The organism is Peptoniphilus sp., from assembly GCF_022767005.1.
Taxonomy (GTDB): domain Bacteria; phylum Bacillota; class Clostridia; order Tissierellales; family Peptoniphilaceae; genus Peptoniphilus_A.
Genome location: NZ_JALEOV010000076.1, coordinates 1 through 53440, shown reverse-complemented (window position 1 = coordinate 53440; position 53440 = coordinate 1). Strand labels below are relative to the sequence as shown.

The following is a 53440-nucleotide window of genomic DNA, read 5'->3' as shown; positions in this document are numbered from 1 at the left end:
CCTATTTTCCTCTTGTGATAATATATAACTTAGGATGTGATTTTGTGATTTTAAATGAAATTAGAAATATAATGAAAGAAAAAAATATAGATTTTTATATTATTCCAACTAAGGACCCTCATGGTTCAGAATACCTTCCAGATTATTTTAAGGAATTGGAATTTGTAACGGGATTTACTGGTTCGCAGGGGACGGCAGTTATAACTATGGATGAGGCATATCTTTGGACTGATGGAAGATATTTTATCCAGGCCGCAAGGGAAATCAAAAATTTTGGTTTTGAACTTAAAAAACAAGGTTTAGATGGGGTTTTAAATTACGACGATTGGGTTTCAGAAAATATTAAAGACGGAGAAACTCTTGGAATTAATGCAGAATATTTTTCTCATGAAAGTTTTATCTTTTTGTCGCAAAAAATAAGGGAAAAAGATGTAAAAATCATTGACATTGACTTAATTGGAGGACTTTGGAAAGATAGATGTCCTCTTCCAAGTGATGATGCTTCTTTACTTGATGTAAAATACGCTGGGAAATCTGCTAATGAAAAAATTTCTGAAATTAGAAAGATTTTAGATAGTAAAAAAGTTGATTTAACCATAGTTTCTTCACTTGTTGATATTGCATGGACACTAAACATTCGTGGAATGGACATAAAGGATACTCCAGTATTGATTTCTTTTATGATTATTGAAAAGGACAAAGTTACTTTATTTACAGACAAAACTAAGACAAGAAAAATTGAAAAAGATATTTGTAAAGTAGCTGAATTAAGAGATTATTCTGAATTTTATTATTATTTAAAGAATTATGAATATAAAAAAATTTATTTAGATCCAAATTCTATTAACGAAAGAATTTATAAATCTATTTGCAATAAAAATGAAATAATTTTCGGCAATAACATTTCTGAAAATTTAAAATCAATTAAAAATGATGTTGAAATAAAAAATCTTGAAGAAACATATATTAGAGATGGAGTTGCATTATTTAAATACATTTATTGGTTGAAAGAAAATGCAGAAAATAAAATTGGTGAATATGAAGCTGCAATGAAACTTGACAGTCTTCGTGCTGAAGATCCACTATATATTTCAAATTCTTTTGAGACAATTTCTGCCTATGGAGCAAATGCTGCAATGATGCACTATCATGCAACTAAGGAAAATGAATCTATAATTGAGCCTAAAGGTTTTTATCTTGTAGATTCAGGTGGGCAATATTATTCTGGAACAACGGACATAACAAGAACTATTGCCATGGGTGAACTCACAGATGAAGAAATTCATGATTACACTTTAACTTTGAAGAGTCACATAAACTTAATGGATGCAGTTTTCTTAAAGGGGACATATGATTTAGCTTTAGATGGAATTGCAAGGTATGCATTGTGGCAAGAAAGATTAGATTACAAATGTGGCACAGGTCATGGAATTGGGTTTGTGCTTTCAGTTCACGAGGGACCACAGAGGATTTCGCCAAGAGCCCCTGCAGTCAGAATGAAAGAGAATATGATTGTATCAAATGAGCCGGGAGTTTATAAAGAAAATAAATATGGTATAAGAATCGAAAATATTATGAGAGTTGTCTTTGACTGTAAAACAGTAGATTCGGTATTTAATAAATTTAAGACAATTTCTTTTTGCCCTTTTGAACTAAAGGCAATTGATGTAAACTTACTTACAGATAGGCAATTAGAAGCTTTGAATTCTTATCATAAAGAAGTTTTTGCAAAATTAAGTCCATTTTTTGAGGGAGAAATTTTAGATTATTTAAGAGAGTCAACGAGAGAGGTAATTAGATAATTGATAGATTTAAGAGAAAGGCTTGACAAACTTCCTGATAAACCAGGAGTTTATATAATGAAAAATGAATTAGATGAGATAATTTATGTTGGAAAAGCTAAATCTCTTAGAAAAAGAGTTAGACAGTACTTTGGTTCTTATGGAAAGAGTTCAAAAAAAGTTGCCAGCATGGTCTCAAAAATTCACGATTTTGAGTATATTATAGTTGAAAATGAAGTGGAATCCCTTGTACTTGAGTCAAATTTAATTAAGGATAATCTTCCAAAATACAATATCCTTTTGCGTGATGATAAACAATATCCGTATATCAAGGTAATGCTAAATGAAAGATTTCCTAGAGTTATAAAAACTCGAAGAATATTAAAGGATGGGGCAAAATATTTTGGACCTTATCCAGATGTTTTTGCTGTAAATGGATCAATAGAAACTTTTGAAAGGATTTATCCTCTTAGAACTTGCAACTTAAATCTTGAAAATGTTGAAGAAAAGAGTTACAGACCATGTCTTAATTATTATATTGGAAAATGCCTTGGGCCTTGTATAGGCAATGTAAAGGACGAGGATTACAATATAATGGTTGATGAAGTTTTGAGCTTTTTATCTAGTTCTAATAACAAATTACTAGATAAGCTTCACGAAAAGATGATGGATTATTCAAGAAATTTGGATTACGAAAATGCTGCAGACATTCGTGATAGAATTAAAAATTTAGAATATTTAAAGGAAAGACAACTTATAAGTGATCCAGAAGCTCGTGATGATAAAGACATTATTGCTCTTGCAAAGGGGATAGAAGAAGTATTAATTCAAATTTTCTTTTTTAGAAAGGGAAAAATTATTGGCAGAGAGCACTATATGATAAGAGATTATTACAATGACAGTTATGATGAAATTTTCTCTTCATTTTTAAAACAATTTTATATTGGAGCAAGTTATATTCCAAAGGAAATTATTATTGAAGATAAACCAATGGATGCTAAAGTTTTAGAAGATTGGCTTTCAGAAAAAAGAGGGAACAAAGTTACAATAACTGTTCCTATAAAGGGCGATAAAAAAGAATTAATTAAAATGGTGAAGAGAAATGCTCTTGATATGATTGAAAAATATGGGGACAAATATAAAAAGCGTGCAGAATCAAATAAGTTGGCACTTGAAGAAATAAAAAACTTAATTGGACTAAGTGATACTCCAAGACGTATTGAAGCCTACGATATTTCTAATATTTCTGGCGTTGAATCTGTAGGATCCATGGTTGTATTTGAAGATGGAGATTCTAAAAAAAGTGATTATAGAAAGTTTAGAATTAAAAATGTAATTGGTCCTGATGATTATTCAAGCTTAAAAGAGGTAATAGAGAGAAGATTTACAAGAGGTGTTGAAGAAAAGAAAAGGGATAAGAATACATCTTTTTCAAATTTTCCGGATTTAATAATGATGGACGGCGGAAAAGGTCAAGTAAACGCTGCAAAGGAAATTTTGGATAAACTAAATTTAAAATTAGAAATTTGTGGGCTTGTAAAGGATGATTTTCACAGAACTCGTGGAATTATTTACAATAATGAAGAATATAATGTTGACTTGAATTCTAGAGCTTATAAAATGATTTACAAAATTCAAGAAGAAGCCCATAGATTTGCTATAAATTATCACAGAAATTTAAGGTCAAAAACAATGTTTAAGTCCGAACTTGATGACATAAAAATGATTGGACCTAAGCGAAAAGAGAACTTGTTAAAACATTTTAAATCCATTGACAAAATAAAAAATGCAAGCGTGGAAGAGCTTTTAGAAGTTGAATCAATGAATGAAAAAAGTGCTAATTCACTTTATGAACATTTTAGGAGAACAAAAAATGGGAGTTAAATTAAAATATATAGTAGATGAATTAAATTTAGAAATTATTCATGAGTCTACTGATTATAAAGAGATTGAAATTATAAATAGCGACATAAATAGACCGGGATTACAATTGTGCGGATATTATGCGAAATTTGTCAAAGATAGAATTCAGCTTATTGGAACTCAAGAATGGCATTATATAAATTCGCTAGACGATGAAGAAAAATATTCTACACTTGAGAAATTATTTAAGTACAATATTCCAGTAGTCGTATTTTCAAGAAATAATTTTATTTTTCCACAAGCAAAAATTTTGGCTAAAAAACATAATGTAACCATAGTTAGAAGTCCAGACACTACATCAAAAATTTTCAGTAAAATTATATCTTTAGTTGACGAAGCATTGGCACCTACTATGAGAATGCACGGAGTTTTGCTTGACATCTCTGGAATCGGCGTACTTATTACTGGAAGAAGTGGAATTGGAAAAAGTGAAACTGCTCTTGATTTAATTTCAAATGGCGCAAGGCTAATTTCTGATGACTCTGTAATTATAAAAAATATGGACAAAAAGTTAATTGGAAAATCTCCAGACATTACAAAATATTTTATGGAAATAAGAGGAGTTGGCATTATTGATATTCAAAAAATGTTTGGAATTGGTTTTGTAATGGAAGAAAAGGCAATAGAAGTTGTAGTAAATTTAGAAGATTGGGACGAGTCAAAGGAATATGAAAGACTTGGACTTGACAATAATTACCAAAATATTTTGGGCATTGATGTAGTTAAGTTTGATATACCAGTAAAACCAGGAAGACACACTGCACTTATTATAGAGGTTGCTACAAAAAACTACAAACAAAAGGAATTGGGATATAATCCAGCATTAGCTCTTAATGAGAGAATGTTAAAAAAAGTAGATTAGATTTAAGAGAGCATATTAGCTCTCTTATTTATTTTTATTAATAATAAATAAAAAAATTTTAAAAAATATATAATTCCACAATATGAAACGTCTTTCACAGTTCGCTGTTTTCAATTATTTAAGCTGATTTATTAATAATATTATTGAAATTTATTAAATTAAGTTCTATAATATAAAGAGTATGGTTAGTTTATATTTATATTATTAATAATGGGAGGATAATATGGCTAAAACATTTAAAACAATGGATGGTAATGAAGCAGCCGCTCATGTAGCCTATGCGTTTTCTGACGTTGCTTGTATTTACCCTATAACTCCATCATCTCCAATGGCTGAGCACATTGATGCTTGGGCTTCTCAAGGAAGAAAAAATATTTTTGGACAAGAAGTATTGGTTAAGGAGTTACAATCAGAAGGAGGAGCTGCAGGAGCTGTTCACGGCGCATTACAAGCCGGATCACTTACTTCTACTTACACAGCATCTCAAGGTTTATTACTTATGCTACCTAATATGTATAAGATTGCAGGGGAATTACTTCCAGGAGTATTCCACGTAGCAGCAAGAGCATTAGCATCTCATGCACTATCAATTTTTGGCGATCATCAAGACGTTATGGCAGCAAGAGCATCAGGATTTGCACTTCTTGCATCAGGATCAGTTCAAGAAGCAATGGATTTAGCTGGTGTTGCTCACTTGTCTGCAATTAAAGGTAGAGTTCCTTTTGTTCATTTCTTTGATGGATTTAGAACATCTCACGAAGTGCAAAAGATTGAAGTACTTAATTATGAAGATTTAGAAAAACTTGTTGACAAGGAAGCAATTAAAGAATTTAAGGAAAGAGCTTTAAATCCAAATGGACCTCAAGTAAGAGGTACTGCTCAAAATCCTGATATTTATTTCCAAGAAATTGAAGCTTCAAATAAGTACTATACAAACATAGTTGGTATTACTGAAAATTATATGAAAGAAATTTCTAAGTTAACAGGAAGAGAATATAATTTATTTAACTATTACGGAGCTAAAGACGCTACTAATATTATCGTAGCAATGGGTTCTGTTACAGAAACAATTGAAGAAGTTGTAGATTATCTAAATGCAAGAGGAGAAAAGACAGGACTTGTTAAAGTTCACCTATACAGACCTTTCTCAATTGAACACTTAATGAAAGCAATTCCAGAAACTGTTGAAAGAATTGCAGTTCTTGACAGAACTAAAGAAAAGGGAGCAGCTGGACAACCTCTATACTTAGACATTAGAGATGCCTTCTATGAATCAGATAAAAAACCACTTATCGTTGGTGGTATTTATGGTCTTGGATCTAAAGACACTAATCCAACAGATATTCTTTCAGTATTTGATAACCTTAAAGAAGATAAACCTAAAAATGACTTCACAGTTGGTATCATTGATGATGTAACTAATAAATCACTTCCAATTAAACAAGTAATTACAACTGAACCTGAAGGAACTATTAGATGTAAATTCTGGGGATTTGGATCTGATGGTACTGTTGGTGCAAATAAATCAGCAATTAAAATTATTGGTGATAACACTGATATGTATGCTCAAGGTTATTTTGACTATGACTCCAAAAAATCTGGTGGAGTTACAATGTCTCACTTGAGATTTGGTAAAAATAAAATCACTTCAACTTATTTATTAACTGAAACTGATTTTATTTCTTGTTCAAAACAATCTTATGTATACTCTTATGATCTATTGAGAGGACTTAAAAAAGGCGGCAAATTCTTACTAAATACTATTTGGAATGAAGAAGAACTTGACGAACATCTTCCAGGTTATATGAAAAAATACATTGCAGACAATGAAATTGAGTTCTATACAATTAATGCTACAAAAATTGCTGCAGAAGTTGGACTTGGCGGAAGAACTAATATGGTAATGCAAGCTGCATTCTTTAATCTATCCCAAGTACTTCCACTTGACGAAGCTGTTAAACTTCTTAAAGAAGCAATCGTAAAAGATTACGGCGCTAAGGGTGACGATATAGTTAAGATGAACTATGCTGCAGTAGACCGTGGAATAGATGCATTAAAGAAAATCGAAGTAAAAGATTCTTGGAAAAATGCTGATACTACTAAAGACTTCAAAATTGATGGAGCACCTGACTTTATCAACAATATTCTTATTCCAATGAATAGACAAGAAGGTAACGACCTTCCAGTTTCCGCTTTCGTTGATATGCCTGATGGAACATTCCCAGCTGGAACAAGTCGTTACGAAAAGAGAGGAATTGCTGTAAATGTTCCTCACTGGAAGATTGAAAACTGTATTCAATGTAACCAATGTTCATTAGTATGTCCTCACGCAGTTATAAGACCATTCTTAGCCGATAAAGAAGAAATGGCTAATGCACCTGAAGGATTTGAAACTAAAAAAGCAATAGGAAAGGGACTTGAAAATTATGAATATAGAATGCAAATTTCACCACTAGATTGTACTGGTTGTGGAAATTGTGCTCAAGTTTGTCCTGCTAAAGAAAAAGCACTTGTAATGTCTCCATTTGAAAATGAAATTGATGTACAAGCAGCTAACTGGGAATATGCTTCTGAACATATTAAGTCTAAAGAAGAAAATATTGAACCAAACAACTTCAAGAACTCTCAATTCCAAACTCCATATCTTGAATTCTCTGGAGCTTGTGCAGGTTGTGGGGAAACTCCATATGTAAAACTTGTTACTCAATTATTTGGAGATAGAATGAGTATTGCAAATGCAACAGGATGTTCATCAATTTGGGGCGGTTCTGCACCATCAATGCCATATTGTACAGATGATTGTGGAAATGGACCATCTTGGGCTAACTCATTATTCGAAGATAATGCTGAATACGGATATGGTATGGCGGTATCTCAAGAACAAACTAGAAATAGAATTGAAAATCTAATGAAAGAATTTATTGAACTTAATGTAGATAAAGATGCAAATGATGCATTTAATGCGTGGATAGAAGGCAAGGATGATTACAAGACTTCTAAGGCTGCAAGTGCAAATGTATTAAAAGTTCTTGATAAAAAATTCGGAAATGAAAAGGCTGACGATATCATTGAAACATTACAAAGCCTTGAAAGATTCTTAATTAAGAAGAGTCAATGGATCATTGGTGGAGACGGCTGGGCATATGATATTGGATATGGTGGACTAGACCATGTTCTTGCATCAGGTGAAAACATCAATGTATTAGTTCTTGATACTGAGGTATATTCAAACACAGGTGGACAAGCATCTAAGGCAACTCCAACAGCAGCAATTGCACAATTTGCTGCAGCTGGTAAGTTAACTAAGAAGAAAGATCTTGGATTAATGGCTACAACTTATGGTTATGTATATGTTGCACAAATCGCTCTTGGTGCAGACAAGAACCAAGCTTTCAAAGCAATTAAAGAGGCTGAAGCTTATGATGGTCCATCACTAATAATTGCCTACGCACCATGTATAAACCATGGAATTAGAGTTGGAATGGGATTCTCAGTAGAAGAAGAAAAGAAAGCTGTAGAAACTGGTTATTGGCATCTATATAGATTCAATCCTGAACTCAAAGCGCAAGGAAAAAATCCATTTATCTTAGATTCTAAAGAACCTACTAAACCTTTCAGAGACTTCTTAGATGGAGAAGTTAGATATACTTCACTTAAGAAATTATTCCCTGAAAGAGCTGAAAAACTTTATGAAGTAGCAGAAGAAAATGCTAAAGAAAGATATGCAAGTTATGTAACTCGTTCTGAAGAAGAATAAAATTACAGTATATTTTATAAATTAAACTCGCTTAAGGAAACTTAGGCGAGTTTTTTGTGTAAATTTTATTATATATGTGTTAAACTTTTATAAGTTAGTATTAGAGTTATGTTATTAACGTTGATTTTTTTAAGCTTTTGATATATATTAAAATTATTACTTGGAGGTCTAAATGAGATTAATTTTTGATGTAAATGGCGGAGATAATAAATACGAAATTATAAAGGGAGCAATTGAAGTTGCTAATGAATTCGATACAGATATTATTTTAGTTGGTAGGAAAGATTTTATTGAAGAGAATCTTCAAAAGCTTGATTACAATAAAGACAAGATTGAAATAGTTTATGCAGAAGAAAACATTGAAAATAATGAAGACCCTGCTTTCGCACTTAGACGCAAGAAAGATTCTTCTATTGCAGTTGCAATGAAATTATTAAAAGATAAGGAAGCTGATGCATTAATATCAGCTGGTAGCACAGGAGCACTTCTTGCAGGTGGACTTTTTATAGTTGGAAGGATCAAGGGAATAAAAAGAGCTGTTCTTCCGACAATTATTCCAGGGATAAAATCAAATACAATGATAATTGATTCAGGAGCAAATATGGATACAAATCCTGATCTTCTATTAGAATTCGCAATGCTGGGAGAAACTTTTTTAAGAGAATATTATAAAATAGACTCTCCAAAAGTTGGTCTTTTAAATATAGGTGTTGAAGAAGGCAAGGGAAATTCTCTTTATAAAGAAACTTATACAAAACTAAAAGATAGTGATATAAATTTTGTGGGAAATATTGAAGCAAGAAATATTATGAATAATGAAGCAGATCTTGTTGTATGTGATGGTTTTGACGGAAATATTTTATTAAAATCAATTGAAGGTGTAATTGATTTTGCTGTTAAAAATGTTTTTCATAGTATTCAAAAATCTGAACTAGATGATGAAAGTAAAAGTGCTTTTACAAAATTTTTAATGAATGAATTTAAAAATTTAGATGCGAAAGAAGTTGGCGGCACAATCCTTTTAGGAATAGATGGAAACATTATTAAAGCTCATGGGAATTCTGATAGCAGAGCAATAAAAAATGCTGCAAAATATGCTATAAATATAGTAGAATCTAATGTAGTTAATAAAATAAAGGATAAGGTGGAATAAAAATGAAAGAAAGAATTCTAGAAATTATTGCTGAACAATTTAACATTGATGTAAATGAACTTAATGAAGATATGAATTTTCAAGATGATCTTAATGCTGATTCCATTGAACTTGTTGAATTAGTTATGACAATTGAAGAGGAATTTGAGATAGAGGTTTCTGAAGAAGATTTAGAAAAATTAAAAACTATTGGCGATGTAATCGACTATGTAGAAGATTTGGATCAGTGATTTTATGTCCAAGGACAGTCTAAAATATCTTGAAAAAAAATTAAATTATAATTTTAAAAATAGAGAACTTTTAGAAAGGGCTTTGACTCACAGTTCTTTTATCAATGAAAATAATATGAAGTTCTACGAATGCAATGAAAGACTTGAATACTTAGGAGATGCAGTTTTAGGACTAGTCATTGGAGAATATTTTTACAAAAATTTTCCTGAAGATAGGGAAGGTTCTCTTACAAAAATGAGAGCTGAATCTGTTAATGAAAAAGTTTTGTTTTATATTTCTAAGAAACTAAATCTTGGTAATGCTATAAAATTTGGCAAGGGAGAAATAAAAAGCGGTGGAAGGAACAGGGAGTCAACTTCTGCTGATGCTCTTGAAGCTTTAATTGGTGCAATTTATTTAGATTCAAATTTTGAAAATGCTAAAAAGATTATTTTATGTTTATTTCAAGATTTTTTAGAAAAAGATAGCTACAAATTATTTAATATAGATTTTAAAACTAAGTTTCAAGAAGAAGTTCAAAAATCAGGCAAAAAAGCAGAATATAAATTAGTGGGAGAAGAGGGTCCTGATAATGACAAAACTTTTTTTACAGAATTGTATGTAGATGAAGTTTTAGTTGGAAATGGTAAAGGAAAATCTAAGAAAGAGTCACAACAAGAGGCTGCAAGAGATGCATTTAAGAGGAGTGGAAAAATTGTCTAAGAGAAATATTATACCAATTTTTATTCCACACTATGGATGCCCTAATGATTGTGTTTTTTGTAACCAAAGAAAAATTACGGGAATGTCTACAGATATTTCAAATAGTGATGTTGAAAATACTATTTTGGAATATCTTTCTTATTTTAAAAGGAAAGATAATGTTGAAGTTGCATTTTACGGAGGAAGTTTTACAGCGATTCCAATTGAAAAACAATCAGAGTTTTTAGAAATTGCACATAAATATAAAGAAAGAGGCCTTGTAAAATTCATTAGACTTTCTACAAGACCAGATGCAATTGATGATGAAACACTTAAAAATTTAAAAAAATATGGTGTAGATATTATTGAACTTGGAGTACAAAGTCTTGACCCAGAAGTTTTAAAACTTTCAAATAGAGGTCATAATGTAGAATGTGTTTATACATCTTCAAAATTAATTAAGAAGTATAAATTTTTGCTTGGACTTCAACAAATGGTGGGTCTTCCTGGCGATAATTTAGAAAAATCTATTTTTACAGCAAGGGAATTTGTAAAATTAGATCCCTATTGTGTTAGAATTTATCCAACTCTTGTAATTAAAGAAACGGCACTTTATAAAAAATTAAAAGAAGGTAAGTATGAAGCTCTTGATTTAAAATCTTCCATTAAATATGTTGCAGACATTCTTGATATTTATTATAAAAACAATATTAATGTAATAAGGGTTGGGCTTCAGCCAACTGATAATATTAATTATGATGGAGATGTAGTTGCAGGAGCATTTCATCCGGCATATAGACAGTTAGTTGAGTCTTTTTATTTCAAATGTGCATTAATAAATTATTTTAAAGAATCAAAAAATATTAAGGATGAGATTTTAATATATGCAAGTGGGAGAAATATTTCAAATATTTGTGGGCAAAAATCAAAAAATAAAAATGAGATAATGAAAAAACTTGGAATTTCAAAAATAAAGCTTCAAGAAAAAAGCCTTGGTTATTTTGAAGTGGAAGTTCATGGAAAATTCATCGAATTTATTGATGTAAGAGATTATTATAGGTGAGTAGATGTTTTTAAAATCAGTTACTATGCAAGGATTTAAATCTTTTGCAAATAGAACAAAAATTGAATTAGATAAGACTACTACAGCAATAGTGGGACCTAATGGAAGTGGAAAAAGCAATATAACTGATGCTATTACATGGGTGCTGGGAGAAACTTCAGTTAAAAATCTTCGTGGAAACAAAATGGAAGATGTAATTTTTTCTGGAACGGATATAAAAAAACCACTTGGCCTTTGTGAAGTTACAATTGTTTTTGATAATAGCGACAAATCTTTAAACTTGCCCTTTAATGAAGTTTCTATTACAAGAAGAATGTATAGATCTCTTGAGAGTGAATTTTTAATAAATAATAAAAAGTGCAGACTTAAAGATATCAAAGAGCTTTTTATGGACACTGGTATTGGAAAAGATGGCTATTCTGTAATAGGACAAGGGAAAATTGAGTCTGTTTTGAGTTCAAAGCCTGAAGATAGAAGAAATATTTTCGAAGAGGCTGCTGGTATTTCTAAATATAAGTATAAAAAAGTTCAATCTACTAATAAACTTTTAAAAACTGAAGAAAATTTAGTTAGAATTGAAGATATTTTATCAGAAATTGTACTTCAAGAAGAAAATTTAAGAGTTCAAGCAGAAAAAGCCGAAGCGTACTTAAAAGATTACGAAATTTTAAAGATAAGTGACATAAACTTTTCTTGTAAAGAGATAAAAAAAATAGAAGAAGAAAAAAAAGAATTAGAAAAAAATTCTGAAAATTTAAAAAATGATTCTGAGATAATTTCTTTAGAGCGTGATAAATTATCTAATGAACTGGAACCACTAGAAAATGAAATATTAGAAATTTCAAACAAAAGCAATAATTCCAATGAATTATTAAATCAGCAAAAAGAAGAATACGATAAACTATATTTAGATATAAATCTACAAAGTGAAAAAATAAATTCACTAAAGAAGGATTCCAAGAGAATTGACTTAGAAAATGAGTCTCTAAATAAAAATATTATTTTGTTTAACGAGAATTTAGAAAGCTTAGCAAAGGACGAAGAGATTTTAAAAAAATCTAAAGATGAAATTACAAAAAAATTAGATGAAAAAAGTAAGATTATCGTAGAATTAGAAAAAGAATTTAAAAATTTAGAAGAAATTGGAAATTTAAATTTTGAAAATAAAAATAAAATAAAAAATGAAATTGAAAATATAAAGTTCAAAAATGAAACTTTAAAGGATATTATTGAGGAAAAAAATAATAGAAAGTTAAATTTAGAAAAAAATATTGAGAGTCTAAAACTTAATGAATCTGAATTTGAAAGGCTTATTGAAAAAGAGTCAAAGGAAGTCAACAGATTAAAGAGTATTCTTGAAAAAGATAGTTTAGAGTTTCAACAAACTGAAGAAAGGATAGAAAAACTTAAAGAAAACAATAAAAATCTCGAAGATAATTTGATTTTAAAAAACAATAATTTAAATGAGGTAATGGCTAGATTAAAAATACTGGAAAATATGGAATCAAATTATGAAGGATATAATAGAACTGTAAAATCCTTTATGAATTTTTCTTCAAGAAATAATATTTTTAAAGATACATTATATGGACCTGTTGCGGAAAAATTTTCTGTGGAGAAAAATTATGAAAAGGCGATCTCCGTAGCACTTGGGTCAATGGCTCAAAATATTATTGTATCTTCAACTAAAGAAACATCAGAGATGCTAAAAATACTTGAAAAAAATAAAATGGGAAGAGCAACTTTTTTGCCTCTTGATAGAGTAAATGGCAGCAAGGTAAAGATAAACACATCTGAAGATGGAATAATTGGTATTGCATGTGATTTAATAAAATTTGATGATTTATTTAGTGGAATATTTTATAACTTACTTGGCAGAGTTATTATTGCTGATAATTTTAAAAATGCTAGCAATATTTCAAAAAAATATAAATTAAAGGTAGTAACTCTAAAGGGTGAAGTTTTTAATCCTTCTGGAGCAATAACTGGCGGTAGTTTAAATACTTATAACAGTAGTTTTATTTTGCGTAAAAATGAAATCACTGAATTGCAGACTAAATCAAGGGAAATAAATTCTGAAATTAAAAAAATTGAAAAAGATAAAGACAAAGTTGAAAAGGATATTTTTGATTTAAATAGTTTAGCCAATGAATTTTTAGAAAAGCAAAAATCCTACAACTTAAAAATATCAGATATTGAAAAAAACATATACAAAAACAAAAATGATAAAGATTTAAATACAAATTATTTAAATAAATATGAAAAAGAGAGAGAAGATTTAGAAGAAAACATTAAACTTGATTTTTCAAATTTGAACAAAAATATTTTAGAAATTGAAAATAAAAATAAAATTTTAGATAATTTATTACTTGAAGTAGATAGTGATGCAAAACTTTCTGATTTGTCAAAAGAAATTGAAATATTAAAGAATGAAAAAATTGATATTCAACTTTTAGAAAAAGAAAATCACGAGAAATTACTTTATAATAATAGAGAAAGGGAAAGAATTAATTCTGAAATTTTTAACATTAAAGAAAAATTAAAAAATAATAAAAATTCCCTAGATGATGCAAATACAGATATTGACCTAAAAGCTAATTCAAATGAAGAAAATAAAATTAAACTATCTAATTTAAGTGAATCTATTGAAAATCTTAAAATTTCTATAAACAATTATAAGGAACTTTTGGAAGAAAAAAACAAAATTTATTTATGCAAAAAAGACAAATTAAGTGAGTTAAAAGAAAAATTACTAATTATCAATTCTGAGTTAGAAAAAATTAATTTAAAAGTTGATATAAATAAAAATAAAATATTAAATGAAACTATAAGGTTAAATGAAGAATATAATGTAGATGATTATAATGAGTACGTCGACGAAAGTCTTTTTGACGTAAAGGAAAGTTTTATAAAAAAACTTAAAAAAAAGGTAAGAGATTATGGTGAGGTAAATATTTCATCTATTGATGAACACAAGATTGTTAAAGAAAGACTTGATTTTTATACTACTCAAAGGGACGACCTTATTAAGTCAAAAGAAGAAATAAAATCTATTTTAAGTAAATTAGATTATGAAATGAAAAAAATATTTAGCGAAGCTATGAATGAAATTTCTACAAACTTTGCCGAAATATTTAAAATTTTATTTAATGGAGGTAGTGCTGAAATAAACATTGAAGGTGATTTGCTAAATTCTGGAATAGAAATCAAAGCTTCACCTCCAGGAAAGAGACTTCAGTCCCTTTCACTTCTTTCAGGTGGAGAAAAATCCCTTACTGCTGTGGCACTTTTATTTGCCTTGTTAAAGTATAGACCTGCATCTTTTTGCATTCTTGATGAAATTGATGCGGCTTTAGACGATGCAAATATCAAAAGATATGCTGATTATCTTTTAACTCTGGATGGAATTCAATTTATAATTATAACCCACAGAAAACTCACAATGGAGATTGCAAATACTATGTATGGTGTTACAATGGAAGAAAAGGGAATTAGTAAATTATACTCTGTAAAATTAAAGGATTAGGAGAAAATTATGTTTGATTGGTTAAAGGATAAATTTAAGAAAAAAGAAACTGATATTAAAGAAGAAATTCAAGAAACTGAAGAAAAAGTTTCTGAAAATATAATTCCAGATGATGACGCAAATAAAGTCATCACTGAAGACTTAGAAAAAAATTCTGTTTTAGATAAAGATGTTAAAGATGTTAAAGATATTGAGGAAAAATCTGCTAGTTATGAAAAAATCAGCGAATATTTATCTGAAAAAGTTTTTGAAGAAGAAAAATCTCATGAAGAAGAAAATAATGAATCTTTAGAAATAGAAAAAGAAGAAGCTGAAGAAAATATCATTGAAGATTTAAAAGATAATTTAGATACTAATAAAGAAAAGCTTGAAAATGTAGAAGTTGAAGAAAAACCTAATAAAATTGAAGAAGAAATAAATTCTTATGAAAAACCTGAATTTGATGAAGAAATAGTAAAAGAAGATTTAGTCCAAGAAGAAACAATAGAAGAAGAACTTACAGAAGAATCTAAAAAAACTTCACTTTTCCAAAGATTAAAAGAAGGCTTAGATAAAACTAGAAAAGAAGTTGGAATAAAAATCAACACAGTAATCGGAGCTTATGTAAAAATAGATGATGAAATGTTGGAAGACTTAGAAGATATTTTAATTTCGGCAGATGTTGGAATGGAAACTACAATGAAGTTAATTGATAACTTGCGTGAAACAATTATAAGAGAAAAAATTAAAGATCCTAAAGAAGTTAAACCTCTTTTAATGGAAGAGGCAAAAAAATTGATGAATCCAGAATTAAATACAAAAATAATTTCTGAAGCACCAGTTATAATTTTAGTTGTTGGAGTAAATGGAGTAGGAAAGACAACAACAATTGGCAAACTTTCACAAAGATTTAAAGGGGAAAATAAATCTGTTTTAGTTTGTGCAGCAGATACCTTTAGAGCAGCAGCCATTGATCAACTAAAAGAATGGGGAAATAGAGCAAATGTTGATGTAATTAGTCACGATGAAGGGTCTGATCCTGCAGCAGTTGTTTTTGATGCGATTGAAGCAGCAAAAGCTAGAAAAACAGACGTACTGATCGTGGATACGGCGGGAAGACTTCACAATAAATCAAATCTAATGAAGGAATTAGAAAAGATCAATAGAATTATAACTAATAAATACCCCGAAGCAAATCGTGAAAATTTATTAGTACTTGATTCAACAACTGGTCAAAATGCCATTAATCAAGCAAAAACTTTTAAGGAAGTTACTGATGTTACTGCAATTGCACTAACTAAACTTGACGGAACTGCAAAAGGCGGAGTTGTCATTGCACTTCAATCAGAACTTGGAATTCCAATTAAACTTATTGGAGTTGGCGAAGGCATAGACGACCTTCAAGATTTTAATATTGATACATTTTTAGAAACAATTTTTGGTTAAAAATATTTATTAAAGTAGGATTTTCCTACTTTTTTTTAACGAAAAATTTTATTTCCAAATATAAAAAATTATAACAATAATTTTAAGTGTGAATTTTAACAATTTAACATTTAAGGACTACTTATTCATTTAAGTTAAATTTTTAGTAATAAATTATTATCAAATAAAGGTATTTCCATTTATAAAAAATAATTAAAAAAAGTAAAAAATGTTATTGACATATTTGAAGGTATTAGCTAAAATAATAAAGGTCAAGTAAAAAGGTTGACCAGGCTAGAGAATGGTGATAAAATGAACGAAAAATTTTTTAGGATGAACAACTTACTTGATTTTTATGGAAATCTTCTTACTGAAAAGCAAAGAAAAGCCGCATTTATGTATTATGTCTATGACTGTACAATAAACGAGATATCATCAGAACTCAATATCTCAAAACAAGCGGTTTTTGATAATTTAAAAAGGGCAGAAAATAATTTAGAAGACTTTGAAAAAAAACTTGAATTAATAAAAAATGCAAAAAAAGAAGAAGATAATAAAGAGATAAAAAGAAGAGAAATTGAAACTATATTAGAAAGTATAGAAAAAGAATCTTTAAATGAAAATAACGATATGAAGTTTAAAGAGCTAAGAAAAATACTTTTTGACTAGGAGGTGAATTTTTGGTATTCGAAAGTTTATCTGATAAATTGCAAAGTACTTTGCAAAAATTAACAGGAAAAGGTAGATTATCCGAAAAAGATATTGACGCAGCTATGCGTGAAGTAAAACTTGCACTTCTTGAGGCTGATGTAAATTTTAAAGTTGTTAAAGACTTTGTGAAAACAGTTAAAGAGAGAGCTTTGGGAAAAGAAGTTTTAGAATCTCTTACTCCAGGCCAACAAGTTATTAAAATTGTAAATGAAGAACTCACAAGTTTAATGGGGACTAACGAAGTTAAAATTGACTTTTCAAAAAAGCCTACAGTTATAATGATGTGCGGACTTCAAGGTGCAGGTAAAACTACTACGAGTGGTAAACTTGCAAATAAATTAAAGAAAGACGGTAAAAGACCTCTTTTAGTTGCTTGTGATATTTATAGACCAGCAGCTATAAAACAGCTTCAAGTTGTTGGTAAATCAGTTGACACTCCAGTTTTCACAATGGGAGATAAGATTTCTCCAGTAGATATTTCTAAAGCAGCTCTTGAGCATGCTAAGAAAAATGGAAATGATGTAGTTATCATAGATACAGCTGGTAGGCTTCACATTGACGAAAAGCTAATGAAGGAGCTTCAAGATATTCATGAGGCACTTGAGCCTTCAGAAGTTCTTCTTGTGCTTGATGCAATGACTGGTCAAGATGCAGTAAATGTTGCCGACAAGTTTGACGATATGTTAAAGTTAACAGGTGTAATACTTACTAAACTTGATGGTGATGCTAGAGGTGGTGCTGCTCTATCAATTAGATCTGTTACTGATGTTCCTATTAAATTTATTGCCAGTGGTGAAAAGATGGATAATATTGAAGTCTTCCACCCAGATAGAATGGCTTCAAGAATACTTGGAATGGGAGATGTGCTCTCCTTAATTGAAAAAGCACAATCAGCTGTGGATGAAAAAAAAGCAAAAGAACTTGAAGAAAAACTTAGAAAGTCAACTTTTACTTTTGAAGACTTTTTAGATCAAATGCAGCAAATGAAGAATATAGGGCCACTTGAGGACATTATAGGAATGATACCTGGTATGAATAGTAAGGCTTTAAAGGGTATTAGCTTACCTGACAATGAATTTGCAAAAGTTGAGGCAATGATTCTTTCTATGACAAAAAAGGAAAGACAAAAGCCTGAAATCATAGATTCATCAAGAAGAAAAAGAATTGCAAAGGGTTCTGGAACTAGTCCAGCAGATGTGAATAAACTTATAAAACAGTTTAAAGACATGAGAAAGATGATGAAACAATTTGGAAATATGTCCAAAAGTATGGGAAAGAGAAAGTTTAAATTACCTTTTTCCTTTTAATGTAGCTTATATATTTTAATATATAAATTTTATTGTGGAGGTGAATAATTTGGCAGTTAAAATTAGACTTAGAAGAATGGGTACAAAGAAAAAACCCTTTTATAGAATAGTTGTAGCAGACTCTAGAAGTCCTAGAGATGGAAAATTCATCGAGGAGATTGGTTACTATAACCCACTAACAACTCCTAAAAAAGTTGTTGTAGACTCAGAAAAAGCAAATAATTGGATCAAAAATGGTGCAAAACCTACTGATACAGTTGACAGACTTTTCAGAGAAAATTCAGTATATAATGCTGGTGCAAACTCAAATAATACAGCAGAAGCAAGTGAATCAGAAGCTACTGAATAACAGTATGTTTGGAGGACCAAAATGGTTGAATTAATTGAATATATTGCTAAATCTTTAGTTGACGATCCTTCTTCAGTTGATGTAACAATGACGAGGAATGATAATTCAATTGATATTACTCTTAAAGTTGCATCAAATGATATGGGAAAAGTTATTGGCAAACAAGGTAGAATTGCTAAAGCAATAAGAGCAATCTTAAAAGCTGTTTCACTAAAAGAAGATGTAAAGGTTAATTTAGAAATTGAAGAATATTAAAGATTCAATTACGTGCATTGGAAAGATAATAAATACTCATGGTATTAAGGGTGAAATTAAAGTTGAGCCTTATACTTTTGATAACAAAAGATTTTCTGAATTAAAAAGCGTATTTGTAGGCGATGAATTAACGGAATTTTCTATTAAAAGAGTTAGAGTGAATAATTTTGTCTATATTACTTTTAATGGCTATGAAAATATTAATGATGTTCTCACATTAAAGGGCAAGTATATTTATATTAAAGATGAAGATAGACTAGCTTTAGATGAGAACCAATACTATATTTCTGATATAATTGGCAAAAAAGTTTATGATACTGAAAAAAATTATATAGGAATATTAAAAGAGGTATTAGAATATCCTGCTAATGATATTTTTATAATTGAAAGTGAAGATAAAAGTATTTATCAAATACCTGCAGTTAAGGAGTTTATTAAAAAAATAGATTCTACAATAACTATTAAATTAATAGAAGGAATGATTTTGTGAAAATAAGTGTTTTAACATTATTTCCCGAATTCATAAATAACATTAGAGATTTTTCTATTGTTGGAAGGGCTATCGGCGAAGGAAAATTAGATCTCGAAACTGTGGATATTAGAGATTTTGCTATAAACAAATATCTACAAGTAGACGATTACCCCTATGGCGGTGGACCAGGTATGCTAATGCAAATTAAGCCAATAGTAGAGGCAATAGAATCTGTAAAGACAAGTAACTCTAAAGTTTACTATATGTCTCCACAAGGAGAGGTTTTAAATCAAGATAAACTAAAGGAACTTAAAAGTGAAGAACACATAATACTTTTAAATGGCCATTACGAAGGTATTGATAATAGAGTCATTGAAAATTATGTAGATGAAGAAATTTCCATTGGCGATTATGTTTTAACTGGTGGAGAGCTGGCTTCTATGGTAATTATAGATGGTGTATCAAGGCTTCTTGATGGTGTTCTTGCAAGCGATGAGTCTTTTAAAGACGAGTCTCATTATAATGGTCTTTTAGAGTATCCACAATATACTAGGCCAAGAGAATTTAGAGGACTTGAAGTCCCTGATATTCTTTTAAGTGGAGATCATGAAAAAATAAGAAAATATAGGCTTAGAGAATCTATAAAAAATACTTTGCAGAAAAGACCAGATTTATTAAAAAATAAGATTTTAAATGATGAAGAAAAAGATATATTGAAAGATTTACTGGAAGGAGGTAAAGACAATGGACTATATTAAAGCTATTGAAGATGAACAATTAAATGAAAATTTACCTAAATTTAATGTTGGGGATACTGTAAGTGTTCACTATAAAATTATTGAAGGCGAAAGACAAAGAATCCAAGTATTTGATGGAACTGTAATAAAGATTCAAGGAAAAAGCTCTAGAAAAACTTTTACAGTAAGAAGAATTTCTTATGGTATTGGAGTTGAAAGAACTTTCCTACTTAACTCACCAAGAATTGCTGATCTTGTTGTTACAAGAAAAGGTAGGGTTAGACGTGCTAAACTTTACTATCTTAGAGATAGACAAGGTAAGGCTGCAAAAGTTAAAGAAAAGACTAATTACTAAGAGTGGGACTTTAAGTCCTATTTTTAGTATCTTTTATTTTGAGCAAATAAATTAGAGAGGTGATATAAATGAAAAAGATTTTTTTTGGAATTTTTTTGATTATTATTTTGGCGGCAGGTGCATTTTTATTTGTTGAAAATAGAGGAACTACTAAAATTTCAACTAAATACGATAAATTTAACTTTATAACAGAAGATAAAGACATTGACAAAGAAGATTTTTGCATAGAAGATGGCATGATTTATTTATCTCTTGATTACATAAAAGAATATTTAGATGAAAATATTTTTTATGATAAATCAACTGGAGAAGTAAAAATAAAAAATGAACATGCAAATAAAATTTTAAAGTTAAATGAATATAAGGCAAAATTCAATAGCGGAACAATAGATCTAAGAGCACCAGTTATTGAAAAAAATGGGAAGATTATGCTTCCAATCGAAACATTTATATACGATTACAATGTAAGCCTAAGATATAATAAAGATATTAGACTTTTGCTTTTAGATTATAGAGATAAAGAATACGATTTAACTAAGACTACAAAAGAAACTCTTTTGAGAGAAGATAGTTCTCGTAGAAGTCCAATTATCAAAAAACTCCCTCAGGGTGAAAAAATATATATATATGGCGAAAAAGGCAAATACTATAAAGTTAGAATGCCTGAAGGATATGCAGGCTATGTTTTAAAAGATGGTGTTGATGAAAATTTTGAAAAGTTCACTTTAGCATCTGCAACAAAAAACACATCTAAAAGTCCAATTAATTTAACGTGGGATTATACCTATGCAGAACATTCTGATGAAAAAGTTAATCAAATAGTTGGAATTAATGGTCTTGATGTAATTATCCCTACTTGGTTTTCCATTAGAAATGGAAATGGCGATATGATAGATAGGGGAAACCTAAATTATATAAAAAAATATAATGATTTAGGAATAAAAGTTTGGGCTTATTTGGATAATTCTTTTGATCCAGATATTACTCATGAAGCTTTGTCTAATAAGGAAACTCGCAAGAAAATCATAGATAAAACTTTAGAACTTTGTAGAAAGTATAATATGAAGGGTATAAACATTGATTTTGAGCATACGAGAAATGAAGACAGAGATAATATAACTGCTTTTGTAAAAGAGTTTAGAGAAAGTGCTGGAGAAGATTTTATCTTGACAGTTGATGTGACTCCGCAAATTTCTTCTGATGTTACTAAAGAACCTTATGATAGAAAGGCTCTAGCAGAAATTTCTGATTATATAGTAGTTATGGCTTATGATCAACACTGGGGTTCATCAGAAGAAGCAGGTTCCGTTGCTCAATATAAGTGGGTTGAAGGAAGTATAAATGTACTATTTAGAAGCGTTCCTAATAAAAAAATGATTTTAGGTGTTCCACTTTATACAAGATTATGGAAAGACTCTAATGGAAAAGTTACATCAAAAACAGTTTCTATGTCTGAAGTTTCAAATATTATTGTTTCTAAGAATTTAAAACCAATTTGGGACAAAGAGTCACAACAAAATTATGTTGAATATCAAGAAAATGGTTCAACTTATAAAATTTGGATTGAAGATGCAAATTCAATTGAGAAAAAAGTTTCTCTTGTAAATAAATATAATTTAGCTGGAGTTGGAAGTTGGAGACTTGGATTTGAGACTAAAAATATTTGGGATGTAATTTCTAAAGAATTAGAAAAGACAAACTGAAATTGACAATTTAGTTTTTTAAGTATAAAATTGAATAGTATTAAAATATAATTTTATTAGGATGTGTTTAAAATTTTACCAGATACACATAAAATTGTGGCAAAAATAGTCCACGATAGAATAAAAGATAAATATAATATCAACTTAAATTTAGATAAATTGCTTTGGGGGTCAATTGCTCCCGATGTTTTACCTTACTATAAGACAAAAAGACATTATTTTGATGAATCAGGAGATTATATAGCAAGGGAGATAAGTAGACTTATTTATTTTTCTAGATATTCTTATTCTGAGGGCAATGAAAGTAAATTATTTATTAATTATATTAGTAAAAAGTTGGGCATAATTATGCATTATCTTTGCGATTTTGTATGTTATCCTCATGCTTACAGAATGACTTTTGTTGAAAATCTAAGAAAACATGTTAAGTACGAACAAGATCTAGCTTTATATGCTAGAGAAAATAAGTATTTAGAAGAAAATTATAAGGAAGTAATTTCTTTAGAAAATATTAGAATTTTTGAAGATTTAGATTTAAGTCTTGATAAAAAAATTAAAAAGTATTTAGTTAATGTAATTGATGAGTATAAGAATTCAAACCACAGTTTTGATAATGATTTAAATTTTGCTTTAAATTTATCAACAAATATTTCTATTCTTGTTATTGAATCAATACTTGAATATAGCGGGGAATTTGATATACAATTTATTTAAGAAGTAAAATTCTTTCATTCAATAGAGTGAAAGAATTTTTATAGTTATGGAGGAAAAAGATGAGAAATAATTCTAGTGCTACAAAATTAGACCTTAGAGAAACACAAATAGCAATTAAGTCAGTGAAAGATTACTTTCAAAGGGATTTAGCAAATACTTTAAATTTACAAAGGGTTTCTGCACCTCTTTTTGTTAGACCTGAAACAGGACTTAATGATAACTTAAATGGAGAAAAAGCGGTAGATTTCAACTTAAAAAATTATGGTATAAATGTTGAGATTGTTCAATCTCTTGCAAAATGGAAGAGAAACGCTTTAAAAGAATATAATTTCAATAAGTATGAAGGTATTTATGCAGATATGAATGCCATAAGAGCAGAAGAAGAGCTTGATGAAATTCACTCATCTTATGTAGATCAATGGGACTGGGAAAAAATCATTGATAAAAGTGACAGAAATAAAGAGTATCTTTATTTAACTGTTAAAGAAATTTTTTCGGTTTTTAAGAGAACAGAAGAATATATTAATCAAACTTATCCATATATACTTTCTAAAAAGTTACCTGAAGAAATATTTTTTATAACATCACAAGAGTTAGAAGATTTATATCCATGGAAAAGTCCTAAGGAAAGAGAAAAATTAATTTGTAAAGACAAGGGAGCAGTTTTCATCATGGAAATTGGAGGAAACTTGAATTCTGGAGAACCTCATGATCTTAGAAGCCCAGATTACGATGATTGGAAGCTTAATGGAGATATCTTATTTTGGGATGAAGTTTTAGATAATTCTCTTGAAGTTTCTAGCATGGGAATTCGTGTAGATGAAAATTCTCTAAAAAGTCAATGCGAACTTGCAAATACAACAGACAGATTAAACTTAAAATATCACCAAGACATTTTAAACGCAAACCTTCCATATACAATTGGTGGAGGTATTGGTCAATCAAGAATTTGTATGTTTTTTCTTGAAAAAAGCCATATTGGAGAAGTACAAGTTGGAGTTTGGGACGAAAGTAATTTAAATTATTGTAGAGAAAATAAAATAAAATTATTATAATTTTAAGAAATTTACAAATTGGATACAAATCCTTCGGTATATGTAGTATAATAATTTTATATGATACCGGAGGATTTTTTTATGGACTTGGCACAAAAATTAATTCAGAAACCTATTAAAAGTGTTGCCTTTAAAGATATAAAAAAATACCTAATTGCAAACTTCTTATACAAGGGTGATTTGGATAGCATAAATATTTTGCTTAATTTATACAATGTTTATGAGTCAATCGAAAATATATATCCAAGATATGTTACTCTTGAAAATTTGAGAAAAGATATAATTAAAATCTATAGGCAAAAGGAAGGAATAGAACTTATTGCACAGAACCTTTCTAGTCTAATACACGATGATATCAATAGATTAGAGCTTTATTTATATTTAGAAGCTTATAGGCTTGGATTTAATTCCAAAAAACATATTAATATACTCGAAATAATTACATTGAAGTATCTAACTATTGATGAACTTTATAATAGAAAAAAACTTTTTCAATATGAATTTCAAAATGAGGAAGTTTTGTCTTTTAAAAAGTTGATTTTTAAAGAAATTAGAAAAGATAAGCAAATTAGGATTTTTATAAAAAATACACTTTCAGACGTTAAGAAAAAGTTGCTTAATGAAAAAATAAATAGTATAAATGATCATCTTGATTTACAACTTTCTTTCAAAAGTGAAAACGACGATGTTAAAATTAGGGAAGTAGATTCATATTTGACTGATTCTGAAATTATTACTCTAAACAATAAAATTTCTAAGTTTCTTTACATAGATGGATTTAGGATTTTTAGGAATGGTTTTTGGGATGGAGTTAACGATAGAGTTTTAAAGAGATACAAATAAGGATAGTTTTATACTATCCTTTTTAAAGTGGTGATAATTTGATAATAATGGGTATTGACCCTGGAATAGCAATAGTTGGATATGGTTTTTTAGAATTAAAAGGAAATTCATATAAAGTTATAGATTACGGTGCCATTACTACAATGTCTAAGGTTCCACTTGCAGATAGACTAAATTTAATTTATGAAGAAATGAATGAATTAATAGAAAAATATAAGCCTATTGATATTGCTTTTGAAGAACTGTTTTTTAATAAAAATGTCAAGACTGCAATTACAGTTGCTCAAGCTCGTGGAGTTGAAGTTTTGTCAGCAAAAAAGAGTGGTGCTGGTTTGTATGAATACACTCCCTTGCAAGTTAAACAAGCTCTTGTAGGATATGGTAGAGCTACGAAAACACAGGTACAAGAAATGGTTAAGATTATTTTAAATTTAAGTGAAATTCCAAAGCCTGACGATGTAGCCGATGCTCTTGCAGTTGCAATAACTCACGGAAGTTCAATTAAGTTTAAAGAAAGTTTTAGGATGATATAATGATAGAATTTTTAAAGGGTAAAGTACACTCAACAGATAGGGGATATTTAGTTCTTGAAGCTAATGGTATCGGTTATATAATTAACATGATTTCAAGAGAACTTCATACATTTTATAAAAATGAAGAAGTTTTTATAAATATTAGACTTATCTTAAGAGAAGATGCTGCAGTTTTATATGGATTTAAAGATAGTGAAACAAGAGATGCTTTTGATCTTTTGACCACAGTAACAGGAATTGGTCCAAAACTTGCCATGGGGATTTTAGATGGAGATGACGCATCAAATATCGCAAAGTATATTATATCAAAGGATGACAAAGCTCTTATGAAGCTTCCCGGTGTTGGGAAAAAAACAGCACAGAGAATAATTCTAGAATTAAAGGATAAAGTTGAAAAATTAAATTTAGATTTAAATTTTGAAACGGAATATGTTAATACATTTGATGAAAATGATGATCCAGCAGTTGAGGCACTTATCTCATTAGGTTATAATGTATATGACGCAAAAAAAGTTCTTGAAAAGATTGATATATCATTAGATATATCTGATAGAATAAGAGAAGCATTGAAATTAATGGGTTGATATTATGGATAAAAATAGATTAGTTGAACCAGCTTTTATAGATGGAGATACAAAAGAAATTAGCCTTAGACCTAAGTGGTTAAGCGAATACATTGGTCAGGAAAAAATTGTAGATAATTTAAAAATTTTTATAGAAGCTGCCAAAAATAGATCTGAGCCTCTTGATCACACTTTACTAAGTGGACCACCTGGACTTGGAAAAACCACTCTCGCTGGTATTATAGCAAATGAAATGGGCGTTAACTTAAAAGTTACATCGGGTCCTGCAATAGAAAAACAAGGCGATCTTGCCAGCATTCTTACAAATTTAAATAATGACGATGTACTATTTATTGATGAAATTCACAGATTAAATAAATCTGTTGAGGAAATTCTTTATCCTGCAATGGAAGATCATGCTCTGGACATAATTATAGGAAAGGGACCTTCAGCTAGATCAATTAGACTTGATCTTGCACCTTTTACACTAATAGGAGCAACTACAAGAGCAGGGATGCTAACTTCTCCACTTAGGGATAGATTTGGAGTAATGCTAAAGTTAGATTTATACGATACAAAATCTTTAGTAGAAATTATTATGAGATCTGCAAAAATCTTAAATATTCCAATTGAAAAAGAGGGAGCTATGGAAATAGCTAAAAGATCTCGTGGAACTCCAAGAATAGCTAATAGACTTTTAAAAAGAGTAAGAGATTATGCCGAAGTAAAAGAGGAAGGGGTAATAACCACAAAGGTGGCTATGAAAGGTTTGAATCTTTTAGAAATCGATAAGTATGGGTTAGATAATATTGACAGAAGAATAATTCTTACAATGATTGAAAAATTTTATGGACGACCTGTTGGAATTGATGCTATTTCGGCTGCTATTGGGGAAGATAAGGGAACAGTAGAAGATGTATATGAACCATATTTAATGCAAATTGGTTTTATTATTAGAACTCCTAGAGGAAGGGTTGCTACAAAAAGGGCTTACGACCATTTTGGAATAGAATATAAGGGTGATTAAAATGAAAAAAATTTTATTGTTAGCCATAATATTTATGTTATTACCAATTAACATTTTTGCTAAGGATAGTTATGATAAAATTGATATTAAAATTGGGAAATCTGTAAATGAAAAGGAAAATTTAAAGCTAAAATCTAAAAGTAATTTATTTATTATTACTTCAGATGACCAAGTTATAAATAAGACAAATAATAAAGAAATTGACATAATGTTTGATGGGAAAAATATTAATTTAAAGGGAAATAATTTTAAACTAGCAAATTTTCCTCAAGACGGAGCTTTCTTAATAGGTTCTGATTCTCCAATATATGTAGATAAAATAAAAAGAAATTATAGAGGAGCAATTTCATTTAGAGTTAATAATGGAAAATTAGATGTTGTGAACAATGTAAATATTGACGATTATTTAAGAGGAGTACTTCCTAAGGAAATGAGTCCAGAATTTCCAATGGAATCATTAAAGGCACAGGCTCTTTGCTCAAGGTCCTTTGCAATAAATAATTTCAACAAATATATAAAAAAAGGATATAATCTCGACGATACTACAAATTCCCAAGTTTATTACGGAAAAGATGTTGAAGAAAAATCAACGGATAAAGCTGTAGAAAGCACATTAGGAGAAGTAATTAAATACGATGGGAAAATTGCTGAAACAATTTTTTGTGCATCATCGGGTGGATATACAGTTTCGTCATCAGAAGCTTGGGGCGGAAATTTTGTACCATACTTAATATCAAAAGAAGATCCCTATTCAGTTTATCCATGGGAGTATACTATAAAAGATAGTGATTTAAAAAAATTAGATTTAACTGATATATTGGGAGTTAACTTAGATTCAACAAGTTCTAATAGGGTTAAAAATATTACGTTTAAAACATCTAAAGGAAATATTACATTAAAGGCCAATGATTTTCGAAATAAAATAGGAAATACAATAATTAAATCAACATTATTTGATATTAATTGTGATAATGGCAAAATAATTGTAAAGGGAAATGGATATGGTCATGGTGTTGGCATGAGCCAATATGGTGCTGTAGAAATGGCAAAAAAGGGCAGTAATTATAAGGATATTATTGAATTTTATTTCCCTGGCACAAATATTGAAAAGATAAAATAACAGAAAGGCAAAAATGAAAACAAAAGATTTTTATTACGACTTACCAAAGGAATTAATAGCACAACATCCTACTGAAAAAAGAGATCATTCGAGACTTCTTGTTTTAGACAAAAAAACTGGAGAAATGGAACACAAACATTTTTATGACATAATTGATTATCTTAATGAAGGGGATGTTTTAGTATTAAATGACACAAAGGTAATGCCTGCAAGAATTTATGGACATAGAGAAAATAAAGAGGAAAAAATTGAATTTCTACTTTTAAATAGAAAGGGAGATATATGGGAATGTTTATCTAAACCTGGAAAAAAAGCACAAATTGGAACTAAAATAATTTTTAGCGATAAACTGTCCGCAGAAGTAGTTGACATTTCTCGTGATGGATCTAGATTTTTAAAGTTTCAATATGATGGAATTTTCGAAGAAATTTTAGATGAGCTTGGTGAAATGCCGCTTCCTCCCTACATTACTGAAAAACTAAAAGACAAAGATAGATACCAAACTGTATATGCGAGAGAAGAAGGTTCAGCCGCAGCACCAACTGCAGGACTTCATTTTACAAAGGAACTTCTTCAAAAAGTTAAGGACAAAAAAGTAGAAATTTGTTACATTACACTTCATGTCGGTTTAGGAACATTTAGACCTGTAAAGGTTGAAAATATTGATGAACATGAAATGCATTCTGAATTTTATATTATGACTAAAGAAGTTGCAGAAAAAATAAACGCTGCAAAAAAAAGAGGGAATAGAGTAATTGCTGTTGGTACTACAAGTGTAAGAACTGTAGAATCTATTGCCGACGAAAGTGGAAAGGTTCATGAAAAAAGTGGTTTTACCAATATATTTATTTATCCACCATATAAGTTTAAGTGCGTTGATGCTCTTATAACAAATTTTCACTTGCCAGAATCCACTCTTTTAATGTTAGTGTCTTCGCTTTCTACAAGAGAAATTATTTTAAAAGCATACAAAGAAGCGGTGAAAGAAAGATACAGATTTTTCAGTTTTGGCGATGCGATGTTTATAAGGTAGGTAATATGTTTAAATTTGAGTTATTAAAAACTGCCAAGGATTCAAAGGCAAGGCTTGGCAAAATTACAACTAATCACGGAGAAATTGAGACTCCAATATTTATGCCAGTAGGCACGAGAGCAACTGTAAAGACAATGACTCCTGATGAGTTAAAAGAAATTGGTTCACAGATAATTCTTTCAAATACTTATCATTTATTTTTAAGACCAGGTACTGACATAATAGAAAAAGCTGGTGGACTTCATAAATTTATGAATTGGGACAAACCAATTCTTACAGATTCTGGTGGATTTCAAGTTTTTTCTCTCTCAGACAATAGAAAAATAACTGAAGAAGGGGTTCACTTCAGAAGTCATATCGATGGAAGTAAAATGTTTATATCTCCAGAAAAATCTATAGACATTCAAAATATTTTAGGTTCAGATATAATAATGGCATTTGATGAATGTGCACCCTATCCTGTAAGTCATGAGTATATAGACAATTCTATGAGAAGGACTCTTAGATGGGCAGAAAGGTGCAAAGAGCATCATAAGAATATAGATAATCAAACCCTTTTCGGAATAATTCAAGGGGGAATGTATAAAGACCTACGAGAAATTTCTGCTAGAGAAATGGTTGATATGGACTTTAAGGGATATTCTATTGGAGGTTTATCCGTTGGAGAGCCAATTGATCTTATGAATGATATTTTAGATTTCACAACCGATTTTATGCCAGAGAGTAAGCCAAGATATTTAATGGGAGTAGGTAGCCCAGATTATTTATTTGAGGCAGTTGAAAGAGGGGTCGATATGGCAGACTGTGTTCTTCCAACTAGAATTGCGAGAAATGGAACAGTTCTTACTCATAATGGTAAAATTGCAATAAAAAATGCTCTTTACAAAGAAGATTTTTCTGCACTTGATAAAGACTGTGATTGCTATACTTGCAGAAATTTTTCCAAGGCATATATTAGACATTTATTTAATGTAGATGAGATACTTGGAATGAGGCTTGCAACTATTCACAATTTATATTTTTTATTAAATATGATGAAAAATATTAGAGAGTCAATAAAGGGAGATTATTTTTTAGAATATAAAAATGATTTCTACAAGAAGTACGGTTATAAATAATTTCTTGTTAAGTCATACAATTAAATGTATAATGTAATTATTAATTATATTATAAGAAAGGGGTTAGTAATGAGTCAAAACGCAATGTTAAATTTTATTCCTTTAATATTGATGTTTGTTATTTTTTATTTTTTCTTAATAAGACCGCAAAAGAAAAAAGCAAATGAAATAAATGAAATGCGTGAAAATTTAAAAGTTGGAGATAAAGTAATAACAATCGGTGGAATAATTGGAAAAATTGTCCTTATTAAGGAAGATTACTTAGTTATTGAAACTTCATCAGATAATTCGAAAATTGAAATTATGAAGTGGGGAATCAATGGCACTTATAAAAAGAATTCAGAACTTAAAGATAGTGAAGAAGAATAGGAGAAATTATGAAACATATAAAAACACTTACAAATAAAAATCTTAAGAAAACCTATGAAAAAGGCGGATGTGGTGAATGTCAAACATCTTGTCAATCAGCTTGCAAAACTAGTTGCACAGTTGGAAATCAAAAATGTGAAAATTCTGAAAACTAAGGCAAGGGAAACCTTGCTTTTATTTTGTTAAAGAATGGTAAAGGAGTAAAGATGGTAGAAAGAATTCACAAATTTTATTTAAACGACAGGTACATAGTGCTTGATATTGCAAGTGGTTCTGTTCATGTTGTTGAAAAAATCGTATATGAAATGATTGATGATTATGAAAAAATGTCAAAAGATGAAGTCATAGAAAAATTTTCAAAAATTTATAACAAACAAGATGCCTTAGAAGCCTATGAAGAAATAGATTATTTAGTAAAGGAAGGTCTTCTATTTTCTGAAGACGAACATTTTAAACTTCCAAAATATAATCCACAAAATGTTGTAAAGGCTTTATGCCTTCATGTGGCTCATGATTGTAATTTAAGATGTAAATATTGTTTTGCTTCACAGGGGGATTTTAAGGGCGATAGAAGTTTAATGTCCTTTGAAACTGGTAAAAAAGCTTTGGATTTCTTAATAAAAAATTCTGGCAATAGAAAAAATCTTGAAGTGGACTTCTTCGGTGGCGAACCACTTATGAATTTTGACTTAGTAAAAAAACTTGTGGCTTATGGAAGAGAAGAAGAAAAAAAACATGGAAAACATTTCAGATTTACCATTACAACTAATGGAATGCTTTTAAATAAAGAAATTGAAGATTTCATAAATGAAAATATGGACAATGTTGTTCTTTCTATTGATGGAAGAAGAGAAGTAAACGACAGAATGCGTCCAACTATAAATGGAAAGAGTTCCTATGATGTAATAGTTCCTAAATTTAAAGAGCTTATCGATAAAAGAGGAGATAAAGATTACTTTATTAGAGGAACATTTACAAATGAGAATTTAGATTTCTCAGAAGATTTAAAGGATTTTTATTCTCATGGATTTAAAAAAACTTCTATTGAACCAGTAGTTACTGACGAAAAAGAAAGTTATGCTATAAGAGAAGAACATTTAGATAAAATTTTAAGTGAATACGAAAAGATGAGTAAAGATTACATCAGTATTAGAAAAAAGGATAAGGATTTTTCTTTCTTCCACTTTATAATTGATTTATCACAAGGACCTTGTATTGTTAAGAGAACTATTGGTTGTGGCGCTGGTTCAGAATATGTGGCAATTACTCCTCAAGGAGAAATTTATCCTTGTCACCAATTTGTTGGAGAAGAAGAATTTTTGCTAGGAAATGTTGACGATGGAATTTTAAATACTGATCTTAGAGATACTTTTAAAAACTCAAATGTTTATACTAATGAAGATTGTCCATCTTGTTGGGCAAGATATTATTGTTCAGGAGGATGTCACGCTAATGCCTATTATAGCAACAATGATATAAGTAAACCATACAAAGTTGGATGTGCAATGGAAAAGAAAAGGATTGAGTGTGCAATTTCAGTTTTAGCCAATGAAGAATAATTTAATTTGCGAACCCTTCGGGGTTCTTTTTTATTTTCATAAAACTAAGATAGTTCTGAGTTTTAATATATATCAACTTATAACACATAAATTTATAGTAATAAGCATAATCTAATATAGATGATTCAAATAGTTTTACCTAAATGATAATTTTTGATATAATTAAATTTATATGAAGTGGTGATTAAATGGAAAGATGGTTTATTAAAAATAAAAAGGATCCAGGAATCGAATATAAAAAACTGGGCATCAATAATGTTATATATAAAATTTTAATTAATAGAGAGATTAATACTGAAGAAGAAATACAAAGTTTTTTGGAACCCATGCTTTCAAATTTATATTCACCTATACTTTTAAAGGATATGGTTAAAGCATCCAATTTAATTTTAAGTCATGTTGCCAAGAAAAACAAAGTTAGAATTATTGGTGACTACGATGTAGATGGCGTTACTTCAACTTATATTTTGTATTCAGGGCTTAATAGAATTGGTGCTGATGTGTCTTATGACATTCCTCATAGAGTCGAGGATGGTTATGGAATTAATAACAATTTAATTGACAGAGCCTTTAATGATGGCGTAAATCTTATCATTACTTGTGACAATGGAATTGCTGCAAGAGATGCAGTTTTTTATGCAAAATCTAAGGGAATTGATATTATTATAACTGATCATCACGAAGTCCCAAAAAAATTTGAAAATGATAAAGATATAGAATTAATTCCAGAAGCTAATGCAGTTATTAATCCAAAACAAAATTCTTGCAATTATCCCTTTGCTGAAATTTGTGGAGCAGTAGTTGCTTTTAAATTAATTGAATATTTATTTTTAATTAAAGGCGTGGACAAAGATGAATTTTACGAAAGTTTTTTGCCTTTCGCTGCCATAGCAACAGTTTGCGATGTAATGCCACTTAAAAATGAAAATAGAATAATTGTATCAGAGGGTTTGAAGTGTTTGAGAAATACTAAACACATTGGTCTTAACGCACTAATAGAGGTTTCTAATATAAATAAAAAGGATATAGATGTATATCATCTAGGATTTATAATAGGTCCAACTATAAATTCTAGTGGAAGACTTGATTCAGCAAAAGATGCTTTAGAATTATTACTTGAAAGTGACTATGATTTGGCTCTTGAAAAGGCAAGAAAGCTACGTGAACTTAATTATGAAAGACAAAAGCTTACCACTGAAGCCTTTGATGTAATTGATGAAAAAATAGCGAGAGAAAATCTTTTAGATAAACATAAGGTTCTTATATTATATGAAGAGGGACTTAATGAATCTATTCTAGGAATTGTTGCAGGAAAGATAAAAGAAAAATACTATAGACCCACAGTTGTACTAAGCAATTCCAAAGACCTAATAAAAGGATCTGGAAGAAGTATTGAAGAATACAATATGTTCCAAGAATTTTCAAAATCTAAAGGATTTTTAGTTACTTTTGGCGGACATAAAATGGCTTGCGGCATGTCACTTCCTTTTAAAAACTTAGATGAATTTATTAAAGATGTAGATGAAAAGGAAACCCTAACTAAAGAAGATTTAATTAGAAAAGTTTATATAGACGGAAATTTGGAATTAAAATATATTAGCATGAATTTAGTCAAAGAAATTGAAAGACTTGCACCCTTTGGAAATGGAAACTCTGCTCCAAAGTTTGGTGCTAAGAACTTAAAAATTAGCAATCTTAATATATTAGGGAAAAATAAAAACTTTTTAAAGATGAAACTTTTTCAAGATAATATAAATTATACGGCAACTTTATTTGAAGATTATAAAATATTTTTAAATAATCTTGCAAAATTTTACGGAAGGGAAGAAGTAATGGCGCTACTTCAAGGTAGACCATCAAATATTTTTATAGATATAATTTTTAATTTAGATTTGAATAAATTTAACGGGAATGTATCAATTCAATTAAAAATAAATAACTATAGAATTACAGGTGAAAATAATGTTAATTGATAAATTAATTCAAAAAGTAAAATCTTATAATGAAAACGCCGATTTTGATATGATAATTAATGCTTATAAAATGGCTGAAGAGCATCATAAAGGTCAAAAGAGAAATTCTGGAGAAGACTATATTATTCATCCACTTAATGTAAGCTTGATACTTGCTGATATGAATATGGATACATCAACTATTGTAGCAGGACTCCTCCATGATGTTGTAGAGGATACTGATGTTACTCTAGAAGATGTTAAAAATGAATTTGGTCAAGAAGTTGCAGATTTAGTTGACGGCGTTACAAAGTTAAAAAAATTAAATTATAAAAACAAAGAAGAAAAGCAAGCCGAAAATATTAGAAAAATGGTTCTTGCTATGGCGCAGGACATTAGAGTAATAATAGTCAAGCTTGCAGATAGACTTCATAACATGAGGACTCTTGAATACATGACTGATGCCAAAAAGATTGAAAAGGCAAAAGAAACTGTTGAGATTTATGCACCTATTGCCGATAGACTTGGTATGAGTAGAATCAAGTGGGAACTTGAAGATTTGTCTTTGAGATATCTGGATGAGCAAGGCTATTATGAACTTGTTGAAATGGTAAATAAAAGAAGAAATGAAAGAGAAGATCTTATAAATCATATTATTTCTATTTTAAAAGAAAATTTGGCAAAAGTTGGAATTAAATGTGAAATTAATGGAAGACCTAAGAATTTTTATTCTATTTATAAAAAAATGAAGAAAAAAGGAAAGGTTTTTGATGAAATTTATGATTTATCTGCAGTTAGAATCTTAACTAATTCAGTAAAAGATTGTTACGGTGCGCTTGGAGTAGTTCATACACTTTTTAAACCGATTCCAGGAAGATTTAAAGATTATATTGCAATGCCCAAACCTAACAAATACCAATCTCTTCATACAACTGTAATTGACAATAATGGAGAAACTTTTGAAGTTCAAATTAGAACTTATGAAATGCATCAGACTGCCGAATATGGTATTGCTGCTCACTGGAAGTATAAGGCCGGTGTTTCAAAGGAAACTGCTTTCGACGAAAATTTAACTTGGTTAAGACAACTTTTAGAGTGGCAAAAAGATTTAAATGACCCTGGAGATTTTATGGACACTTTAAAGATCGACTTTTTTGCCGATGAAGTTTTTGTATTTACTCCAAGAGGAGATGTAATAAATTTACCAGAAGGTTCTACTCCTATCGATTTTGCATATAGAATTCACTCTCAAGTAGGTAATACTTGTGTTGGGGCAAAGGTAAATGGAAGAATTGTGCCATTAAATTATACGCTTCAAAGTGGCAACATAGTCGAAGTAATTACAAATCCTAACACAAGTCCTTCTCTTGATTGGCTAAAAATTGTAAAAAGTCCACAAGCACGCAAAAAAATCTCTCAATATTTTAAAGCTAAGGACAAAGAAAAGAACATTGAAAGAGGAAGAGAGGCAATTGAAAGAGAAGTAAAGAAACAGGGTTATGAGGTTCACAAAATTTTGCGTGATGATTGGCTAGATCAAGTTAGAGATAAGCTAAATATGTTAAGTCTTGATGAAATGTATGCAGCAGTTGGGTTTGGGACTATTACAACAGCACAAGTAACTGCTAAACTTATTGATATTTATAATAAATTTTATAAAAAAGATGCAAAAGATGTTGAACAAATTGTTCAACTAAAGAAGAGATACAATAGCCAGGGAATTGAAGTTAAGGGCGTCGACGGTGTTAATGTAAGAATTGCAAAATGTTGCACACCAGTTCCCGGAGACGACATAGTAGGGTATATCACTATTGGAAGAGGCATATCTGTCCATAGGAAAGACTGCAAAAACATGCAAAACAATATTGATCCTTCAAGACTTGTTGAAGTTAAATGGCAAAGTAGTAATGCCACAAGTTACAGTGCATCTATTGAGATAAGAGCCTTTGACAAACCAAATGTAATTGGAGATATTGCTAATAGAGTAAATGATTCAAAATTAAGCATTTCTTATTTAAATGCTAAAGTTGTAAAAAGTGGAGATGCTGTAATTGACATAACAGTTGAGATTACTGATAGTGAAGAACTTGAAAGATTGATGGAAAAATTAAAGAGAATAAATAATGTTCTCGAGGTATATAGAGTAAAGGCGTGATTAAATGCGAGCAGTAGTTCAAAGAGTAAAGAGTTCTAGCGTATCTGTTGATGGAGAAATTATTTCAAAGATAGATAAGGGGCTAATGGTGCTCCTTGGAGTAGAAGTCAATGATGACGAAAAAGATCTAGACTATATTTTAAAAAAGGTGATTAAGCTTAGAGTTTTTGATGATGAAGATGGTGTGATGAATAAATCTTTACTTGACTATGGATTAGAAATTCTTGTAGTTAGTCAATTTACTTTATATGGAGACGTTAGAAAGGGGAACAGACCTAGTTATGTTCGTTCTGCTAAATTTGATGATGGAATTGTTTTGTACAAAAAGTTTATTGATGAACTTAAAAAGTTGAATGTAAAAGTTTCTCATGGAGAATATGGTGCAAATATGGACGTAGAACTTATTAACGATGGTCCTGTTACAATTTTATTGGATTCTAGTAAGGAATTTTAGGTGAATTATGGAATATAAAATTATTAAATTAGTTGTCGGAGAATTGCAGGAAAATTGTTTTATTCTTTTTGACGAAAATAAAAGCGCATTTGTAGTTGATCCCGGCGGATCAAGCGAAAATATCATTGAGGCAATTGAAAAAAATGATTTGAAAATAAAATATATATTGCTTACTCATGGTCACTTTGACCATGTAGGGGCAGTGGCTCAATTGGTGAAAAAATTTAATGCACCAGTATATTTAAATAAAAATGACAAAAACTTTTTAGAAAATCCAAGAGAAGTGCGAGAATCAGCCTTTGGACTTCAAATTGAGGCTTCAGATGTAGATGTATTTGTAGAAGATGGGGACGAAATTCCTTTTTCTGATGATACAATAAAAGTTATTGCAACTCCTGGACATACAATTGGTTCAGTATGCTATCTTTTTAAAAATTATTTGTTTGCAGGGGATACGTTATTTAACGGATCCATTGGAAGGACAGATTTTCCTGAATCTGACAATTCACTTATGATTGAATCTTTAAAAAAACTAAGGGAACTTGATGATGAAATTTATGTATTATCAGGTCATGGTCCAGAATCACAAATGGGTTATGAAAAAGCATCCAATCCTTATTTGAGAAGTTTATGATTACAATTGAAAATGAAAACGAAGGTCTAAAAAAGTCGATTTTTGAATTTTTTAGGATGAAACTTCCAAAGGATTATAAAGAACTAGATATTGATTTAAAAATAAAAGTCGAAGGCAAGATTATTAATATTGAAATTCTTGGAAGTGGAATTAAAAAAAGTGAAGAATTAATAATAAAAAAGGAAAATCCACACTTTATTATAAAGAGATTTTTATTTGATTTATTCTCAAATTATAAAGATTTTGATAGTAGCTTTGGAATTTTAACTGGTGTAAGACCATTAAAGCTTATTTCAAAAGTATTTGAAAGTAATTCATATGAAAATTCAAAAAAAATTTTATTTGATAAATATAGAATAAGTATAGAAGATACAAATTTTTTATATAGAGTATATAAGAATCAAGGAAAAATCAGAAATAATTCAAGTATAAAAAATTATAATGTCTATGTTCACATACCTTTTTGTCCAAGCAGATGTCTTTATTGTTCCTTTGACACAACTATTGAGAACAAGGAAAAGATGAATTTATACACAAAAAACTTAATTGAAGATATAAAAAACTACGAATTAAATTTTTTAAATTATCCAAATTCAATTTATATTGGAGGAGGGACCCCAACGTCAATTGGACTTAATAATCTAGAGAAAATTATTGATGCTATTTTAAAAAAATTTAAAAATACAAAGGAATTTACAGTTGAGTGTGGAAGAATTGACAGCCTTAATGTTGAAATTTTAGAGATGTTAAAGAATAATGGAGTTAATCGAATTTCTTTAAATCCACAAACTTTTAACGAAAATGTAATAAGTAAATTGAATAGAACTTCAAATGAAAATATTAGGTATTGGTTTGATAAGGCTAAGAAAATTGGTTTTGATGTTATAAATATGGATTTAATTATGGGATTACCTGGTGAAAGTAAAGAAAGTATATTAAATTCTATAAAAAAAGCAATAGAATTTTCTCCAGAAAATATTACACTGCACACTTTGGCACTAAAAAACGGTTCAAAACTTTTTGAAAATAGTTATATTAATAGAGAAGATTACAGCGATCTCTTGGAAAAATCTAAAACTCTTATGTTAAATTCAGGTTATGAGCCTTATTATCTATATAGGCAGAAAAAATCCGTTATCAGTTCAGAAAATGTTGGATATGCAAAAAAAGGTTATTCCTCAATTTACAATATTGTAATGATGGAGGAGCTTGAAAATATAATCGGTTTTGGACTTGGAGCCAGCACAAAAATTTTAGATTCAAAGGGAAAATTTAACAGAAATCTAAACTCTAAAAATCTTGAAGAATATTTAACAAGGAGATAAATTTTGAAATTAAGCAAAATTTTTAAAAATATAAATATTGTTGATGCAAATTTTAAAATAGATGAAAATAAAGAAGTAAAGAGAATAGCCTTTCATACGGATGATGTAGTAGAAGGTGCTATTTTTGTTGCAATAAAGGGATATATAACAGATGGACACAAATTTATTAAAAAAGCAAAGGAGCTAGGTGCAGAAATTGCCGTAGTGGAAGACTTTGTTGATGTTGATATAAATCAAATAAGGGTCCAAAATTCTAGAATTGCATTGGCAGACATGGCAACAAATTTTTATGAAAATCCATCAAAAAAAATTAAAGTGATTGGAATTACAGCAACAAACGGCAAGACAACTACGGCTTTTATGGTTGATTCTATCTTAAAAGAAGATAAAAGAAATACTGCAATTATAGGAACAGTTTTAACAAGATATGCAGATGTAAAAATTCCTTCAGTTCTTACTACACCAGAATCCCTAATTCTTCAATCTTATTTAAGAGATATGCTAGATAAAAACATTACAGATGTTACAATGGAAGTTTCATCGTCAGCACAAGAACTTTTTAGAGATAAAAATATTGATTTTGATATTGTTACTTTTAACAATCTTGGAAGAGAACACATAGATCAACATGGAAGTTTTGAAAAATATTTTCATTATAAATCAAGACTCATTAGATATGCAAAGAAGGATGCTATTGCAATTTTAAATGCAGATGATGAAATGATCTATTCTTTAAAAGATAAAACGAAAGCAAAAGTACTATCCTTTTCTTTGGAAAATGAGAATGCTGATTTTGGAATTTCTGATTTAGATTTATCTACAGGAAAGGGAAAATATACTTTTAATATTAATAGGGATGTAGAATTAAAAGATTTTACAATAAAAAAATCTAGCATTTCTATTGAACTCGGTTCTGTTGGATATTCTTCAGTAATGAACTCTGTAGTTGCTATTATTGTAGCATTATGTCTAAAAATTGATAGTAATGTAATTAAAGAGGCTCTTAAAAATTTTAAGGGCGTAGAAAGAAGATTTGAGTTGATTTTCGATGAAGATTTTAAGATTTTAGACGATCATTTTGCAAATGAAAAAAACATTGACGCTACTATGGAAACCCTTGAAATGATGAAATACAATGATTTAAACATATTATATGCAATAAGGGGAAATAGAGGAGTAGAAGTTAATAGAGAAATTACAGAAAGATTAGTTAAGTGGATTAAAATTTTAAAGCCAAAAAATTTATCTGCAACTTTATCTAGAGATACTGTAAAGAAAAAAGATAAAGTTACAGAAGACGAATTAAATATTTTTAAGTCAATTTTAAAAGAAAATAATATTGATTGTAAAATTTATGAAACTCTAGAAGAAGGTATAAATAATTCAATAGATTTATTAAAAAGTGGAGATGTACTTTTACTTGCAGGCTGTCAAGGAATGGATAAAGGAGCAAGGTTTGTAAAAGAAAAACTATTATGTGAGAATAAAGTTAGAGATATTGAGGGATTCTCTAATAGAATAGATAACAGAATCTGTTAAAGTTGAATTTTCAAAGACCTTGTTTTATAATTAAATTAGAAAATTATGAGAAACATTTAATTAAATAGATCGCTAATCGTTTTATAGTGTTAACGAATAAGCTCCAAACCATTTGAGGCTTGGAGTTTAATTTTTAGGAGGAAATATGGCTGAAAAAATGGGAAATCTCAAAAGAAGTAATTATTGTAATGAGATTTCAGAAAAAATGATTTCAAATGAAGTCACATTAATGGGTTGGGTTGCAAAACAAAGATCCCTTGGCTCAATTATTTTTGTAGACCTTAGAGATAGAAGTGGAATTGCTCAAATAGTATTTGATGACACATCTGGTGATGATCTTTTAGAAAAGGCATCTCATCTTCGCGGTGAGTTTGTAATTGCTATTAAGGGTAAAGTTAGAATGAGATCTTCAATAAATGAAGAACTTGAAACAGGAAGAGTTGAAGTTCTTGCAAGTGAACTTAAAATTCTAAGTGAGTCTGAAGTTCCGCCAATCTATGTTAAGGACAACGACAATGTATCTGAAAACATGAGATTAAAGTATAGAACTTTAGATTTAAGAAAACCAAGTATGCAAAAAAATCTAATGATTCGATCAAAAATTTATAAGGTAACTCGTGACTTTTTTTATGAGAATGGATTTATTGAAATCGAAACTCCAATGTTAACTAAACCTACGCCTGAAGGAGCAAGGGACTATTTAGTGCCAAGTAGAGTCAATCCAGGCAAATTTTATGCACTTCCTCAATCTCCACAACTTATGAAACAACTTTTAATGGTTGCAGGATTTGATAGATATATTCAAATTACAAAGTGTTTTAGAGATGAAGATTTAAGAGCAAATAGACAACCTGAATTTACTCAAATTGATATGGAGCTTAGCTTTGTGACTGAAGAAGACGTAATGGAAATTAACGAAAAATTTTTACAAAGATTATTTAAAGAAATTTTAAATAAGGACATTGAACTTCCATTAAAGAGAATGAAATATTCTGAAGCTATGGATAGATTTGGTGTTGATAAGCCAGACTTAAGATTTGGAATGGAACTTCATAACATTTCTGATATAGTTAAAGACTGTGGGTTTAAAGTATTTGAAGGAAACACTGAAAGAGGAAAAAGTGTTAGAGGCATAAAAGTTGACGGTGGAAGTGAGTTTTATTCAAAGAAGCAAGTTAAAAAACTAGAATCCTTTGTTAAGGATTTTAAGGCAATGGGATTATCATGGATTAGAGTTGAGGATGAAATTGAATCTCCAGTTGCAAAATTTTTATCAGAAGATAAAATGAATGAAATTATTAAGGCTTTTGATGCCAAAAAAGGTGATTTAATTTTAATTTTAGCGGATAAAAATTCAGTTGTTTATAGCGGACTTGGAAATCTTCGCAATAAAATTGCTAGAGATATGGATATTATAGACGAAAATGATTTTAAACTAACATGGATAACGGAATTTCCACTTTTTGAATATGATGAAGAAGAACAAAGATATGTTGCTATGCACCATCCATTTACTAGTCCAATGGACGAAGATCTTGATAAATTAACTACGGACAAAGAAAACGCAAGAGCTAAGGCCTATGATATTGTAATTAATGGTGATGAAATGGGAGGAGGGAGCATTAGAATAAATGATCCAGAAGTTCAAAAGAAGATGTTTGAAGCTTTGGGACTTTCTGATGAAGAAGCAGATGAAAAATTTGGATTCTTATTAGAAGCTTTTAAATATGGAGCACCACCACATGGAGGACTTGCTTATGGTTTGGATAGACTTGTAATGTTATTTACAAAAGCTAACAGCATAAGAGACGTAATAGCTTTTCCAAAAACTCAAGCAGCAACTTGTTTATTAACTGGTGCACCAACATATCTTACAGAAAAACAACTTGAAGAAGTTCATATAAAGGTATTAGAAGAAAAAAATAAAAAATAAAAGAAGAAAAAATAGGGTGATATAATGGAAAGTATTGGAATTGTTAGAGCAAAGAATAACAATAAAATTTTTGTGGAATTTACTAGGGAAAGTGCTTGTGGAGAAAGTTGTGAGTCTTGTAGTGCAAAATGTGCTGAATCAGAAAGCGAACTTTTTGAATTTCCAAACACATTATCTGCTGATATTGGTGATGTTGTAAAAATTAAAACTAGGGATAAGTCTATACTTTCATATAAATTTTTAGTATATGGACTTCCTTTAATTTTATTTATGTCTACAATTACAATTTCTTATTATTTAATGAGCAAAATGTTTATGAAAAATATTGAGCTAATATCACTTATTATGGGAATAATATCTCTTATTATTTCCTATTTAATTATAAAAGGAATAGATCACAAATTTCAAAAAGCAAACAAGGGTGATATTTTCCTCGAAAAAATGTAGGTGAGAAATGTTTAGTAAAAACTGGTATAAAATACTTTATATTTTTTCAGTTATAGTTTTTATTTTATCTTTGATATTTTTAATATATTCATTTGCAAACAAAAAATATTCTACTGAGTTAATTTCTGAGAATAAAAAAATTGAAGAGCAAATAAATTCTATTGAAAATAAATCTAAGGGCATCAGTGAGAATATTGATGCCCTAGAAATTGAATTTAATTTAAAGTCACAGGAATTTTATGAAAAATATGGCTATCAATTTGAATCAAATAAATCTGAAGAAATTAATAGATTAAAAGAAGATTATTTAAATAAAAATAAAGAAATAATTTCTGAAATAAAGGAAAGACTTATTGCTTATAGAGATTATTTTGATTCAGATATTTACAAAAAAGAAGGCTATGATAAATCTGTAAGTGACTTTTTAGAACTTTCTAGTAACTCAAATTTAGACAAACACGAGAATATTTATAATGAGATTAACGTAAAAGACTTAGTTGAAAATTCTAGTGGTTTTGTTAAAACTATTTTAGGACTAAATAAAAATTCTAAAGAGTTAAATGTACTGGTTTTTTACACATCAATATATAGTTCTAGTATTTATTTCTACATAAATAATGAGACATCTTCACTTAGTGAAATCTATTCAGATGTGAATAATTTATTAAATATTTATAAGGAAATTGAGAGAAAGGGTTATAAGACTGGAAAATTAAATTCTGAAAATCTAGTTTATTTGAATAAATTTATTCAAGAAAAAGTTTCTAATTATTATAAAAATCTTGGCATATTAAAGGCTTTAGAAAAGAGTGATAAAAATGAACAAAAGTAAAAATATTGTGTTATCAGTCATTTTCATCATTTTTTCTATAATTTTATCTTTTTTGGGATTTTCAAATTTAAAAGCTACTGGGTCATCATACTTTAATCTTTCAAGAACAAATTCTTTGTTGTTGGATAAAAAAGCTAAAGCGGAAGAAAAGTTCAAGGACTTAAGTCAAGAGAGTAATAACAAGAAATCAAAACTTGAAGTTATAAATAATGAAATAAATAAATTTGACATTATAAAAAATAAAACTTTAGAAATTGATAATATGAATAAAGAAATATTAGATTCAATGATTTCTTTTCGCAAAAATAATTTTAATGAGTTTTATAATATTGAAAACAAAAAACTTTATGATTATAAGTCCTTAAAGGGAAATTTTATTAAAGATAATATAACAGAAGATGATATTAAATCTAACTTACTCATGATTCAGTTTATTTTAAATTCATATTATAATTATGATTTAAATAGAAGTATAGCAAAACACAATCTTAAAGCTTATGAAAATTTAGGCATTATCGATTATTTAAAAAATGGAAACAATTATATGCTAAAATCTATTTTATTAAATGACAGCTCAAAATTTTCGCAATTAAACGAAGAAAAAGAAAATATATTAAAAGAGGAAGAAGAATTTTTTTCTATTTATGAAAATATTTTTGGCGAAAATGAAAATATAAAAATATTGAGTACTGAAAAGAATATAGGTATAAATGCAATCAATAACGAAAAAGATGAACAAGAAAATAATTTTAAATTATTAAACGCTTTTTGCATAGATATTTTAAATTCATCTGTGAATTATCTAGATAACTTTAAAATTGTTACAGAAAATGGAATTAGAAATTTAAAAGTTTTTGATAAAACTATTATGAGTGAAAAAAGTGAAGACAAAAAACTCACTATTACTTATTATAATAGAGTAAATGGCGAAACTTATACTTTGACAGAAGAAAGAGAATAACTCTTAAGTTTAGGAGAAAAATGAAGGATAAATTAATTAGAATAGATTACAATGGTAAAGAGATAATTTTAATACCAACAGCTCACGTATCTCAAGAAAGTGCTGAATTAGTTAGAGAAACTATTAAAGAAGAAAAACCAGATTCAATATGCATTGAATTGGATGAGCAAAGGTATAAAAATTTAAAGGATCCTGATGCTTGGAAAAATACAAATATTATAGATATAATTAAACAAAAGAAGGTTACACTCTTAATTGCTAATTTAATCCTTTCATCATACCAAAAAAATATTGCAAAAAAGCTAAAAACAAAACCAGGTCAAGAAATGATTGAAGGAATGAAAGCTTCAGAAGAGCTTGGCATTAATTTAGTTTTAGCAGATAGAAGTATTCAAACTACTTTTATGCGTATTTGGAGAAAAATGGGATTTTTTGAAAAAATTAAATTATTTTTCTCTTTAATGGCAATGGATGAAGATGAAGATGTGTCCGAAGAGGATTTGCAAAGGTTAATAGAAAGGGATAATTTAGAACTTGCAATTGAAGATATGGGGAAAGATTATCCTCAAATTGCCGCAACTCTTTTACATGAAAGAGATAAGTATTTAGCATATAATATTAAAAATGCACCTGGTAAAAAAGTTATTGCAATACTTGGTGCTGCACATACACTTGGTGTTGAAGAAGAAGTTTTTAAAAAACAAGATATTAATGAACTTGATAAAATTCCTCCGAAATCTTTTATGGGGAAGGTTGTTCCTTGGTTAATTCCAATTTTAATAGTTCTTTTAATTGCATTTGGGTTTAAACAAAATATGGATACAGGTATTGAGCAAATTAAGTCATGGTTTTTATTTAATTCAATACTTGCTGCTGTTTTTACAGCTCTTTGTCTTCCTCATCCACTTAGTGTGATTACAGCTTTTGTGGCAGCTCCCTTTACATCAATAAATCCAATGTTAGCATGTGGATGGTTTGCTGGACTTGTGGAAGCAAGCCTTAAAAAGCCAACGGTGGAAGATGTAAATAATATTCCTGATGATATTTTTAATATAAAAAGTTGGCTTAATAATAAATTTTTAAAGGCATTATTAGTTGTAATACTAGCTAATATTGGTTCATCAATTGGAACTATAATAGCAGGAAGTAAAATTATTCAAAGTTTATTTTAAAAAGGTAATGGAAAATCATTACCTTTTTTATTTTTCATGCTTTTTATTAATTCTCTTATTATTCTAACTAAACCTTGAGATAAAACTATACCAAGAGCAAGTGCAGAAGTAGTTAAAGTTGTTTTAATAACCTGCTCGCGCATCAATACATAATTAGATTCAATAAAGTAATACATAATATAGTACATTCCAGCACCAGGTACTAGAGGTATAAGACATGGTAAAGTAAAAACTGTGGCAGGCTTTTTAAAATGTATTGCAAAAGTTTCAGAAAATATACCAATTAAAAATGATGAAATTAAAAGGGAAATTATATAATTCCCACTAAAATCAAATAATAATTCATAGATAACCCATATAAAGCCACTAAGAGCTGAAGTGACAAGTCTAACTTTTTTTGGAAGTTTAAAATAAATTGTAAAGCCATATGTTGCAAGCATTGATAAAAAAAATTGAATCAGTATCTTCATATTATAAACCTCATAATTTTTAATCCAACTCCTACACCAAAGGCAATAGCAAGTGCAATAAAAAAGGCTTTAATCATAGTTATAGCACCCGTAATAAATTCTCCACTCATAATATCTCGAACTGAATTTGTTATTGCAACACCAGGTACAAGAAGCATTATAACACCGATAATAATATTATCAATATTTGAACCAAAGCCAAAATACGCAAATATAATGGCAAGAACTGATGTGATAAAAGCGCAGATAATATTATTTATAAAGAAAGAAAGTTTAAAATAGCTTAATTTTTCAAGAACCACTGAAATAAAAATTCCAATAATGAAACTTGCAAAAAAGTCTTTTATACTTCCTCCAAATAAAACTGAGAAGAAAGAAGATGTTATTCCACCAGAAATATAAATCTTCAATGGATTTTCTTCTGTTCCATCAATTTGAAAAAGTATGTCATAAGCCTCTTTAATTGAGAGATCTTTTGAGACAAATTCCCTTGAAAAAGAATTTACAGCATCAATTTTATATAAATTTGTGTCGGAAATAGTAATTTTTCTGAAATTGCTAAGAGTTTCACCTTCAAACTCCATAGAAATAAAAATTGCAGAGGGAAGAGCATAGGCAGATACATTAGAAATGTTTGAAACAGATTTACAAATTCTTTCAATAGTATCTTCAGCTCTATAACTTTCAGCTCCATTTTGAATTAACAGTGCACCTGTGAATAATGAAAGATTCATTAAATCCTTTGCATCTTTTATATTATTTAATACTTTTGCCATTATATCACCACATAAATTATACTATGGAGATTTTTTATTCTCAATTGTAAATACTAAATTGAATCTAATAATTTAATTTGTTATAATCAATAAGATAGGGGTGATTATATGGAAATGCCCATAGTTTCAATAATTGGCAGACCAAATGTCGGTAAATCTACTTTGTTTAATAAAATAGTAGGAAGAAAAATTTCAATAACAGAGGATACTCCAGGTGTAACTAGAGATAGAATTTATCAACCTGCATCATGGCTTAATTATAAATTTTTACTTGTTGATACTGGCGGACTTGATTTAAAAGATGAAGACATTTTTATGTCTAATATAAAGGCACAAATCGATATGGCATTAGAAACTTCTGATGTCGTAATATTTTTAGTAGATGGTGCTGAAGGATTGAATCCAACAGATAGAGAAATTTCAAATTTTTTGAGGAAAAACAAGACTAAAGTAGTTTTAGCGGTAAATAAATATGATTCGAAAATCACAAAAGAAAATATTTTTGATTTTTATGAATTAGGTTTAGGTGAACCCATTGGCATAAGTGCAGAACAAGGCATAGGTGTAGGTGATTTACTTGATGAAGTTGTAAGCGATCTTAAACCAATAAATGAGATGGAAGATGATGATAATATCAGAGTAACTTTAATTGGAAAGCCAAATATTGGTAAATCTTCGCTTTTAAATTATTTAACTGGAGAAAATCGCTCAATAGTTACAAATATTCCAGGAACTACTAGAGATTCAATTGACTCTTTAATTAAATATAAGGACAATGAATATATTTTTGTAGATACTGCTGGGCTTAGAAAAAAGAAAAAAATAATTCCAGGAGTTGAAAGGTATTCTGTTATAAGAACTCTTACTGCAATTGAAAGATCTAATGTATGCGTTCTTATGATTGACGCTCTTGAGGGTGTAACAGAACAGGACTCTAAAATTGTAGGTTATGCTCATGATAATAATAAGGCAATTATTATTGCAGTTAATAAATGGGACGCTCTTGAAAAAGAAACAAAGACTATGAAAAATTTTGAGAAAGATATTAGAACCAAACTTCCTTTTGTAACTTATGCTCCAATAATATTTATATCTGCAAAAACCGGTCAAAGAGTTAACGACTTTTTGGATTTAATAGAAGTTGTAAACAACAATTACAATCACAGAATTCAAACAGGAGTACTAAATGATATTTTAAATAGAGCTGTTTTAATGAATCAACCTCCATCTGATAAAGGAAAGAGAGGAAAATTATATTACGGTTCACAAGTAAGTGTCAGACCACCTAAATTTTTGCTTTCTGTAAATGACAAAGAATTATTTCATTTCTCATATCTTAGATATATTGAAAATCAAATTAGAGATAGTTATTCCTTTGCTGGAACTCCAATTATTTTGGAATTAAAAAATAGAATTAGTTCAAGAGCTGACAAAGGACCTAGAAGATGAATTATCTTATAGTTTTAATCCTCTCCTATTTTATAGGAACAATTTCCGGCTCCTATATTATTGGTAAATTATTCTTAGATAAAGATATTAGAAATTACGGTTCTGGAAATGCTGGCACAACTAATGCAATGAGAGTTCTTGGAAAAAAAGCAGGAGTTTTGACTTTTGCGATTGATTTTTTAAAGGGAGTGGCTGTAACTTATATTATTGGAAAAATTTTCGGAGTGGATTTTGTTCCACTAGGAATACTTGGAGCGGTAATAGGACATGATTTTCCATTTTATATGAGCTTTAGAGGTGGAAAAGGCGTTGCAACTACACTGGGCGCACTTGCACTTTTTAATTTTCCACTCACTTTAATATGTTACATTGTATGGGTTCTAGGAACTGTTCTCACAAAAATGGTTTCAGTTGGTTCAATTTTATTTTTCATTTCAATTATCATTGTCTACACTTTTATGTCTCAATTAAGTATTGCAAATATAATTTTGATTATTGTAATTGCTTTAATTGGAATAATAAGACATAAGGAAAATATAAAGAGAATTATAAATGGAAATGAAAATAAAATAGGAGGTAAAAAATGAATATCACACTATGTGGTGGTGGAAGCTGGGGAACTGCTGTTGCAAGGCTTTTGTCAAATAAAGGACATAATGTAAACTTCTATATTAGAAATAAATCTGTAGTAAATGATATAAAAAAAAATAAAGAAAATACAAAATATCTTCCAGGAGCTAAGTTTAATAGCGATATAAATCTAACCAATGAATTGTCTAGTGTTCTTGGCAATATTGATGTTTTTGTACTTGCAGTGCCAACTTCAAGTGCTAGAGAAATTTTAGAAAATATTAAGGGGAAGATTCCAAAAAAGACAATTATTGTAAATTTGTCTAAGGGTATTGAACTTGAAACACTAGATAGAATATCAGAGATTTCAGCTGAGGTTTTAAAAGATAATTCATTTGTTGCCCTTTCAGGTCCATCTCATGCCGAAGAAGTTGGAAGGGATATTCCAACAACAGTTGTGGTTTCGTCTACAGATTTGAAGGCAGCGAAAACTATCCAACATGAATTTTCTACTTCAATTTTTAGAATATACACAAATCCTGATTTAATTGGAGTTGAAATGGGAGGAGCTCTTAAAAATATTATAGCACTAGCTGCAGGAATGAATGATGGACTTGGCTATGGTGATAACTCAAAGGCTGCTCTTATGACTCGTGGAATTTATGAAATGAGTAAGCTTGGCATTGCAATGGGTGCAAATCCTCATACATTTAATGGCTTGTCAGGAGTTGGAGATTTAATAGTTACTTGCACAAGTATGCACTCAAGAAATAGGAGAGCTGGAATTTTAATTGGTAAGGGAAAATCCATGGATGAAGCTTGCAAAGAAGTTGGTCAAGTTGTGGAAGGTGTAAAAACTGTAAAGTCTGCTTATAAACTTTCAAAGCTAAAAAACATTGAAATGCCAATAACAAATGCACTTTACAAGGTACTGTATGAAAATTATGATCCAAAAAAGGCTGTATTTGATTTAATGACGAGAAAAAACAAGGACGAAATAGAGCAAATCTTTTTCGAATAATAACATATTGCGGGAGTTTGTGATATAATTATTTGATGAATAGGTGGTTATTTGAATAATTTTTTAAAAAAAAATAAATTTTTTAGGCGAAGGTTAATTGCTCTTTTATTATTTATTATTATCATGATATTTTTTACAAAATTAATAAGAGGCAATCGCATAAATAATTATAAAACAATTTTTCCAACTTTGACCACTTTTGAAAAAGACATTGATACAAAAATTTATAATCTATTTGAGGAAAAAACATATTTTTCTATAGGCGATGGCATTGCCGTTTTTCATGCTAGTGAAGGACAAAAAGTTCCAGCGGGTTATGAAGTTGCAAATTTAAATTTGATGGAAGATGTTTCTTCTTTAAAAGATGAGTTAAATAAGGTTAAAGCAGCATTAAAAATTAAAAAGGGGATTGAACCCGTAGAAAAAGAAAACAATCATAGTTTTACAAAAAATCTTCAGGAACAAATTAAGAATAAAAACTATTCTGGAGTTTATTTTGATATTAATTCCTCTGATGAAGCTTCTATAGAGAATATTAACGAGGCAGAGTTAAAAGATTATCTTTCATTATCTGAAGATGCTCTTGTGCTTAAAGAGAAGGATTTAGAAGAGAGGATTTCAAAATATAATTATTCATATGTTACTGAATTTAGTGGCATTGTTTCTTACAAAATAGATGGAAATGAAGATTATTTTAAAATTGATAATCTTGATAAGTTTACTTATAAATATCTAGACAAAGATTATAATTTTAAAAGTTTAGAAATGGAAACTAAAGTAAAGAATGGTGATCCTCTTTTTAAGATTATAAATAATCTTAATTGGAAAGTCGCTTGCACTATAAATAACGTATCACAGATTACAAATTACAACATTGGTGATTCAGTAAAGATTCAAATTCCTGATATAGAAAATTTATATGGCAATGTGGAAAAAATAAATAAGGATAAGGATCATGCAGTTATAATTGTAAGTTTAGATAGATATTTTGAAAATGTGTATTCAAATAGGATTCATGATGGAAAAATTATTGTAAATAAAACTAAGGGATTTGAAATTCCAAAATCCACTTTAATTGATAGAAATAATTTGACGGGAGTATACGTTCAAGAGATAAAGGGTCTTGTTAAATTTGTGCCAGTTGAAATAGTTAATGAAAATAGCGACAATGTATTTATTAATAAGGGCAACAAACAATCGGTGATTAATATTGGAGATAAGAGTTATAAAACTGTAACTGTTAATGATGCCATTGTATTGAGTCCAAAAACTGTGGATGAGTCAAGGATATTAAATTGAGGTGATATTTTGAATTTAGAAGAAAATTTAAAAAAACTTTATGAAGACATTGAGCTTGCAAAAGATCATTCTAACTTTAGAAGGGATGTCAAGCTAATTGCTGTTTCAAAGACACATCCTGTTGAAATGATAAAGGAATTTAATAAACTTGGTGTCATAGATTTTGGCGAAAATAAAGTTCAAGAGCTTGTTTCAAAAATTGAAGATAAAGAAATTGAAAATAAATTAAAAAATAATAAAATAAATTTTCATTTGATTGGCAATTTACAGACTAATAAAGTAAAATATATTTATGACAAAGTAGAATTAATTCAGTCTCTTGACAGAATAAAATTAGCTCAAGAAATTGATAAAAGAGCAGCAAGGGATAATATAAAAGTAAATTGTCTTGTTCAAATAAATATTGGCAATGAAGAAACTAAATCTGGCATAAAATATGAGAATACTGAAGATTTTATTTATGAACTTTTAGATTATAAAAATATAAATATTAAAGGTCTTATGGCAATTGCACCCAATAGTCCCGATGAGACTTTGCTAAGAAAATTATTTGAGAAAATGAATAATATGTTTGAAAATATTTCGTCAAAAAAATACGAAGGTGTTGAAATGAAATATTTATCAATGGGTATGAGCCATGATTTTAAATTGGCAATAGAAGAAGGATCCAATATGATTAGGGTTGGTTCTAAATTATTTGGAAATAGAAATTATAATTAGGAGGATATTATGGCAGAAAAAACAATGGACAAATTAAAGAAAATTTTCGGTTTTGCAGATGAATATGAATACGAAGATTTTGACGATGAGTTTGAAAATGATGTTAAGGAAAATGAAGTGGCTGAACCTACTTATACAACAAAGAGTATTACTCATTCTAAAGCTAAACCTAGAGTATCATCAAATGGTATGGTAATTACAGTCCACGAACCACTTTCTTATGATGAATCACCACTTATTGTCGATGATTTAAGAGATTTCAAAGCAGTTGTTTTAAATTTTGAACAACTTGACGTTGATGTAAAAAGACAAATTTTTGATTTTGTAAGTGGAGCTCTTTATGCAGTTGATGGCAAGATGCAAAAAGTTAATAAAGATATTTTTATCTTAGCACCAAACAATGTTGAAATCGATGGATTAAAAGAGCAACTTAAAAACAATGGAATGTTTCCTTGGTAAAATTAAATAGAATAGATTTAATTAATCATATAAACAGACCTGAGGAAAGGACTGCTATAAGGAAAGTTATTGATAAGATGGAGCATGTAATGAATAGTTATATAACTACATCTACTGACTTTTTAAATCCTCATGAGATTAATTTATCTATTTCCATTTTAAATAGGTTTAAAAATGAGATTTCCTATGAAGTTTTTGGGGGATATGAAGACAGTGAATCTAATATCATATATATTTATCCAAGTTTTAAATATGAGAATGATGCAGATGATATTGTCTTATTCAAATTTGAATCTAATGAAAAAATTAAACATAGCGATGTGCTTGGATCAATTTTGGGTTTAAGCATAGACAGACGAAAAATAGGTGATATTTTAATTGGCGAAAAATTCACTTATTTTTTTGTTAAAAGAGAAATTGCAAACTTCATAGAAATAAATCTCACAAAAATTTCCAAATATAGTGTTATTCTTAGTCGTGAAGAAAAAGCTCTAGATCTTCCTAAAAAAGAATTTGATTATAAAAAAATTATTGTATCATCTTTTAGACTTGATAATTTAATTTCAAAAGTTTTTAATTTATCAAGGTCAAAGGTAAAAAACATGATAAATAATGAACTTGTGAAAGTCAACTTTTCTGTTGAAACTAGATCTCATTTTGAACTAGATTTAGGCGACTTAGTTTCATTAAGAAAGTACGGGAGATTTAAAATTTATGATGTAGAGGGAAATACCAGAAAAGGAAATTTTGTAGTTATAGTGAGATTAAACAAATAAGGAGATATTATATTTTAAGGTCTTAGAATCACTGATTTTAAGCCTTTTTATTTTTTCCGTCAAAAATTCGTCAAAAACATTCAGATTAAGGCTCTTATTTGGTCAAACTTTTCTCCGATATTATCCTCATTCACTTCTACATAGGTATTCATAATTGTTTCTATCTCATCACCGATTACATAAGAGACTACAGTTAAGTCTATACCAGAGCCTACTAGGATTGTTGCCCTGGTATGCCTAAAGCAATGGGGTGATATTCTATATTTTTTAAAGTGGGTATAGAGACCTGGGT

51 protein-coding genes are annotated in these 53440 nt (G+C 29.1%); 48 read left to right on the top strand and 3 right to left on the bottom strand.

Translation table 11 applies throughout. From position 1 onward, the window contains the following. The 41 genes from MR285_RS06080 to MR285_RS05880 form a co-directional block, all read left to right on the top strand. The coding region (locus tag MR285_RS06080) for an aminopeptidase P family protein (protein ID WP_366934096.1) at window positions 1-1802 on the top strand (1802 nt) is incomplete at its 5' end. Then, entirely contained in the window at window positions 1803-3665 is a 1863-nt protein-coding gene (uvrC, locus tag MR285_RS06075) for an excinuclease ABC subunit UvrC (RefSeq protein WP_293559062.1), read from the top strand. After that, window positions 3655-4566, top strand: coding sequence for an HPr(Ser) kinase/phosphatase (gene hprK, locus MR285_RS06070; RefSeq protein WP_293559060.1), 912 nt, complete (start codon window positions 3655-3657; stop codon window positions 4564-4566). Before uvrC ends, hprK begins: the two co-directional genes overlap by 11 nt. Window positions 4567-4789: 223 nt before the next feature. Continuing rightward, window positions 4790-8323: a pyruvate:ferredoxin (flavodoxin) oxidoreductase gene (gene nifJ / locus MR285_RS06065; protein ID WP_293559058.1), complete on the top strand. Its 3534-nt coding sequence runs from the start codon at window positions 4790-4792 to the stop codon at window positions 8321-8323. A gap of 172 nt (window positions 8324-8495) precedes the next feature. Continuing rightward, on the top strand, window positions 8496-9476 hold the full coding sequence (gene plsX / locus MR285_RS06060; RefSeq protein WP_293559056.1) for a phosphate acyltransferase PlsX: 981 nt from the start codon (window positions 8496-8498) through the stop codon (window positions 9474-9476). 2 nt (window positions 9477-9478) lie between these two features. After that, a complete protein-coding gene (gene acpP / locus MR285_RS06055; RefSeq protein WP_293559054.1) occupies window positions 9479-9706 on the top strand; it encodes an acyl carrier protein in 228 nt (75 codons plus the stop codon). Window positions 9707-9710: 4 nt separating this feature from the next. Continuing rightward, complete coding sequence (rnc, locus tag MR285_RS06050; RefSeq protein ID WP_293559052.1) at window positions 9711-10409, top strand: ribonuclease III; 699 nt, start codon at window positions 9711-9713, stop codon at window positions 10407-10409. Continuing rightward, on the top strand, window positions 10393-11451 hold the full coding sequence (locus tag MR285_RS06045; RefSeq protein WP_293559064.1) for a radical SAM protein: 1059 nt from the start codon (window positions 10393-10395) through the stop codon (window positions 11449-11451). Before rnc ends, MR285_RS06045 begins: the two co-directional genes overlap by 17 nt. A gap of 4 nt (window positions 11452-11455) precedes the next feature. Next, the gene (smc, locus tag MR285_RS06040; protein ID WP_293559050.1) at window positions 11456-14977 is read left to right on the top strand and encodes a chromosome segregation protein SMC; all 3522 of its coding nucleotides are present in this window, start codon (window positions 11456-11458) and stop codon (window positions 14975-14977) included. Window positions 14978-14986: 9 nt separating this feature from the next. Then, window positions 14987-16402 carry a signal recognition particle-docking protein FtsY gene (gene ftsY, locus MR285_RS06035; protein WP_293559048.1) on the top strand — a complete coding sequence of 472 codons (1416 nt, stop codon included), beginning with the start codon at window positions 14987-14989 and terminating at the stop codon, window positions 16400-16402. 291 nt (window positions 16403-16693) lie between these two features. Further along, the gene (ylxM, locus tag MR285_RS06030) at window positions 16694-17050 is read left to right on the top strand and encodes a YlxM family DNA-binding protein (protein ID WP_293559046.1); all 357 of its coding nucleotides are present in this window, start codon (window positions 16694-16696) and stop codon (window positions 17048-17050) included. A gap of 11 nt (window positions 17051-17061) precedes the next feature. Then, window positions 17062-18399: a signal recognition particle protein gene (gene ffh, locus MR285_RS06025; RefSeq protein WP_293559044.1), complete on the top strand. Its 1338-nt coding sequence runs from the start codon at window positions 17062-17064 to the stop codon at window positions 18397-18399. Window positions 18400-18448: 49 nt separating this feature from the next. After that, complete coding sequence (gene rpsP / locus MR285_RS06020) at window positions 18449-18748, top strand: 30S ribosomal protein S16 (protein WP_075659178.1); 300 nt, start codon at window positions 18449-18451, stop codon at window positions 18746-18748. Between the two features lie 21 nt (window positions 18749-18769). Then, complete coding sequence (locus MR285_RS06015; RefSeq protein ID WP_293559040.1) at window positions 18770-19003, top strand: KH domain-containing protein; 234 nt, start codon at window positions 18770-18772, stop codon at window positions 19001-19003. Further along, entirely contained in the window at window positions 18990-19493 is a 504-nt protein-coding gene (gene rimM, locus MR285_RS06010; RefSeq protein WP_293559038.1) for a ribosome maturation factor RimM, read from the top strand. The genes MR285_RS06015 and rimM overlap by 14 nt, the downstream gene beginning before the upstream one ends. Beyond that, window positions 19490-20233, top strand: coding sequence for a tRNA (guanosine(37)-N1)-methyltransferase TrmD (trmD, locus tag MR285_RS06005; RefSeq protein WP_293559036.1), 744 nt, complete (start codon window positions 19490-19492; stop codon window positions 20231-20233). Before rimM ends, trmD begins: the two co-directional genes overlap by 4 nt. Continuing rightward, complete coding sequence (rplS, locus tag MR285_RS06000) at window positions 20220-20567, top strand: 50S ribosomal protein L19 (RefSeq protein ID WP_293559034.1); 348 nt, start codon at window positions 20220-20222, stop codon at window positions 20565-20567. The genes trmD and rplS overlap by 14 nt, the downstream gene beginning before the upstream one ends. Window positions 20568-20635: 68 nt before the next feature. Beyond that, entirely contained in the window at window positions 20636-22270 is a 1635-nt protein-coding gene (locus MR285_RS05995; RefSeq protein ID WP_293559032.1) for a glycosyl hydrolase family 18 protein, read from the top strand. A 63-nt stretch (window positions 22271-22333) separates the two neighbouring features. Beyond that, the gene (locus tag MR285_RS05990; protein WP_293559030.1) at window positions 22334-22984 is read left to right on the top strand and encodes a zinc dependent phospholipase C family protein; all 651 of its coding nucleotides are present in this window, start codon (window positions 22334-22336) and stop codon (window positions 22982-22984) included. A gap of 59 nt (window positions 22985-23043) precedes the next feature. Next, on the top strand, window positions 23044-24039 hold the full coding sequence (gene asnA / locus MR285_RS05985) for an aspartate--ammonia ligase (protein ID WP_293559028.1): 996 nt from the start codon (window positions 23044-23046) through the stop codon (window positions 24037-24039). An 81-nt stretch (window positions 24040-24120) separates the two neighbouring features. Then, window positions 24121-24882: a hypothetical protein gene (locus tag MR285_RS05980; RefSeq protein ID WP_293559026.1), complete on the top strand. Its 762-nt coding sequence runs from the start codon at window positions 24121-24123 to the stop codon at window positions 24880-24882. Window positions 24883-24920: 38 nt separating this feature from the next. Continuing rightward, complete coding sequence (gene ruvC / locus MR285_RS05975; RefSeq protein ID WP_293559024.1) at window positions 24921-25415, top strand: crossover junction endodeoxyribonuclease RuvC; 495 nt, start codon at window positions 24921-24923, stop codon at window positions 25413-25415. After that, complete coding sequence (gene ruvA / locus MR285_RS05970; RefSeq protein ID WP_293559022.1) at window positions 25415-25999, top strand: Holliday junction branch migration protein RuvA; 585 nt, start codon at window positions 25415-25417, stop codon at window positions 25997-25999. Before ruvC ends, ruvA begins: the two co-directional genes overlap by 1 nt. Window positions 26000-26003: 4 nt before the next feature. Next, the gene (ruvB, locus tag MR285_RS05965) at window positions 26004-27005 is read left to right on the top strand and encodes a Holliday junction branch migration DNA helicase RuvB (RefSeq protein ID WP_293559020.1); all 1002 of its coding nucleotides are present in this window, start codon (window positions 26004-26006) and stop codon (window positions 27003-27005) included. Window position 27006: 1 nt separating this feature from the next. Continuing rightward, window positions 27007-28125, top strand: a complete 1119-nt coding sequence (locus MR285_RS05960) for a SpoIID/LytB domain-containing protein (protein WP_293559018.1) — start codon at window positions 27007-27009, stop codon at window positions 28123-28125. Window positions 28126-28138: 13 nt separating this feature from the next. Beyond that, window positions 28139-29158 carry a tRNA preQ1(34) S-adenosylmethionine ribosyltransferase-isomerase QueA gene (queA, locus tag MR285_RS05955; RefSeq protein ID WP_293559016.1) on the top strand — a complete coding sequence of 340 codons (1020 nt, stop codon included), beginning with the start codon at window positions 28139-28141 and terminating at the stop codon, window positions 29156-29158. 5 nt (window positions 29159-29163) lie between these two features. Next, window positions 29164-30276 carry a tRNA guanosine(34) transglycosylase Tgt gene (gene tgt / locus MR285_RS05950; RefSeq protein WP_293559014.1) on the top strand — a complete coding sequence of 371 codons (1113 nt, stop codon included), beginning with the start codon at window positions 29164-29166 and terminating at the stop codon, window positions 30274-30276. Between the two features lie 69 nt (window positions 30277-30345). Further along, window positions 30346-30645: a preprotein translocase subunit YajC gene (yajC, locus tag MR285_RS05945; RefSeq protein ID WP_293559012.1), complete on the top strand. Its 300-nt coding sequence runs from the start codon at window positions 30346-30348 to the stop codon at window positions 30643-30645. A gap of 8 nt (window positions 30646-30653) precedes the next feature. Beyond that, window positions 30654-30800 (top strand): six-cysteine ranthipeptide SCIFF, encoded by a 147-nt coding sequence (gene scfA, locus MR285_RS05940; RefSeq protein WP_010242317.1) that lies wholly within the window; start codon window positions 30654-30656, stop codon window positions 30798-30800. 51 nt (window positions 30801-30851) lie between these two features. Further along, complete coding sequence (gene scfB, locus MR285_RS05935; protein ID WP_293559007.1) at window positions 30852-32204, top strand: thioether cross-link-forming SCIFF peptide maturase; 1353 nt, start codon at window positions 30852-30854, stop codon at window positions 32202-32204. Window positions 32205-32392: 188 nt separating this feature from the next. After that, the gene (recJ, locus tag MR285_RS05930; RefSeq protein ID WP_293559005.1) at window positions 32393-34177 is read left to right on the top strand and encodes a single-stranded-DNA-specific exonuclease RecJ; all 1785 of its coding nucleotides are present in this window, start codon (window positions 32393-32395) and stop codon (window positions 34175-34177) included. After that, window positions 34167-36311 (top strand): bifunctional (p)ppGpp synthetase/guanosine-3',5'-bis(diphosphate) 3'-pyrophosphohydrolase, encoded by a 2145-nt coding sequence (locus MR285_RS05925; RefSeq protein WP_293559003.1) that lies wholly within the window; start codon window positions 34167-34169, stop codon window positions 36309-36311. Before recJ ends, MR285_RS05925 begins: the two co-directional genes overlap by 11 nt. 4 nt (window positions 36312-36315) lie before the next feature. Continuing rightward, window positions 36316-36765 (top strand): D-aminoacyl-tRNA deacylase, encoded by a 450-nt coding sequence (gene dtd, locus MR285_RS05920; RefSeq protein WP_293559001.1) that lies wholly within the window; start codon window positions 36316-36318, stop codon window positions 36763-36765. A 7-nt stretch (window positions 36766-36772) separates the two neighbouring features. Beyond that, window positions 36773-37399: an MBL fold metallo-hydrolase gene (locus MR285_RS05915; RefSeq protein ID WP_293559000.1), complete on the top strand. Its 627-nt coding sequence runs from the start codon at window positions 36773-36775 to the stop codon at window positions 37397-37399. Continuing rightward, complete coding sequence (gene hemZ / locus MR285_RS05910; protein WP_293558998.1) at window positions 37396-38724, top strand: coproporphyrinogen dehydrogenase HemZ; 1329 nt, start codon at window positions 37396-37398, stop codon at window positions 38722-38724. The genes MR285_RS05915 and hemZ overlap by 4 nt, the downstream gene beginning before the upstream one ends. 3 nt (window positions 38725-38727) lie before the next feature. After that, window positions 38728-40263 (top strand): Mur ligase family protein, encoded by a 1536-nt coding sequence (locus tag MR285_RS05905; protein ID WP_293558996.1) that lies wholly within the window; start codon window positions 38728-38730, stop codon window positions 40261-40263. 145 nt (window positions 40264-40408) lie between these two features. Continuing rightward, on the top strand, window positions 40409-42196 hold the full coding sequence (gene aspS, locus MR285_RS05900) for an aspartate--tRNA ligase (RefSeq protein ID WP_293558994.1): 1788 nt from the start codon (window positions 40409-40411) through the stop codon (window positions 42194-42196). A gap of 24 nt (window positions 42197-42220) precedes the next feature. Beyond that, window positions 42221-42643: a SoxR reducing system RseC family protein gene (locus tag MR285_RS05895; RefSeq protein ID WP_293558992.1), complete on the top strand. Its 423-nt coding sequence runs from the start codon at window positions 42221-42223 to the stop codon at window positions 42641-42643. Between the two features lie 7 nt (window positions 42644-42650). Beyond that, window positions 42651-43475 (top strand): hypothetical protein, encoded by an 825-nt coding sequence (locus tag MR285_RS05890; protein WP_293558991.1) that lies wholly within the window; start codon window positions 42651-42653, stop codon window positions 43473-43475. Beyond that, window positions 43462-44436, top strand: a complete 975-nt coding sequence (locus MR285_RS05885; protein ID WP_293558989.1) for a hypothetical protein — start codon at window positions 43462-43464, stop codon at window positions 44434-44436. Before MR285_RS05890 ends, MR285_RS05885 begins: the two co-directional genes overlap by 14 nt. Window positions 44437-44456: 20 nt before the next feature. Continuing rightward, a complete protein-coding gene (locus tag MR285_RS05880; protein WP_293558987.1) occupies window positions 44457-45608 on the top strand; it encodes a TraB/GumN family protein in 1152 nt (383 codons plus the stop codon). Here the strand turns inward: MR285_RS05880 and MR285_RS05875 are convergent. Together MR285_RS05875 and MR285_RS05870 are read right to left on the bottom strand one after the other, a co-directional pair. Continuing rightward, the gene (locus tag MR285_RS05875; RefSeq protein ID WP_293558985.1) at window positions 45605-46078 is read right to left on the bottom strand and encodes a threonine/serine exporter family protein; all 474 of its coding nucleotides are present in this window, start codon (window positions 46076-46078) and stop codon (window positions 45605-45607) included. The two genes, MR285_RS05880 and MR285_RS05875, sit on opposite strands and share 4 nt — an antisense overlap. Beyond that, the gene (locus MR285_RS05870) at window positions 46075-46854 is read right to left on the bottom strand and encodes a threonine/serine exporter ThrE family protein (protein WP_293558983.1); all 780 of its coding nucleotides are present in this window, start codon (window positions 46852-46854) and stop codon (window positions 46075-46077) included. The genes MR285_RS05875 and MR285_RS05870 overlap by 4 nt, the downstream gene beginning before the upstream one ends. Before the next feature lie 108 nt (window positions 46855-46962). Between MR285_RS05870 and der the strand changes: the two genes are divergently transcribed. The 7 genes from der to MR285_RS05835 all read left to right on the top strand — a co-directional run bounded on the left by der (window position 46963) and on the right by MR285_RS05835 (window position 53148). Next, window positions 46963-48303 carry a ribosome biogenesis GTPase Der gene (gene der, locus MR285_RS05865; RefSeq protein ID WP_293558981.1) on the top strand — a complete coding sequence of 447 codons (1341 nt, stop codon included), beginning with the start codon at window positions 46963-46965 and terminating at the stop codon, window positions 48301-48303. Then, entirely contained in the window at window positions 48300-48890 is a 591-nt protein-coding gene (plsY, locus tag MR285_RS05860) for a glycerol-3-phosphate 1-O-acyltransferase PlsY (RefSeq protein WP_293558979.1), read from the top strand. The genes der and plsY overlap by 4 nt, the downstream gene beginning before the upstream one ends. Then, window positions 48887-49894, top strand: coding sequence for an NAD(P)H-dependent glycerol-3-phosphate dehydrogenase (locus MR285_RS05855; protein WP_293558977.1), 1008 nt, complete (start codon window positions 48887-48889; stop codon window positions 49892-49894). Before plsY ends, MR285_RS05855 begins: the two co-directional genes overlap by 4 nt. A 51-nt stretch (window positions 49895-49945) precedes the next feature. Next, window positions 49946-51193, top strand: coding sequence for an HlyD family efflux transporter periplasmic adaptor subunit (locus MR285_RS05850; protein ID WP_293558975.1), 1248 nt, complete (start codon window positions 49946-49948; stop codon window positions 51191-51193). A 9-nt stretch (window positions 51194-51202) separates the two neighbouring features. Further along, window positions 51203-51913, top strand: a complete 711-nt coding sequence (locus MR285_RS05845) for a YggS family pyridoxal phosphate-dependent enzyme (RefSeq protein WP_293558973.1) — start codon at window positions 51203-51205, stop codon at window positions 51911-51913. Window positions 51914-51922: 9 nt separating this feature from the next. After that, window positions 51923-52372 carry a cell division protein SepF gene (gene sepF, locus MR285_RS05840; RefSeq protein ID WP_293558971.1) on the top strand — a complete coding sequence of 150 codons (450 nt, stop codon included), beginning with the start codon at window positions 51923-51925 and terminating at the stop codon, window positions 52370-52372. Between the two features lie 89 nt (window positions 52373-52461). Then, on the top strand, window positions 52462-53148 hold the full coding sequence (locus MR285_RS05835) for a YlmH/Sll1252 family protein (RefSeq protein ID WP_293558969.1): 687 nt from the start codon (window positions 52462-52464) through the stop codon (window positions 53146-53148). A gap of 80 nt (window positions 53149-53228) precedes the next feature. Here the strand turns inward: MR285_RS05835 and MR285_RS05830 are convergent. After that, a partial coding sequence (locus MR285_RS05830) for a tyrosine-type recombinase/integrase (RefSeq protein WP_293558967.1) occupies window positions 53229-53440 on the bottom strand: 212 nt, incomplete at its 5' end.

Coding starts and splice junctions, on each gene's coding strand:
- MR285_RS05835 (WP_293558969.1), top strand. CDS start 52,462: ATGAATAGTTATATAACTACATCTACTGACTTTTTAAATCCTCATGAG.
- MR285_RS05960 (WP_293559018.1), top strand. CDS start 27,007: ATGAAAAAAATTTTATTGTTAGCCATAATATTTATGTTATTACCAATT.
- queA (WP_293559016.1), top strand. CDS start 28,139: ATGAAAACAAAAGATTTTTATTACGACTTACCAAAGGAATTAATAGCA.
- plsX (WP_293559056.1), top strand. CDS start 8,496: ATGAGATTAATTTTTGATGTAAATGGCGGAGATAATAAATACGAAATT.
- yajC (WP_293559012.1), top strand. CDS start 30,346: ATGAGTCAAAACGCAATGTTAAATTTTATTCCTTTAATATTGATGTTT.
- ruvA (WP_293559022.1), top strand. CDS start 25,415: ATGATAGAATTTTTAAAGGGTAAAGTACACTCAACAGATAGGGGATAT.
- ylxM (WP_293559046.1), top strand. CDS start 16,694: ATGAACGAAAAATTTTTTAGGATGAACAACTTACTTGATTTTTATGGA.
- sepF (WP_293558971.1), top strand. CDS start 51,923: ATGGCAGAAAAAACAATGGACAAATTAAAGAAAATTTTCGGTTTTGCA.
- MR285_RS05885 (WP_293558989.1), top strand. CDS start 43,462: ATGAACAAAAGTAAAAATATTGTGTTATCAGTCATTTTCATCATTTTT.
- MR285_RS05855 (WP_293558977.1), top strand. CDS start 48,887: ATGAATATCACACTATGTGGTGGTGGAAGCTGGGGAACTGCTGTTGCA.
- aspS (WP_293558994.1), top strand. CDS start 40,409: ATGGCTGAAAAAATGGGAAATCTCAAAAGAAGTAATTATTGTAATGAG.
- scfB (WP_293559007.1), top strand. CDS start 30,852: ATGGTAGAAAGAATTCACAAATTTTATTTAAACGACAGGTACATAGTG.
- MR285_RS05895 (WP_293558992.1), top strand. CDS start 42,221: ATGGAAAGTATTGGAATTGTTAGAGCAAAGAATAACAATAAAATTTTT.
- hprK (WP_293559060.1), top strand. CDS start 3,655: ATGGGAGTTAAATTAAAATATATAGTAGATGAATTAAATTTAGAAATT.
- MR285_RS06015 (WP_293559040.1), top strand. CDS start 18,770: ATGGTTGAATTAATTGAATATATTGCTAAATCTTTAGTTGACGATCCT.
- der (WP_293558981.1), top strand. CDS start 46,963: ATGGAAATGCCCATAGTTTCAATAATTGGCAGACCAAATGTCGGTAAA.
- scfA (WP_010242317.1), top strand. CDS start 30,654: ATGAAACATATAAAAACACTTACAAATAAAAATCTTAAGAAAACCTAT.
- acpP (WP_293559054.1), top strand. CDS start 9,479: ATGAAAGAAAGAATTCTAGAAATTATTGCTGAACAATTTAACATTGAT.
- MR285_RS05915 (WP_293559000.1), top strand. CDS start 36,773: ATGGAATATAAAATTATTAAATTAGTTGTCGGAGAATTGCAGGAAAAT.
- dtd (WP_293559001.1), top strand. CDS start 36,316: ATGCGAGCAGTAGTTCAAAGAGTAAAGAGTTCTAGCGTATCTGTTGAT.
- ruvB (WP_293559020.1), top strand. CDS start 26,004: ATGGATAAAAATAGATTAGTTGAACCAGCTTTTATAGATGGAGATACA.
- MR285_RS05890 (WP_293558991.1), top strand. CDS start 42,651: ATGTTTAGTAAAAACTGGTATAAAATACTTTATATTTTTTCAGTTATA.
- ftsY (WP_293559048.1), top strand. CDS start 14,987: ATGTTTGATTGGTTAAAGGATAAATTTAAGAAAAAAGAAACTGATATT.
- tgt (WP_293559014.1), top strand. CDS start 29,164: ATGTTTAAATTTGAGTTATTAAAAACTGCCAAGGATTCAAAGGCAAGG.
- nifJ (WP_293559058.1), top strand. CDS start 4,790: ATGGCTAAAACATTTAAAACAATGGATGGTAATGAAGCAGCCGCTCAT.
- rplS (WP_293559034.1), top strand. CDS start 20,220: ATGGACTATATTAAAGCTATTGAAGATGAACAATTAAATGAAAATTTA.
- rnc (WP_293559052.1), top strand. CDS start 9,711: ATGTCCAAGGACAGTCTAAAATATCTTGAAAAAAAATTAAATTATAAT.
- MR285_RS05995 (WP_293559032.1), top strand. CDS start 20,636: ATGAAAAAGATTTTTTTTGGAATTTTTTTGATTATTATTTTGGCGGCA.
- hemZ (WP_293558998.1), top strand. CDS start 37,396: ATGATTACAATTGAAAATGAAAACGAAGGTCTAAAAAAGTCGATTTTT.
- MR285_RS05880 (WP_293558987.1), top strand. CDS start 44,457: ATGAAGGATAAATTAATTAGAATAGATTACAATGGTAAAGAGATAATT.
- MR285_RS05925 (WP_293559003.1), top strand. CDS start 34,167: ATGTTAATTGATAAATTAATTCAAAAAGTAAAATCTTATAATGAAAAC.
- MR285_RS05980 (WP_293559026.1), top strand. CDS start 24,121: ATGGACTTGGCACAAAAATTAATTCAGAAACCTATTAAAAGTGTTGCC.
- MR285_RS05870 (WP_293558983.1), bottom strand. CDS start 46,854: ATGGCAAAAGTATTAAATAATATAAAAGATGCAAAGGATTTAATGAAT.
- smc (WP_293559050.1), top strand. CDS start 11,456: ATGTTTTTAAAATCAGTTACTATGCAAGGATTTAAATCTTTTGCAAAT.
- plsY (WP_293558979.1), top strand. CDS start 48,300: ATGAATTATCTTATAGTTTTAATCCTCTCCTATTTTATAGGAACAATT.
- MR285_RS05875 (WP_293558985.1), bottom strand. CDS start 46,078: ATGAAGATACTGATTCAATTTTTTTTATCAATGCTTGCAACATATGGC.
- asnA (WP_293559028.1), top strand. CDS start 23,044: ATGAGAAATAATTCTAGTGCTACAAAATTAGACCTTAGAGAAACACAA.
- recJ (WP_293559005.1), top strand. CDS start 32,393: ATGGAAAGATGGTTTATTAAAAATAAAAAGGATCCAGGAATCGAATAT.